The following is a 57,671-nucleotide window of genomic DNA, read 5'->3' on the forward strand; positions in this document are numbered from 1 at the left end:
TCATTTACGTTATCAGTAATACGAAGAGTCCACTCCCCTGCAGATGTCAAACCATTTAATACTTCAAGGGAACCACTAGGTGCAAAAACACCTGTAAATGGAGCTGCGCCATTTTGAATTGGATTATCTGACTCACTATCAAACAAGGTATTTGTAAAATTGTCTTCATTTCCTCCTACTCGATTAGCAAGTTCTACCGTTGTGCCATCTGGCGCAATGAGCTCGATTACCAAATCCTGATTATACGTATGAGTCACATCTATCAACACATTTACATCTGTAATAATAAAGTCATTAGTTACCGTTATAACAGATTCTGTTATAACATCTGCATCAGGACCAATTTCTTGGGTAGTTGTATTTACAGTAGTCAAGCAAGATAAATTTGAGAATGTGCTGCTTGCGGCATCATTTGAAGAATCTGTATCACCATTAAGGGCAGTAAATGCACTTATAGTATAATCTGCTATTTCAGAAACATCTACACCTGTTACAAAATTGAAATCAATTTCTTCAAGAGGATCAACAGTTGCAGTTACAGTTTCGGTAATAGCGGTACCACCGTCTAATGTGTAAGAAACATCAAATCCCGTCTGACTTACAGACCCAAAGTTTCTAATTGTTACTGTTACTGTCTCTATCCCTAAATTATCACCAGTAGAAGGAGATACAATACCTACAACGCCAATATCTAAAGGTGTTACATTTAATATTGTCCTAGTTGTAGCATCATTTGAGTTATCTTCATCAATACTATAGTTTGTAGCAGCTGTAAGTTGATACGATTGTTCTTGTATTGAAAAGTCTGCTGTAGTGGTAAATGTATATTGCATTGACGAGGATGGTGGTATGGTACCTGTAAACGTTTCTGTTACTATAGCTCCACCATCAACTTGGTAAGTAACGTCAAAATTAGAAGCATCTGCAGATCCCAAATTATAAATAGTTATTGTAACAACTTCAGAGTTACCTAGATTACCATTTACTGGACTGTCAATACTTGTCACAGCAACGTCATTAGTAAGCTCAGGTGCTAGTTGAAAAACGCCAAGTACATTTGCACGTCCATTTGCCCCAACATACTCATTTAAAAACCAAAATTCTTTATCAGTAATAGGGTCAACATCCATTTTACCGTAATCTCCGTAACGCTCTGCTCCTGGTATATTTCCAGAACCTTTGGCAATAAGTGTTTCTTCGATACTCATTGTTCCAGGAGCATCACTAGCAAAGCGTCCAGTATAGTATGAGCTCAAGACAAGATCAACACTTCCATCTGTTGGTGTTGTAGGTCCAGCCATAGATGTGTAACCTAACCCTATATTTCCTTCTGAATCCATAGCCATAGATCCATGCCAAGCATGTTTACCATCAGGTGCCGTATAAGTTCCTTCTTGAAATAGAGACCATGTTCCACCATCAACATCTTGACGAAGTTCTATCCAGCGGATTCCTGCCAGTTCTTGTCCTGAGATATCTGTATCTACAACAAAATTAAATACTCCTGAGTTATGCCCATCAAATTTTCTAAACTGCGCCTGATTCATGATAGTAGCTTGCAATGCATCTATATCTTGACCGCCATTAGGCTGCGTTAGATTTGCAAAAGCTCCCCCATCAAATACAGATGTAAATTCTGTAACGGCAATTTCTAAAGGAGGAGATACCGTAGAGTTTTCAACATTATCCCAATCCATAGTAGCTTCCCATAATTTAATATGATCTGTATCTACTCCGTTCCAAGCATCATCTTGTAAATAAACAATAGGACATCCTCCAGTTGTGGGATGATTATCGTTTGTAATATTAAGTGCTTGTGGGCTGTGAAAACCGTTGATAACAATACCTGGCAATTCAAAACCAGCCATTCTAGCTTCAGCATCTGGCGATCCGTCAAAATTGTATGATCTTTCTAGCACCCACAACTTCGTTGATCCACCAGTGTTTTCCGTTACATAGTAACCATCTCTCCAAACAGATAACTTATTATAGTCCGATATATTTGGAAAGTTATATACAGTCCAATTTGAAGTCATTGGATTAGCTCCACTTGAAATTGCAATCTGCACCCCATTCCCAAGGAAAGAAACCACCCATCTATTTGCTAAGTTGTCATATGACACCGTAAGGTCACAACAACCTGAAGCTGGAAAAATATTTTCTGTCCCTAATTTCTCTGTTAGAGCATTACCGTCCTTATCAAAAATTCTAAATCCAGTGTTAAATACGGCAAAATAATGATCAGGCCCTACAGCTCCAGACGGATCAGTAGGTTGAGAATTAGACAATGCCGTCTCAACAACAAGACTAGGCATTCTTCCAGGCACAGTACCAGATGTTCTGTGTTTACTTTGTGCAAGTGCATCAGCCCCTTTACTTCCTTTGCCTATTAAAATCTCATTTCTAGTAGCGCGACCATCTTGAACCTTTATCCCTTTATCTACTGATGGAATTAATTTAGACCTTGATTGTATTGACGGCATCTGTGTTACTGTAGCTGCTGTGGTTACAGAAAATGGCCCAACAGGTTTAGATTGCTGTGCCGATACCCCTAAGCTAAAGCCTAAGAGAACTGCAAAAAGCAGAGAGTAAATTTTTTTCATCATGTAGTTTTTAGTGGTTTGCTTAATAAAAATACAAAAAACTCAACCTAAAGCATAAAAAAACACCCATGAAATGGGTGTTTATAATATTTATCGACAATTAGCTTTAAGCTATCCAATGTCTAAAATTCACTTTCTTATTGAGAATATCAGGTAAATCTGTGATTAAAACACGTTGTTGCTCCATTGTATCTCTATCTCTTACTGTCACCATATTGTCTTCTAGTGTATCATGATCAACGGTGATACAAAGTGGAGTTCCAGCCGCATCTTGACGTCTATAACGACGACCTACTGCATCCTTCTCATCATATGCTACACGATAATCGTATTTTAAATCATCGATGATCTTTTGTGCTACTTCTGGGAGCCCATCTTTTTTAACTAGTGGTAAAATAGCTGCTTTTACAGGAGCTAAAATTGCTGGTAATTTTAATACTACTCTTGAAGTTCCGTTTTCTAATTCTTCATCTTGAAGTGAAGCAGAAAATACTGCTAGAAACATTCTATCTAGACCTATTGATGTTTCTACCACATAAGGCACATAACTCTTATTAAGCTCTGGGTCAAAAAATTGCAATTTCTTTCCAGAATGCTCTTCATGTGCTTTAAGATCGAAGTCTGTTCTAGAATGTATACCTTCAAGCTCCTTAAAGCCAAATGGAAAGTTGAATTCTATATCTGTTGCTGCATTTGCATAGTGCGCAAGCTTCTCATGGTCGTGAAAACGATAATTCTCTTCTCCAAGTCCTAACGATTTATGCCATTTTAAACGAGTTTCTTTCCAGTGCTCGTACCACTTCATTTCTTCTCCTGGACGCACAAAAAATTGCATTTCCATTTGTTCAAATTCTCGCATACGAAATATAAACTGACGTGCAACAATCTCGTTTCTAAATGCTTTACCTGTTTGTGCAATTCCAAAAGGAATTTTCATACGCCCTGTTTTCTGGACGTTTAAATAGTTTACAAAAATACCTTGCGCAGTTTCTGGACGTAAGTACAAATCTGTTGCCGTCTCTGCAGATGCTCCTAGCTTTGTTCCAAACATCAAGTTAAACTGGCGCACATCTGTCCAGTTTTTTGATCCAGACTCAGGACATCCTATTCCCAGCTCTTCTATAAGTGCTTTTACTGCTGGCAAATCTTCTTGGGTTAGATATTGTGCAAGTCTTGCGGTAGCGCTTTTTTGCTTCTCGCGATATCCCATAACTCTAGGATTTGTCGCTTCATATTGTGCTCTATCAAAGCTTTCCCCAAAACGTTTTGCAGCCTTAGCTATTTCCTTTTCGGCTTTTTGATTGAGCTTTTCTGCATAGTCTTCAACGAGTACATCTGCACGGTAACGCTTTTTTGAATCTTTATTATCTATAAGCGGATCAGAAAATGCATCCACGTGACCAGACGCTTTCCATGTAGTAGGATGCATAAATATTGCAGCATCTAGACCTACAATATTTTGGTTCATCTGCACCATGCTTTTCCACCAATACTCGCGTATATTTTTCTTAAGCTCAACGCCGTTTTGACCGTAGTCATAGACAGCACTTAGGCCATCATAAATCTCACTACTACCAAAGATGTAGCCGTATTCCTTTGCGTGAGATATTACTTTTTTAAAATGATCGTCTTGTTGAGCCATAAGTTGTAGATTAATTATTCAATTTATTAAAATTGATGAGGTATAAGGTTACGCTTTCGCGAAAGCGTAAAAACCTCTCAAACCAATAAAATAAAATTATTTGTTTTCGTTTGTAACAAGCTGTAAAAATAGCAATCCATTAGAAATAACGGAAATTGCAATTACCCTATTTTAAAGAAAGAATGGTAGAGAGTAGCATGGAGCCTTCGTGGTAGACGTTTATTGTATAATCACCACCTTCCATCTGTTGTACAGGTAACACAAGCTCGCAAATGGTATAGGCAGTTTTATTAAATGCAATCGTAGTCTTTGTATTGTATCGCACGACAGAGCCGTCTTCAAACTTCTCGTTGCGTTCTACACCAATCATACGGCCTTGATTATTGACCACTTGCACGTAAAAAGATTTATTTTCTGCCTCTGCAAGTTGGTTATCATTTACGGTAAAACACACCTGCATCATCTCAACACGACTGGCTCTAGAAGTCATAAAAAACTTGCCACTATTGCGCTGGATCACTCCTCTTGCTGCGAGATTACTTACTGTAAGGCGTGCTCCTTGTGTAAGTCTCTCTGCCAGATCTCTATTAGATTTTTGTATACTGTCTTGAGATTTTGTTGCTAGGTCTAGCGCTTTTTGCGTCTCTTGTTGTAATGCCGCGAGACGTTTTGTTTCTAATTGTAAACTATCGTTTGCAGTTATAAAAAACTCTCGCTCTCTGCGCAACCTTTGTATTTCCATTTGAAACTGCTGCATTTTTGACCTACTTAAGTCGTCGTCTTGTAGTGTTTCTTTAAGTTGCAGAAGTCGTGACTGAGCTTGTTTAAGAGCTCCTTTTAATGCATCCCTCTCTTTTAAAAGACTACTGTATTTTGACAACTCCTCGTCAAGTTGTGCTGTGACTCTTTCTTTGTCATTTACTAACTGTGCCTCACGTTGCTGCACTTCATTTTGAAAATTGTAGGTGTGAAATCCTAGCCCTGCAACAACTAGACAGAGCAAGATCACAAGAAATAATAAGGTGTTATTTGTACTTTTAGTACGCATAGATGTTCTTTTATTCACATAAAGGGGTTAATTTAGAAAAAAAAAGTATAAGCCATTGCTACAATCGCTCCGTTCTCTATTTTTTCCAGAAACCTGTAAATCTTGTGACAGCGAACTCATAGCTGCCGAAAATATGGTATGTACACATTGTAGGCATACGTTACCTGTTACAGATTTTCATAGGTACAACGACCCTGCAATTAAAAAAGTATTTTATGGACGCCTCAATATAGAAAATGCGACTGCATTGTTTTACTTTGAAAAAAAAGGTCCGGTCCAGGAACTCATGCACAACGTCAAATACAGAGGGCAGCATGAAATAAGCGGCTTTCTAGGAACATGGCTAGGAGAAGATCTCAAATCTCTTGACAAATACAAGTGCATAGACGCAGTAGTACCAGTGCCCATTCACCCAAAGAAGAAAAGAAAGAGAGGATACAACCAAGTGGAAGGCTTTGGACAATCGCTCGCTGGAGCGCTAGAAGCTCATTATGTTGATGATGTGCTTATCAAAGCAAAAAATACAAAAACTCAAGTGTTTAAAGGTCGGTTTACACGTAGTGATGAAGTACTAGATGCTTTTTCGATCGCGACCAATAGCAATCTTGAAGGCAAGCATATATTGTTGTGTGATGACATTCTAACTACAGGAGCAACTTTAGAATCATGCGCCTTACAACTTCTTAAAATACCTAATATCAAATTAAGTATTGCTGTGATGGCAATAGCACAATAGGTATTTCGTTTTGGTTAAAATAATTGTTTCTTTGTAGTCGCATGACAGATAATCCTTGGTATCATTTTAATAGAAGACGCGTAGCTATATTTATAGTAGTTATGGTGAGTATGGCACTAACGCTCGTAAACTGTGCAAAACGTGGTTCTCCTACCGGAGGACCTATGGATAGCCTACCTCCAGTTTTTGTAAAGTCTACACCTCCTAACTTTACGACAAACTTTGATGGAGATGAAATTCGCATTTATTTTGATGAGTATATAAAACTCAAAGATCTTAGAAAACAGCTTATCATCTCTCCTCCTATTATCAATAGAGTAATCTCTCCACAGGGATCTGCATCAAAATATATAGAAATAAAAATCCAAGATACACTTGCTCCCAATACGACCTACGTGTTCAACTTTGGACTCAGTATTGTAGATAATAATGAAGGAAATCCTTTTCCTTCATTTAAGTACGTAATGTCTACTGGAGATTACATAGATAGTCTTACTGTGGCAGGAACAATTGTAGATGCGATCTTAGATAAGCCTGACAATTTTGTAACCGTAATGCTTTATGAAGCAGATAGTACCTATACGGATTCCACTATCTATAATAAGCCACCTTTATACGTTACAAATACCTTAGATAGTCTCAACACCTTTGAGCTAGACTATCTAAAACCTGGAACATATGCACTTGTAGCTTTAAAAGATGAAGATGCAAATTATACATTTCAACCTAAAAAGGATAAAGTTGCTTTTGTAGAAGATTTTATAACTGTCCCAACTGACTCGTCGTATACACTAAAATTATTTTCAGAAACACCAGTTTATAAAGCCTCCCGCCCTAAGCATGCTGCCCAGGGTAAAATTGCCTTTGGCATTAGTGGGTATATAGATAGTATCTCTATAAACCTCTTAACTGATGTGGGAAACAATCACCAAAGTATTATAACAAAGAAAGGAGAAGACACATTAAACTATTGGTACAAACCACAAGTTGCACTTGACTCGCTTGTCTTTAATGTTACTGCTCCAGGTTATAATGACACCTTACAAGCTAGAATACGAAAACCCAAACTAGATTCCCTAGCCTTTTCTTCAAAATATCGTAACGCTGTGCTATTTGATAAGCCATATCGCATACTCAGCAATATTCCTATAGACACGATTAATAAATCTTTGATAACCGTTTTAAAAGACTCTGTAGAGATTCCTTTTACTTATTCTTTACAAGATAACCGAACCTCATTAGACATTGACTTTAAAAAAGAAGAGAAGACTCGATATAGTATCAAGGCGCTACCTAATGCGATTACAGACTTTTTTGGACAGCAGAATGATACTCTTTTCTATAAAGCTAACACTAAAGAATTTTCAGATTATGGAGATATAGAGCTCACGCTTAAAAACGCGGCTAATTTTCCATATATCGTACAGTTAATGAACAAAAGTGACGAAATCGTAGAAACTAAATACTCCCTTCAAGAAACTGTTTTTAACTTTAAACTTCTCAAACCAGGCCTTTATAAAATACGCCTTATTGAAGATGCCAATAATAACCGTGTTTTTGACTCAGGTAATTATTTAGAACGAACACAACCAGAAGTAATTATCAACTTCCCCGGAGAAATTGATGTGCGACCAAGTTGGTTTGCAAAGGAAACTTTTGAATTACTCTCTAGAAAAACAAAGCTTAAGGATACTATCCAAGAGTAAATCTGTCTTTATCTTCCAGAAAAGGCAATTTACTTCTTGTGTTATTAATATGCCTTTTAGTTAACGTGGTGGTCACTACGCCTTCTTGAGTATGCCCTGTGACCACCTCTTCTCCTAGCACATCATAGACTGCAGAGTGCCCTATGTATTCAAGATTATTACCATCTACTCCCACGCGATTTACTCCAATACAATAAGACATGTTTTCTATAGCTCTAGCTTTAAGGAGTGTATCCCAGGCTGCTATTCTAGTTTTTGGCCAGTTTGCAACGTAGATAATAAGATCATAATCAAATGTATTACGCGCATACACCGGAAAACGCAAGTCATAACAAATCTGCGGAAATATCTTCCAGCCTTTATAATGTATAAGCACCTGCTCATTCCCAGCTTTATACTGCTCTCCTTCGCCCGCCATATTAAACGTATGGCGCTTATTATAGGTAGTGATTTCACCTTCTGGAGTGACAAATAAAAAACGATTGTAATAGAGACCTTTTTCAATTATAATCAAACTTCCACAGATGGCTGCTTGTGACTTAAGAGCCTGTTGCTTCATCCATTGCACAGTTTCACCATCCATGCTTTCCGCTAGGGATTGCGGATTCATAGAAAACCCAGTAGTAAACATCTCTGGCAGTACGATAAGGTCACTATCTCTGGGAACTTTTGCTATCAATGTTTCTTGGTGTACTCTATTGCGATTTGCATCTTCCCAAAAAAACGAAGTTTGTATAAGGCTTACTTGTAAAGTTTCTGTTTTCATAGTATAAAGATACATTTATGGTAGAACTTTCCATCTGTACTATCTTTACAATGAATACGTACCCGCTATGCAAAACACAATTGCTCAAAGAATCTATGATTTTTTAAAACAGTTTCCGCCATTTCAATTTATGGCAGAGAGTGATTTGCTAGATATTTGCAGCCAGGCTTCTGTACTTTACATAGATAAGGAGGAGGTTATTTTTAAACGTGATCAAGCCTACAGTGATCGTTTCTATATCGTTCAGCAAGGGGCTATAAAGCTTACGAGACCCTCCAAGGATGTAATTAAGGTGGTAGACATTTGTGATGAAGGCGATCTTTTTGGCCTCAAAGTTACCTCGACAGACTCTTACAGAACGACTGCTACGGCAAAGGAAGAGACAATACTCTATACGTTACCCATGGAGGAATTTTCCGCTTTCGCGAAAGCGAACAAAGCCATTTCAAACTACCTCATCGCTAGTTTTGCATCAAACATTAAAGATCCTTATACCTTACAGCAAAGCGGCTCATTACTGAATACCTATGAGCCGGAACGAAGTGCCCATTTATTGGGCCTAGAACAAGCACGATATAGCACCTCCATCATCACTTGCTCTCCAGAAACTTCCATACAAGAAGCAGCAAGATTAATGCAACAACATCGCATAGGATGTTTAGTTATTACGACAGATTCAATACCAGTAGGTGTTCTCACAAATCGAGAATTGCGTAATGCTATTGCAAATAATATCATCTCTAGTGATCACGTAGTAGGTGATGCAATGATTACTCAGGTCGTCTGCGCCGTTCCAAAAATAACCGTAGCTCAGGCGCAACTTATACTGCTTAAGAATGGAATAAGCCACCTCATAATTACCGAAGATGGTACAGCTAGCACGAAAGTAGTAGGCGTGCTAAGCAAGCATGACATCGTGGTCGCTTACGGTAACAGCCCCGCCGAACTCGTTAAAGAAATAAAAAGAGCAAAAAAGACTAAAATGCTGCGTTTTACTTGGGAAAAAGCAACCCTTCTTCTTGAGCGCTATCTAGATCAAAACTTACCTATATCACATATTCTTAATATTTTTTCTGAGCTTAGAGACGCTCTCATGCAACGTACCATGGAGCTCTCATTAAGCAAGATGGCACATAATCCTCCAGTACCATTTACCTGGCTTGCATTAGGTAGTCAAGGACGAGAGGAGCAATTACTATATACAGACCAAGATAACGCTCTTATTTATGAGGATGTGTCTCCAGAAAACAATGAAGCGACTAAAAATTACTTTCTACATCTTGCAAATAGGATGAACAAACGCCTGCATAAAATAGGTTATGATTACTGCCCAGCAGATATGATGGGAAGTAATCCGCTGTACTGCTTATCACTTTCTGAGTGGAAAGTACAGTTTTCTACATGGATTAAAGATCCGTCTCCAGAAAGCATGTTGATGTCAGGCATATTTTTTGACTACAGACTCGTATATGGGACCCAGGAACTAGTTGCGCAACTCACTACTTCTATCTATGACCAACTATCAACCTCTTCTGTGTTTTTTAGATTTATGGCAAAGGATGCCCTTAAGAATCCGCCGCCGGTGAGTTTCTTTCGAAACTTTCTAGTGGAGTCAGATGGTGCGCATAAAGATGAATTTGACATAAAAAATCGTGCTATGGCTCCCTTAATAAGCGGCGCCAGAGTGCTTTCACTTTACCATAATTTACGTAACATAAATCACACCTCAGAACGTTTTGAAAAACTTGCAGAACTCGAACCTCAGAACAAAGAACTCTTTGAGAGTTGCGCTTACGCATTTAAAGCGCTTCTTAAATTTAGAGTCAGGCAAGGGCTACGCAATGATGATAGCGGCCGCTTCATTAAACTAGCGGATTTATCAAAAGAGGAACGCCTAAAACTAAAACGATGCTTTAAACCACTACGCGATTTACAAGAAGTGCTACGTGTACGTTTTCAAACTCAAAATTTGAGCTAGATGGGATTATTTACCACATCACCTCAAAAAGATTTTCCAAAATTTTGGACACAATATCTCGCTGCTTTTGCCCTAGAGAAGAGCAAAGCAGGTTTTTTAGGTAGTACCCTAGATGGAAAAAAGCTTCACACCACTCGTTTTGTAGTATTTGACACCGAAACAACGGGTTTACACTATAAAGAGGATCGTATTCTATCTATAGGAGCGGTAACCGTTATCAACAATGAGATTTCTATAGCACAGAGCCTAGAGTTATATCTCAAGCAAGATATATACAAGCCTGAAAGTGCAAAAATACACGGCATCTTGCGCAATGGAAGCTATGAGCAAGTAAATGAACAAGAAGCAATAGAAAGATGTCTTGAATTTATAGGTACAGACATTCTTATAGGGCACCACATAGGTTTTGACGTTGCAGTAATTAATGCAGCACTAAAACGCGCTCAGCTGGGAAAATTAAAAAATAGAGTACTAGATACAGAAACATTGTACAAAAGACTTGTGCACCCTATAAACAGACCTTTACAAGAAAAAAGATATACGCTAGATGAACTTGCCGAAGCGCTTAAAATTCCTCTGCACGATAGGCACACCTCTGCGGGAGATGCGCTTATTACAGCCATTGCTTTTATAAAAATTGTAAAGAGGTTAAACAGCGATGGAACTCTTACAGTAAAACAATTATTCAGAAAAAACTAGATGATTACAAAAGACACACTTTTCGTTTTTGATATAGATGGAACACTCACAGATAGTATTCCTACCTATCTCCCTGTTATCACCAAAGTTCTAGCAGACATAGGACTTCAAGATATTGATACCGATTACGACAATTATCTACACCATACAGATCTGTATGCGCTAGAGTATAATTACGAGCGTACTTTTAATAAGAAAGCTCCAGCCAACTTAAGATATGAGCTAGACCACTTACTAGGTGAAGAATTATCTAAATGTAGTCCTGTGAGTGAAATCCCAGGTGCGCGCTCGTTATTATTAAAATTGAAAAAAATGCAGATTCCATTTGCTTATGGAACAGGTGCTTTTCCGAAAGCTACTGCTATAAAAATGGAGGGTTCTCAAGTCCCTTTTATTCCAGAGGTACTTGCAACTTCGTTACATAACATTTCTCGAGTGGGATTTGTAAAAGAAGCTATACAGAAGTCTAAAGCATATTACAATAGAACATCTTTTGACAATATTATTGCTGTAGGTGACGGACTTTGGGATTTAAAAGCGGCTCAAGAGCTCGATATCTCATTCTTAGGCATAGGGACAAAAAACCGTAAAGCAATGCTCGATAACGGCTGTAAAAATTGGGTAGAAGATTATAAAAGTTTTGACTTAAACTCACTCAAATAAAAGAGGCACATGCCGGTCAAGCAACAACCTATTTTTGATGGGTCACATTTTCGCGAAAGCGAACTCACTTAACAGGTTTATTTCTCTTCTAAGATTTCCATCAAGTTAGAAGCTCCTTGCATTTTTGCGTGATCAAAAGCAGTGTTACCTTTTTCATCTTTATGAGATAAGTCGGCACCATTTTCAATAAGCATTTGTGCAATTTCTGACTGCGCAAAAGTGGCAGCATAAATAAGAGCTGTAGCCTGATTTAGATTTACGGCATTTACATCTGCTCCGCTTTCTATAAGTAGTTTTGCAATTACTGGATATCCTTTAAAACACACCCCCATAAGCGCTGTATTTCCAGAGCTATCCTTAGCATTCAGGTCTGGCTTATGCTTTAAGATAGCCTCACTTATATCTTGATTTCCATAGTAAGTGGCAAGTAATAAAGGTGTAGAACCACGTTGATCTTTAATATTTACAAGTTCTGGATGAGCAGTAATAATTGCTTGCACCATCTCTAGATCTCCGTTGCGTATTGCGTCAAATAATTTGTCATTCATAACTTACATTCTGTGCTACACGGAGTTGCTTATTGTGATTACTCCGAAAACATAAAGATAAAAACAAAAATGATATACGCCATTTAAATTAACGTCTCTTAGTATAATTCTTGATTCTATCATTACAGTAGTTAATTACTCCTGCCAAAGTGATTTAATTAATTGTTAATTATAATTATCTTAAGACCTGTAGTACGTCTTAAAAAGTACTTTAGAGTTATAATAATAAACTAACTATGAGTAATACCGCGCTTTCTAATTGGCTTGAAAAAGATAATCTAGCATCTACTGCTACACGGGGAGTGATTTCTGGAGTATTAGGAGGTCTAGCAGGCACCATTGTTAAAAGTGCCATAGAACGCGTATTACCCGTAAGACAGCCCAACACCGACAGTGCACAACTTAAGCTCGTAGATAATATCTCTGAGAAACTTACTGGCGAACCGGTAAGCACATCAAATCGAGATCTCGCAGAGCAATTAGTGAATATTCCCATTGGAGTAACATTAGGAGCTAGTTTAGGCTATGCAAAACGTGATAGACCAGAGACTAACCTTGTAGAGGGAGCGCTCTTTGGTACGACAGCATATCTCGCAACGCATGAAACCTCGCTTCCATTAATGGGCCTAGAGGATGAGCCTAAAGATATCCCTGTAAAATTACAAGCAAACGAATTTCTAGCTCATGTTGCCTTTGGAGTAACTGCAGAACTCATACGAGGTTGGGTGGCACGTAAACTAGACGACTAGATGCTTGTTAAAATTTCGGCAGCTTTTTTGAGTGTCTCGTCATCTTTGGCGACACAAAATCTCAGCATTTTATAATCTTCTTGATTCACATTAAATACCGACGTTGGTATAGACGCTAGTTTATGGGTTGTGGTTAACGCTTTCGCGAAAGCGGTGTCACTCTCACTAGTAATTGCAGAATAATCCAGCATTTGAAAGTAGGTACCTGCGGCAGGCTTTGCTGTAAAACGTGAGCCTTGAATCAGGTTTAGAAACAAATCTCTTTTCTGCTGATAAAAATCGTTCAATTCTAAATAATGACTAGGGTCCTTGAGGTACTGGGCAAAGGCTTTTTGAGAAGGATGATGCACTGAAAACACATTAAATTGATGTACTTTTTGAAACTCTTCCATCAACTCTTTTGGAGCAACTGTATATCCCATTTTCCACCCTGTATTATGAAAAGTCTTCCCAAAGGATGCCGTAATAAAACTGCGTTCTCTTAATGCTGGGTAACGAGCCACACTCTCATGACGCTTGCCATCAAAGACTATATGCTCATACACCTCATCACTTAGTAATATGATATCTGTACCTTCAAGAATACGCTCTAGCTCCAGCATATCTTCTTTATGAAGAATAGTTCCCGTAGGATTGTGCGGGGTATTAATAAATAGCATTTTAGTCTTAGACGTTATCGCATCTTCTACCGCGTTCCAATTCACTTTATAATCTGGCGCTTTAAGTTGAATAGGGACTACTTTACCACCATTTACAGTCACCGCAGGCTCATAGCAGTCATAAGCAGGTTTCAATATAATCACCTCATCATCTGGACGTATAAATGCAGATACGATTGTGTAAATAGCTTGGGTTGCTCCAGCAGTTACTGTAACCTCAGCTTCTGGATGATAATCACTTCCATATAGGGTGTTGAGTTTTTGAGTAATTTCTTCACGCAAGCTGTAAATACCTTGCATAGGAGCGTACTGATTGTACCCATCACTCATTGCCTTTGTAACAAGCTGTTGCAGTTTTGGATCACTATCAAAGCCTGGAAATCCTTGCGCGAGATTAATGGCTTGATGTTCATGTGCCATCTTACTCATCACCGTAAAAATGGTAGTACTAACGTCAGGAAGTTTTGAATGAAAATGCATGTATCGTCTTTGTGATTAAAGATAAGGCATCTCTTAAGATAACATACAAACTTTGTTGCATAGGACTTTCATGTCCGCACAAAGCACTACATTATTTACCCATTTCTTGAGCGGTCTTCTCTAGTTCTGTATACCACTCTTCACCAAACTTACGTATCAACGCATCCTTAGTAAATTTATAAACAGGCACAGATAGTTCTTTCCCTAGAGAACAAGCATCGCTACAGATAGGCCAGCGATGATAATTTACTGCCGAAAATGAGCTATATTTTTGCACACGAATAGGGTACAAATGGCAAGAAATAGGTTTGCGCCACGACACTTCACCTGCATTGTAAGCATCCTCAATACCACAGCTTGCCCATCCTTTATCATTAAAAGTAACGTAAGCACACTCAGCTCCATTTACTAGCGGTGTCTCAAGTTCACCGTCACGCACGATACTGGTTCCCTGCTCCTCAATTGCCGCAATTCCTTCTGGACGCAAAAAAGGTTTTACCTTATCATAAATATCTGCCATGATGGTAACCTCTTCTTCTTCAAGTGGTGCGCCGGCTTCACCTGCGATGCAGCACTCCCCTTTACAAGCATTAAGATTACAGACAAAATCTTTTTCGATAATGTCTTCAGAAACGATGGTTTTTTTGAGTTGGAACATAGTTGCGCAAAGATACTGGGAAAGTATCAAGTAAAAATGTGTGAGTAGCGAGATTATTTATGGTTATGATTTTTACGCTTTCGCGAAAGCGTACCACTTCAAACTACCTAGGCTGCATACATTTTATCAATAAGTGCTTTGTATTTTTTTTGAACTACTTTGCGTTTAATTTTTAGTGTAGGCGTTATTTCTCCTGCTTCTATGCTGAACTCACGAGGAAGCAGTGTAAACTTCTTTATCTTCTCAAACGCTGAAAATTCCTGCTGAAGCTCGTCAAAACGTTTCTCAAAAAGTGTTACAACCTCCTTATTCTCAATGAGCTCTTCCATAGTATCAAAAGAGATATTGTGCTCGAGGGCATACTTTTTTAAGTTCTCAAAATTAGGAACGGCAAGTGCCGTCACATATTTCTGCTGATCTCCTATTACTGCAAGTTGCTCAATGAGAGCATCACTTACGAGCGCTGTTTCTAACTTTTGAGGTGCAATATACTTACCCCCAGAGGTTTTCATCAAATCCTTAATTCTATCTGTGATAAATAGATTTCCGCCTTGATCTAATCTTCCTGCATCTCCTGTACAAAACCACCCATCCTTAATAACCTGAGCCGTAGCTTCTGGCTTTTTATAATATCCTTGCATCACACCAGGGCCTTTTACGAGGATTTCATCATTATCTCCTATCTTAATCTGAGTACCTTCGATGCTTTTTCCAGCAGAGTTAAATTCAAAATTTGTGTATCCAAATAAAGAAACTGTTGCAGTAGTTTCTGTAAGTCCGTATCCACATTTTACGTCAAGACCAAAGGAATGAAAAAACGCAACCATTTCTGCAGCAAGGGGCGCTCCACCACAGGGCATAAATTTAATACGCCCTCCAAAGAGTGCACGCAGCTTGCTTAACACAAGCTTATTTGCAATTTTATATTTGAGTTGTAATGATAATGGCACTTTTTTCTCAAGCCTTTTGTGCTGATTATAGTAATTATCACCTACACTTAGTGCCCAGCTTGCAAGTTTCTGCTTTGTAGGCGAAGCCTCTTTTGTTTTAGCTTGTATCGCTGCATAGATTTTTTCAAAAATACGAGGCACTGTACACATTACCGTTGGTCGCACTTCTTTGAGTACTTCTGCAATTTTCTTTGGGTCTTGATTAAAATACACTTCAATCCCCATATGTAAACAGAAAAACACCCAACTACGTTCAAAGATATGACTGAGTGGTAAAAAACTTAACGACACATCTTGATCAGATATATCAAGTTCATATTTATGTGCTGCTAGAGAAGCTCCTATATTAGTATGACCTATCATCACACCCTTAGGTTCTCCTGTGGTTCCTGAAGTATAGATAATACTTGCTAGATCTTTTACATCAAGGTCTTGCTGTCTTTTTAAATAGATGTTCTCAATTTCTTGAGTAGGACTAGCGGCAACAAAATCTTCTAAATACATAGAAGAAACAGAAGACTTAAGTTTGATGGTATCTGTAAGAGCCACTATAAGCTTTAAGTATGAAGAGCTTTCTAGAAGCCCATAAGCCTGATCGTATTCATGCTGATTTCCCACAAAAAGTAAACTTACCTCAGCATCATTTATCACATACTCTACTTCCTTAGTAGAACTCGTTGCATAGATAGGTACTGTTACTGCTCTTATGCTCATTATCGCAAGATCTGCAATAATCCAGTTTGGCATATTTTCGGCAAAGATGGCTACGTTATGCTGTGTTTCAACACCAAACTGCAATAAACCTTTGGCAAGATTTTCAACACGGTGATACATATTTTTCCAGCTTATGCCTTCCCAAGTATTTAGTGTCTCATTCTTAACATAGAGCGCATTCTTGTTTTCAAAGCGTAGCGCATTTTCCTTGACATTTACTACTAGGTGTTTGTAATCCATAAACTGTAATTAATTACGATATTTAATCATTGAGGTTTTCCAAAATTAAACATTAATAGCCCGTTTCTTCTTTTATTAACCGTACTAGGGCGTAATAACGACCTTTTATTAACCTCTGTTAATAGAAATGAAGCATCCTAGTAGAAAACCTTATATTTATCTACCATACGGTTGTGCTTAAACAGCAATAATTCTTAAAATTTTCTTCTATGAAACTCTGGTCTCTCTGTCTTTTATTTACCTCTTTTATAGGTACTGCTCAAACTCCTACAGATGTGCTCATAGATCAACATCTCAAGAAAACTCTTATTGAACATAAAGCCTTTGTGAGCATTCCTAACTTGCCTTCAAACCCAGCTTTAATGCTAGAAAATATAGCTTTTGTAGAAAAGCGCTACAAAGGATTAGATTTTGAAACTAGCTTACTAGAAACTAGTACACTTCCCATTCTTCTTGTAGAAAAAGAGTATAACCCCAATTATAAAACGGTGCTCTTCTATGTCCACATAGATGGACAGGCAGTAAACCCCGCAGCCTGGGATCAAGAAGATCCTTTTAAACCTGTACTCAAGGAGGAAAGTAGCTCTGGTAAATACAAAGCGATTTCTTGGGATCAACTAGATAGTAAAATTGATGATGACTGGCGCATTTATGGCCGTGCCGCTGCAGATGATAAGGCACCTATTATGATGTTTATTACTGCGCTACAACTTTTGCAAGAACAACAAAAAGAGCCTGCTTTTAATATCAAGGTAATTTTTGACCCAGAGGAGGAGTACAGCTCGACAGCTTTACTTTCTACCCTAGACAAATACAAAAGTAGATATGCCGCAGATTATTTTGTGGTAATGGATGGTCCTGCTCATGATTCTAATCAACCTACGCTCACCTTTGGATGTAGAGGGATTGCTACTGCAGCAATCACTACTTACGGTGCCCGCCTACCTCAACATAGCGGTCATTATGGTAACTATGCGCCTAACCCTGTCTTTAGACTTGCAAACTTACTTACAAGCATGAAAGATGATGATGGTAAAGTACTTATTGAAAATTATTATGACGGAATTACCATTACTCCAGAAACGGCTCAAGTACTCTCTTCTGTACCTTTTGAGCAAACAAAGTTTAATAAAAAACTTGGTGTTCACACCGCCGAAAAAGTAGGAAGTTCATACCAAGAAGCACTACAATTTCCTTCTCTTAACATTAGACAGATAGGCACCTCTTGGACTGGCGAAGGTTTAAAAACTGTAGTTCCAGAATATGCCATTGCACATCTAGATATACGCCTCGTTCCAGAGACAGATGGCGATGCACAACTAGCAAAGATTAAAAATCATATCACAAAACAAGGTTATCATTTATTAAATCGAACTCCCACTGATGAGGAAAGGCTTACCTACCCTAAAATAGCAACATTTACAGGGAAGACCTCCGTAAACGCGTTTAGAACAAATCCAGATGATGCTTTTGGCAAAAAAATAAGAGGAGCACTATCACAATCTTTTGGCAAAGACCCAATTACAATTAGAATGATGGGTGGCACTGTGCCTATTGTCCCTGTGATTAAGGCGCTAGATGTTCCTACAGTCATACTTCCGCTGGTTAATATGGATAACAATCAGCATAATCCTAATGAGAATATACGCATAGGAAATATTAAACAAGGCATCAAGGTATGTCTAGCCTTACTTGAGACAGCTTTTTAAGGAGATTTTTATGCTGTTACGCTTTCGCGAAAGCGAACTAACACGCACTAGTGAGGAGCGTTGCATAAAAAGCAAAACGTCCAACTTATAACAAGTTGGACGTTTTTATTGTGTACTTACGCTTTCGCGAAAGCGTTATTTATTTACTTAATATCAAAACGATCTGCGTTCATCACTTTTGCAAATGCACTTACAAAAGTGTTTACAAATCGTTCTTCACCATCATTTGCTCCATATACTTCGGCAATTGCTCTTAGCTCTGTGTTTGATCCAAAAATAAGATCTACTCTTGAGCCTGTAAACTTCATATCTCCTGTACGTCTGTCTGTTCCAGAAAATAATGTATCGTCTGATGATAGTGCTTTCCAAGTATAGGTGAAGTCTAATAGGTTCTCAAAGAAATCATTAGTAAGGGCTCCTACTTTATCTGTAAACACTCCTACTTTAGACCCGTCATAGTTACAACCTATCACACGCATACCTCCTACTAAGGCAGTCATCTCTGGTATAGAAAGTCCCATAAGATTTGCTCTATCTATAAGAAGCTCCTCTGCAGCTGTTTCCATACCACCTTTCTGATAGTTTCTAAAACCATCTGCTCTGGGCTCTAGGTAACCGAAAGAGTCAATGTCTGTTTGCTCTTGGCTTGCATCAGTACGTCCCGGGGTGAAAGGCACCGTTATTTTATGACCAGCGTTGTGAGCGGCACGCTCAACGCCTACTCCACCTGCAAGCACGATAAGGTCTGCCATAGATACATCAAATGCTACATTATCTTGTACATCTTTAAGAGCATTAAGCACTCTTCTCAATTGTTCTGGGTTATTTACTTCCCAGTTATTTTGTGGTGCAAGACGTATACGGGCACCATTTGCTCCACCTCGCTTATCACTATTTCTAAACGTAGAAGCAGATGCCCAAGCTACACTTACCATATCTGAAGCAGATAAATCTGTTGCATCAATAGCTGTTTTAAGTGTTGCTACTTGGCTATCTGACAGTGTGTATCCGTTTGCTTCTGGTATAGGATCTTGCCATAATAACTCCTCTTTAGGTAATTCTGGACCTAAGTAACGTGACAATGGTCCCATATCACGGTGTGTCAATTTATACCAAGCTCTTGCAAATGCATCTTCAAATGCTTTATGATCTTTATGGAACTTCTCTGAAATCTTACGATATTCTGGATCCATTTTAAGAGCCATATCTGCTGTAGACATCATTATTCCTTGAGTACCATTTCCTCCTGCAGCTGGTGCTTGCGGTGCATCTGGATTAGATGGCTTCCACTGGTGTGCCCCTGCTGGACTTGTGGTAAGCTCCCAGTCTAAATTAAGTAGTACGTCAAAATACTCTGCATCCCAACGTGTAGGATTAGGTGTCCAGGCTCCTTCAAGACCAGAGGTGATTGTATCATCTAGCACCCCGCTCTTATATGTGTTTTTCCACCCAGTACTCATCTCTTCCAGAGTTGCTCCGTGCGGCTCTGCTCCTAAGTATTTATCTGGATCTGCAGCTCCGTGTGCTTTACCAAAGGTATGCCCTCCAGCAACGAGTGCAACTGTTTCTTCATCATTCATTGCCATACGGCCAAAGGTCTCTCTTATATCAAAAGCACTTCCTATAGGGTCTGGCTTACCACTAGGTCCTTCTGGATTCACATAAATAAGTCCCATATGAGTAGCTCCTAAAAATCCTTTAAGCTCTCTATCTCCCTCGTGACGCTCTTTTTCTCCTAACCACTCATCTTCATAACCCCAGTTAATATCTTGTTCTGGTTCCCATACATCTTCTCTCCCTCCTGAAAAACCAAAAGTGGGGAACCCCATAGATTCTAAAGCTGCATTACCTGCAAGGATAAATAAATCTGCCCAAGAGAGATTTTTACCATATTTCTTTTTAATAGGCCATAAAAGTAAACGTGCCTTATCTAAGTTTCCGTTATCTGGCCAACTGTTAAGTGGTGCAAAACGTTGTGATCCAGAGCTAGAACCACCACGGCCATCACCTATTCTATAAGTACCAGCACTGTGCCAAGCCATACGTATCATAAATGGTCCGTAGTGACCATAATCTGCCGGCCACCAGTCTTGTGAATCTGTCATTAAATCTATAACCTCTTGCTTTAGCGTAGGGAAATCAAGACTATTAAAAGCTGCGGCATAATCAAAATCTTTATCCATAGGGTCGCTACTTGTACCGTTCTGACGCAGGATATTTAATTTTAACTCATTAGGCCACCAATCTCTGTTTGAGGTTCCCTTACCAGCTACTAACTGATCTGGATTACCAAGAAATGGACATTTTGCTACTGCACTGGGATCATTTATGTCCCATACGTTTGTGTGTTTACTACTCATAATGCGATGTTTTACTAGGTTGATGTGGTAAAAATATTTATTAAAATACCGGCTAACTATAGTTTGTCATTAGAATAAATTAAACTTTAATAGCCAAAAACTATGACGATATTTTATTATGAACATTACAATGTGTTTTGAAAAAAATGTTACCAACTTATTAAGAGTGCATTAAGTTAAGAATTGTTTTTATAATTCTCCTTAATGATGCGTTAAGTATCTTTTAAATAAAGTTACCTTTGGGCGCATTTTAAAATGAATATGCAATGAATATAGATCTTAAAGAAATACTTACTGCCGCGATGGTGCTATTTGCTGTAATTGATATTATAGGGAGTATTCCTATAATATTAAAACTACGAAAAAAAGCAGGACATATACAGAGTGAAAAGGCCGCCTTAGTAGCACTTATTGTAATGATTCTATTTGTATTTGTAGGGGAGAGCATACTAGGCGTCATAGGTGTTAACGTATATGAATTTGCAGTAGCAGGTTCTTTTATTCTATTCTTTATTGCCTTAGAGATGATTCTAGGTGTTAGTATTTTTAAAGATGATGATGGTATTAGTGCAAAGACCGTATCTGTGTTTCCGCTCGCTTTTCCATTGGTAGCAGGACCAGGTACTCTTACTTCGCTTCTTGCATTACGTGCAGAATATGATCTAAGCAACATTATAATAGCTGTTATACTTAACATAGCACTAGTATACGTAGTCTTAAAAACATCTAAGCATATAGAACGCTTCTTAGGAAAGAACGGTATTGCTGTTATACATAAAGTTTTTGGTGTAATTTTGTTAGCAATTGCTGTAAAGCTATTTACTGCAAACATTCAAGAACTCTTTAAGTAATACTATGAAGTTTATAATCCCTATTGGAATCTTACTGGCGCTAGGCCTTCTTATTTATAATGTAACATTGCTAGACTTTTCTAATCTACTAGAAGGTGAAAGCAGTATTGCTTTAATAGGAGTAATTGCATGTTCATGCGCAATTTTGCTGTTACTTATATTACGTACATCTCGCAAGATTGCAGAGAAACACAAATAATATATATTACATTAAGTATATAATGTACGGGTTATAGATCTCGTAAATAATTCCAACAATTAAAGTAAGTATTGCTAGTACGGTAAAAGCAATATGCAACTTTTGATACCATAGATTACGACGCAACTTCCAGATGAGTTTCTCATCTTTAAGGTTTTCTATTTGAGCTAGAATAATTGGTGGCTTCAAATAAAAAGGACTTACCGATATGCCATGGCGTATAAGTAGTGCAGCACTATTATCTAGCAATCTAAAGATGATTGCGATAATATATACATATATAGCTACTACCATTAACATAGGTTATTCTTTTTCAAGGGTAAGTTCTATTACTTTTTGAATTACGGCATCTTCTTTATTAACCATCATCTCAAAAGCATTGTTATCAAAAAGTTGTCTCGCCATTGTGGCTTTAAGATATTTCTTGTACAAATCTTTGTACTTACTAGCTTTCAAATTGATCTGCCTAAACTGTGCGAAAGATATAAAATCTTCTACTACTTGATCTGATATAACAACCTCTTCTTGAAATTGCTCCATACTCAAGCTGTTGTAGTATGTTCTATCCTTTTCTAATTGCTCAAAAATAAATAAGCGCATATAACCAGAACGCAATACATAATTGAGATGCTCAACCTCATAATCTGTGTTTTTAGGAACAAAAATATCTGGTATAATCCCTCCACCGCCGTATACAATTTTACCTTTAGGGGTTCTAAATTTAAGAGAGTCTGCAACCTTGATACTATCTACACTACGCAGCTCGCCGTTTTCATATCTATTGAGATAATCTTCAAAATAATTTTTATCTCCTAATTCATAAGGCTTCTGTATAGACCGACCTGTAGGTGTATAGTAACGAGCAATTGTTAACCGTACAGCACTACCATCACCTAAATCCATTTCTCTCTGCACAAGTCCTTTACCAAAAGACCTACGACCTACTATAACTCCTTTATCATTGTCTTGCAAAGCTCCTGCAACAATCTCACTAGCACTTGCAGAGTTTTCATTAATAAGGATAAACACTTCTCCTTCTTCAAAAATCCCACCGTCATCTGTATAGCTTTTTGATATATTTCCCGTTTTATTTTTTGTAAAAAGTATGAGTTTATCTTCTTTCAAAAACTCATCTACCACGCCCTCTGCGCTTGAGATATAACCCCCTGGATTATCTCTTAAGTCTAGTGCAATTTTAGTAGCTCCCTGATTTTTAAGATCTACAAGTGCTTTCTTAAATTCTTCATGAGTAGACTCTGCAAAGCGATTAATTTTAATATACCCCAAGGTATTAGTAAGCATATAACTACCTACCACACTAAAAATAGGCACATGATCACGATCAAAATTAAAAGACATAAGGTCTTTAATTCCAGGTCTTTTTACTTTAATCTCAATAGGTGTGCTCGCCTTTCCTTTTAAGATACTAGATAGAGAGTCATCTGTAATTTCCTTGGTAGATAAATTGATGCCATCTGCATAAACAATACGATCTCCGCCTTTAATTCCTGCGCGAGCACTAGGTCCTCCTTTTATAGCTTGTATTACCGCAAGAGAGTCATTATAAGGGTAAAAACTCACCCCTATTCCCACAAAATCACCCTTCATATTCTCCTCCATAGCGCTATACTCATCTGGTGGAATATAAGTAGAATGTGGGTCTAGATTATCTAAAATACCATTTACAGTAACTTCTACTATGCTATCTGTATTAATAGCATCTACATACTCATAATCTATGTAATCTATAAGCTTATTAAGCTTATCCTTTTTTGCATTTGAAGTGAACAACGCGGTATCGTTATACCCAAAATCTAATAGGCTTCCTAGCAATATGCCTAAAGCTATACCTAAACCAAAAAGTAAGGGAATATATTTGCGCTGTATTTTCATTTATGAATCGATATCTTGAAGATGTACTATCTCAACGCCTGCTTTTTCTAAAAATTTTACACCCGTTAGATCTTTATAAGCATTATGGTAAACCACACGCTTAATACCAGCTTGGTGTACTAATTTACTACAATCCTTGCATGGACTTAATGTGATATATAAAGTTGCTCCATGGCATGACTGTGTTGAACTTGCAACCTTTAAAATTGCATTTGCTTCAGCGTGCAACACATACCATTTCGTATTATTTTCATCATCCTCACAAATATTCTCAAAACCAGTAGGTGTTCCGTTATACCCGTCAGATATAATCATCTTGTCTTTTACAATAATTGCTCCCACCTGCTTGCGGTTGCAGTATGACAACTTGCCCCACTCTCGAGCCATTCTCAAGTATGCGATGTCATATTTATGTTGTTTTGAAGCCATTAATTAAGGTGATGTATGTATTTACGCTTTCGCGAAAGCGTGAAAAAAATTATAATATATAACTTATTTACGCACTTCTAAAAGCATGTAAAATAATTATTAAAAATTAATGTTAGATAAGGTGGTTTGAAATACAGGTATGGCAACACCAATAACTATGGATGATATAACCATGACCCAATCTCTAAGTGAAAATCTGAAGATTGCTTGCCCCACAAAACTTATGACAAGTACTACAAATACAATAATTAATTGTGCCGCTTCTATACCTAATGTATACTCAATTAATGGTAATAGCTTACTTTCTGAGCTTGCTGTCATCATTTTAAAATAGGTAGAAAAACCTAACCCGTGTATTAATCCGAAAAATAAAGCTGCAAAGAGGTGAATTCCAATTTTCTGATTTCGATTCTTTTTGCCAGCTGTAAAAATGTTATATAAAGCGGTAATTAAAATTGTTATAGGTATGAGAACTTCTACTAGTGATGAGTTTACTTTAACTACACCGTACGCCGAGAGGGCAAGAGAAAGGGTATGTCCTAGTGTAAATATAGTCACTAGCGTCAATAATTTTTTCCAGTTACCAAACAGGTATGGTACTGTGAGTACTATTAAAAAAAGTATGTGATCATAGGCGTTCCAATCTAGTACGTGAAAAAGGCCTTCTTTAAAATAAAATAAGAATGAATCCATCTAAAAAAATTAGGGGTTTTATCAAATGTACAAATTAAAAATCTTGATTAAATAGCTATCTTTGAAGCTTACTTTAAATTAAGAAATATGTCTTTTTCAGATTTATATGATAGCGGGTTCCGCAAGAGAAACCAAGATCACTTTGCAGCTATTGTGAGGGTGGCAATGGATGATGGTGTAATTTCAGACAAGGAAAAAGCTTTTTTAGACAGGCTTGCTCGTAACCTTTCTATATCTGCAGAGGATTATGAAATTATTCTAGGAGATTATATGTCTCACCCTATCAATCCTCCTACTACTTATGACAGAAGGTTAGAACGTTTATACGATCTTACACGTATGGTACACATTGACCATGATTTTGAGCAAGAGGAGCCTTTATTAGTTAGGCTTGCTGTAGGTTTAGGATTTTCTACAAGTAATGCATCTTATGTAGCGCATAAAGCACTTGTTCTTGTAAGAGAAGGTGCAGATATTGACACTTTTCAAGATGAAATCAAAAATATGAGCCGCTAGATTGCAGCACTATTATAAAAGTAAAAAGGGGAAAATCTTTATAAGATCTTCCCCTTTTTTGTTGTTCTCTAAGAAGAGAAGATTCTACTCTTCCTCCTCTTCTGAAGAAGCGACTACGACTTCTTTGCTTTTTCTTTTGTAACGCGTTAAGAGTCTTTCTATAGTTTCAAATAGAAGCTCTGCATCTATCGGTTTTGTTAAATATGCATTCATACCTGCTTCCTTTGCCGCATCTTGCTCTTCTTGAGCCGTTCTAGCAGTAAGGGCTATAATAGGTAGTTTACTTATTTTATTATTAGAATGACTTCGTATTTGTACTGCGGTATCAAGACCATCCATTACGGGCATAGTAAGATCTAGTATTACGAGATCATAGGTGTGTCTATCTAGAAACTCTAGCACACGCTCACCGTCTTTTGCAATATCTATACTATAAGCGCCATGATCTACAAAAAGACGTAACATTAAAAGTTGGTTCACCTCTACATCTTCTCCTAATAAAATGCGGGGCTTTTTACCGGCAGTTTTTTTATTCTTTGCCTTTTTGGCCTTTTCTTTCTTTTCTCTTTTCTGATTATGGGAAACTCCCATATAAACCGTAAAGCTAAAGGTAGAACCTTCACCCTCCACACTACTTACTTCAAGATCGCTATCTAGTAAGTGTGTAAGTTGTTTTACAATACTAAGCCCTAATCCAGAACCTCCAAAGAGCCCTCTTTTCTCAAGTTGTGTAAAACTGTCAAAAATACTATCTATCTTTTCCTTAGGTATACCTATACCCGTGTCTGTCACCTCAAAGGTAACGGGTATTCTTCTGGCGTTTTGAGAATCTGTTTTTACACAGAATTTTATATTACCTTGATGCGTATATTTTAATGCATTTTCTAATAAGTTTACAAGAATCTGATTGATTCTAAGATGATCTCCCACTAAGAATCGTGGGATTTTTGAACTCATTTCAAACTCAAAAGAAAGTCTTTTCTCATCTGCTCTAAGTTGATAGGTTTTACCTAAGACTTCTATAAATTCCTTAAAATCAAAGCGTCTCTTTTTAATTTCTAATTTACCTGCTTCAATCTTAGATATATCCATCAGGTCATCTAAAATAGTTACTAGATTCTTAGATGAATCTTTTACTATATTAAGTATATCAAGTTGCTCCCTCGTGATATCCGTATTTTCTAATACAGAGAGAAAACCTACAATACTATTGAGAGGAGTTCGTATTTCATGACTTACGTTTGCAAGAAACTTATTTTTAAAACTACGCTGTATTTCTAACTCTTGATTGAGCTCTTGCGTGATATTAAAACCTATAATAGACTCATTACGCACCTGTTTAATCTGGTGCACTGTTTTATAGTGATCTGTAAGGTCGTTTAGAATTACGACTAGCGTATCATCATCTCTTAAAATTGTCTTTATGTCTAAAAAATAAAGTCTGCCTAGCACTTCTACTTGAACACAAAAGAAAGTATGTTCTTTTTTTGTATCCTCAAACACGGTCATGAGTGAGTAGAAGAATGGATGAAACTCTGTTATATCAGAGTTTTTACTTATAGAAAACAAGTTTTGATCAGAATCTACTACCTTCAGTTCTCTATTTACAATAAGTAATTGTGTGGTTTTATTAAAAAAATCCTGTCTAAGGTTATCAAGCATTTTTAAGCAATTGTGCTGCTACATCACTAAACAGCTGTTCAACATTTTCTCCGGTCTTTGCACTGGAAAGATAGCTATGTTGAACATCTTGAGCCTTTAGAGCCTCGATGATTTCATCCTTATCGACTAAGTCTACTTTATTTCCGATAATGTGCACAGGCACTTGGGGATACTTTTCTTTTAAATGACTTAAATTATACTTTAAATCACCATATGTTACTGCTCTTGAAGCATCAAATACATAAATAAAGCTTGAAGCTCCCATTAAGTATGATGGCCTGTATTTTGTAAAATCGTCTGTTCCTTCAACGTCCCATATAATCAATGTGACTTTGTCAGAGTTGATAGTTACTTCCTTCTTCATTATATGCACACCAATAGTCACTACATAGTTATCTGAGAAATTATTCTCAACAAACCTGCGAAGTAGTGAAGACTTACCAACACCAAAATGTCCTAGTAATACTATTTTTTTAGATACGCTCATCTGTAAAATACTCTTTTAATTTTTTTGTAAATTTTTGATTGTCACTTAAATCATCTTTGTTAATCACAAACTGAGCAAAGTCAAGTAACACATCATCAAGTTTATTTTTATATTCATCATCATAAATACCGCTCAAAATTACGGCAATATAATATTCTGAGAAATTTTGAAGATGAATTGTGTAGAGTTGATAGTCTATCCTCTCTAATTCCATCTCTCCTCTCTCAAAAGCGTCCTCTGCAAAGCTTTTTATGGCCGTAAGCATACCTGCCATCATATCCTTGTCCATCGTTTCGGTTTTCGAAAAGCTTGCTTTAAGAATTCCAGAACCTTTTTCGACCACGAGTATTTGTTCAATATACGCCTTATATTCTTCTTTAAGCAACGCCGCAGCAGTAGGTCTTTCCTTACCCTTAGACTTAAACATACTTCTAAAAGAAAATGCATTATCTATTTTCTCACTTATTGAGTCGTTAAGCTTTTTTATCTCTGCTTGGACATATCTTTTTATCATTTTACCCATAATAGGGTACAATGCTTCAACCACCGCATCCTGAGAATTTTTGATTTCAGATTTTAAAGTTTGGGTAATTGTGGGCCCTAGAGTTTCGGGCATCTCTTTTACAAAGCTTAACAAGCGTTCATCTAGAATAGGACCTACTCTATCTGACAAATGCTGTTGCCTCTCTTCTAGGTCCTTGAGTTTTCTGTATATATCATTCTCAGGCTTTTTCTCATCTCTGAGTAAAAGCTCTTTTAAAATTTCAAGACGTTCATCAGTTGTCATTAAAAATTTTCAGAGTTGATCTAAGCCTTTATATTCTCACCTAAGCGTATAAGCATATCACCCAGACTATCGCGATTTACCTTTCTATTATCGAGATCTTGAGTTTTATCATCAAGCGCTTGTTCAAGATCAGAAATACGAATATTTACATCTGTACTTAGATTATCTATAGCCATCATGATCTCCTTACGAGCATCATCTACATAAGATAGCATCTCTTCACGCTTTTGCGTAATATCAGCCTTTAAGGTCTCAAACTCGTGATTATATTCTTGAATATTTTCACCAAAAATGAGGTTCTTAATAGCCTCAATTTTAGAATTTGCAACATCAGGAAGTTGTTCGTTCTGTGTAGGGTCTTTTTTAGCCATAATTAGGAGAAGCCTTAATTTTGTTTAATCAAATATAAAAAAAATCCTCCGCCTTATGAGTTTTAATCTTTCATAACTCAATAATTAAGACCCCTTCATGAAACTTTCGGCTTTTTCAACCATTAATTTGCTTCCACAAAAGAAAGGAACGCGTTCATGCAGCTCTGTAGGTTGAAGGTCTAATATAGCTGTAAAACCATCACTAGCTTTACCACCTGCTTGCTCTGCTATAAATGCCATAGGATTGCATTCATACAACAAGCGTAATTTACCATTGGCAGCTTTTGAGCTCTTAGGGTACATATATATACCACCTTTAATCATATTTCTATGAATATCAGAAACTAACGACCCTATGTATCTAGACGTATAAGGACGGTCATCTTTCTCTTCTTGACAGTATTTTATATATCTCTTCACACCCTCTGGGAAATGAACATAGTTCCCTTCATTTACGGAGTAAATATTTCCTGTTTCAGGAAACTGCATGTTAGGGTGAGAAAGATAAAAAGTTCCAATTGCAGGGTTAAGAGTAAATCCATTTACACCATGACCCGTAGTATAAACTATCATGGTAGAAGTTCCATAAATAATATATCCTGCTGCTACCTGCTCTCTACCTTTTTGTAAAAAGTCTTCCATAGTCACAGGGGTTCCTGCGGGAGTCACGCGTCTATAGATTGAAAAAATTGTCCCTACAGAAACATTTACATCAATATTAGAAGAGCCATCTAGAGGATCCATAAGCAACACGTACTTATTATTATTATCCTCGTTTTGACCATGTATTGAAATAAAATCGTCATTTTCTTCACTCGCAATACCACAAAGAATATTACGGTTAGTGAGTGTACGTATAAAGGTGTCATTTGCCATAACATCCAGCTTTTGCTGGTCTTCACCTTGGATGTTTGTCTCCCCAGCGGCACCCACAATATCTACAAGGCCTGCCTTGTTTACTTCGTGGTTTACAACTTTGGCCGCAAGGCGAATAGAGTTAATCAATCGAGAAAGTTCTCCAGAAGAATACTGGAACTCAGCTTGATTTTCAATAATAAACTCTCCTAATGTTTGGTTTTTTCTTGACACAATACGTGTTTTTTGATTTTGTGCAAAAGTAACTTTTAATCTTAAATTACTACAACGTTTTCGTTTAAGAATAGTTAATGTAATTAATTACCTTAGCGCTGCTTAGACAAAAACAACCCTATTTATGAACATCTCGATTCAAAAAGCAACCCCAGAAGATATGCCCGCTGTATTAGGCCTCATAAATGAACTAGCCGTTTATGAAAAAGAGCCAGAAGCGGTGAAAATCACAGAAAAAACACTTCTGGAAAATGGTTTTGGCGAGCATCCTCTTTTTACTTGCTTTGTAGCAAAAAAAGAAACAGAAGTCGTAGGCATGGCTTTATGCTACTTCCGCTTTTCTACTTGGGATGGAAAATCATTACACTTAGAAGATCTAGTAGTTAAGGAATCTTTACGCGGCAAAGGTGTAGGACAAAAACTCTATGACAAAGTAATGATATATGGAGCTGAGAGCGGTGTAAAACGCGTAGAGTGGGTGGTATTAGACTGGAACACTAGTGCCATTGAATTCTACAAAAAGAGTAATGCAAAATTTTTAAAAGATTGGCATCTTGTTCAAATGGACGAACAACGTCTTCAGGATTATATTAAAAAAATTAATGCTTAATAATTCTTGGTACTGTTGTGAGGTACACGCTTTCGCGAAAGCGTAACTAAGTCCACACAACAACACATTATCATTTTTATTGAAAATTTTCTCTTAAAAAGAGCTACTCACTTACAACAGCAAGATTACCGATATGCAGGTTTTTAAATTTGGAGGAGCATCTGTAAAAGATGCAGATGGCGTAAAGAATGTTGCAACCGTACTACAAACTATGGGAGCTGAAGAAAAGCTTATCATAGTCTCTGCTATGGGTAAAACGACTAACGCAATGGAAGCTATTGTTACCGCTTACTTTGAGTACAAAAGTAGTCTCCCTGAACATATTGAGCACACGGTAGCTTATCATATGGAGATTACTAGTAATCTTTTTGAAAAAGGTGATGTTGTTTTTGAGAAAATAAAAGAACTTTTTTCAGAACTAAAAGGCTTTCTTGCATGGAACAAATCGCCAAAATATGATTTTGTTTATGATCAAATAGTGTGTTACGGCGAGCTTATATCTACAACTATAATAAGTGCTTACCTTAACAAACAAGGACTCACAAACACCTGGCTGGATGCGCGACGCCTAATAAAAACTGACAGTAGCTATCGCGATGGACGTGTAGACTGGAAAGCAACACAAGTTGCTATAAAGAACAATGTGAATTTAAAGGGCCTCTCTGTCACGCAAGGCTTTATAGCATCAGATAGTAACAACTTTACAACCACATTAGGCAGAGAAGGATCTGATTACACAGGTGGCATATTTGCATACTGTCTTAATGCAGAAAATCTAACTATCTGGAAAGATGTACCTGGGGTTTTAAATGGCGATCCTCGAGTTTTTAATAACACTGTCTTACTTCATGAAATTCCATATGAAGAAGCGATAGAACTTGCATTTTATGGAGCTTCTGTTATTCATCCTAAAACTTTACAACCACTACAACGCAAGGAAATACCTCTCTATGTAAAGTCCTTTTTAAACCCAAAAGACTCAGGCACAAAAGTAAGCGCAGTAACAGCACTAGTTCCTGAAGTGCCCTGTTATATTGTAAAGAAAAATCAAGTACTTATATCACTATCTTCTCTCGACTTCTCATTTATGGTAGAAGATAATATTGCAGAGGTATTCCAGTTATTATCTACATATAAACTTAAAGTAGACCTCATACAAAACTCTGCAATAAGCTTTTCTGTATGTGTGGATAACAAATTTAACGGCCTAGAGGGACTCACAAAACAGCTTAAAGGTAAATTTAAACTAAGCATTACCAAAGCCGTTTCATTATATACCATAAAACACTTCACACAAGATGCACTTAAGAAATTTGAAAAGGATAAAACAGTGCTTCTCAAGCAAGTTACTCAAAACACTGTGCAACTTGTGACACAAAACTAGAAGTATACGGTCTCTAGGTTAACAAAATGTAATTATAGCAAACCCTATTTGTTATATTTGCCTACTTAAATAACCACTATAATATATGGGTCTAGTTACCGCAAAAGAAGTTGCACGCGCTATAAATGTCGATAAATTTGGCTTTATAGGCACTTTTGCTGGGTGGTCATTAATGAAGGTTCTTAAAATATCTTCTCTCAATAAAATTTACGACCGCAACAAACACCTAGGAGATCTTGAATTTCTTAATGCCTTGCTTGATGAATTTAATATCAAGTTTGAAATCCCAGAAGAAGATCTAAAAAGACTACCTAAAGATGGTGCTTATGTAACGATATCAAATCACCCACTAGGAGGTATAGATGGAATATTATTGCTCAAATTAATGCTTGAGCAACGTCCAGATTTTAAAATTATAGCAAACTTTTTACTACACCGCATAGAGCCACTCAAGCCCTATGTAATGCCAGTAAATCCTTTTGAAAATAAGAAAGATGTAAAGTCAAGTATTGCTGGCTTTAAAAGTGCAATATCACACCTTAGAGAGGGCCACCCACTCGGAATTTTTCCTGCTGGAGAAGTCTCTACATACAAGGACGATAAACTCATTATAGACAAACCGTGGGAGGAAGCAGCTATGAAACTGGTTAAAAAGGCAGAAGTGCCTATTGTACCTATCTATTTTCACGCAAAAAACAGTAGACTCTTTTATCAATTATCAAAGCTAAGTGATACACTTAGAACAGCTAAGCTCCCTAGCGAACTACTCACACAAAAAAATAGGGTGATAAAGGTGCGTATAGGAAATCCTATAAAAGTCACAGCACAAAAAGAACACGAATCCCTTGCAGACTTTACAGAGTTTTTACGCAAGAAAACCTATATGCTGGCAAATTCTTTTGAGAAAAAGAATATTTTAAAAGATATCCCTCAAAAACTAAAAACACCAAAAGAGCCTAAAAAGATTGTTACAGAAATGAGTAGTGATCTTATAGAAGATGAAATTTTACGCTTGCGCAAAAATGACCGTCGCCTTCTTACTAGTAAAAACTATGAAGTATATCTAGCTCCTGCTCAAGAGATGCCTAGCATTTTAAGAGAAATAGGAAGACTTAGAGAAATCACCTTTAGAGCCATAGGAGAGGGAACAAATGAAGCTATAGATCTAGATAAATTTGACAGATATTATTACCATATGTTTTTATGGGATAATGAAGCAAATGCACTTGCAGGAGCCTATAGAATGGGACTGGGGTCAAAGATTTATGAAGAACATGGTATAGATGGGTTTTATCTTCAAGATCTCTTTCGTTTTGAACCAGAGCTACACAAGATGATGAGTGAAAGCATTGAAATGGGGCGCGCATTTATCATTAAGGAGTATCAACAAAAACCCATGCCACTTTTTCTTTTATGGAAAGGTATCGTCCATACCACATTGCGTTTTCCAGAGCATAAATACCTTATAGGTGGAGTGAGTATTTCAAATCAATTTTCAAACTTCTCAAAGTCGATGATGATTGAATTTATGAAATCTCATTACTACGACCCTTATATTGCACAATACATACGTCCTAAAAAGGAATGGAAAGTAAAGCTCAAAGATGCCGATAAGGAGTTTGTTTTTGATGAAAGTAAAGCAGATCTAAATAAGTTTGACAAGCTCATTGAAGAAATAGAACCAGGATCACTACGTCTTCCTGTTCTCATAAAAAAGTACATTAAGCAAAATGCAAAAGTTATTGCTTTTAATGTAGACCCTTTATTTAATAATGCCATTGATGGCCTTATGTATATCCGCATTGCAGATCTACCAGAGAGCACCGTAAAACCTGTGATGGAAGAGTTTCAAGCAGAGCTCGAAAAAAAGTATAATCAGCGTAATACAGAAGAGGAGTAAAAAACATTTACCCTCTTTCTTTATAAATCTTATACTATCTGTATTCTGGATTTTCAAAGTTCCAGCGAGTACCATCATCCCAGTCCCCACGTGAATTTCCATAAGCTGGATATCCTCCCTGTGCTTTAAGCATACTTGCAAGATGCAATAAGTTGTATGTCATAAAGGTGGTATTACGATTTGTAAAGTCGTTGTTTTTTGCTCCACTCTCCTCATCATTATAACTAGCACCAGGACCAGCCTCCCCTATCCATCCACAATCTGCTTGTGGCGGGATACTATAGCCTATATGTTGTAATGAATACAGTGTACTCATGGCTACATGCTTGATACCATCCTCATTACCAGTGATAATGCAACCACCTGCTTTTCCATAAAAATAGTATTGCCCTTTTTCATTACGGTTACCACTTTCTCCGTACAAGCGTTCTATAAGCTTTGTCGCAACAGAAGACTTCTCACCAAGCCAGATAGGGGTTCCTATAACAAGAATGTCTGCCTCTTCTATCTTTTTAAAGATTGCTGGCCACTCATCTGTTTCTTCTCCGTGTTCTGTCATGTCATGATATACGCCATAAGCTACGTCATGATTTACAAATCTTAAATATTCTACAGTAACACCTTCTGATCTCATAATGTCTATAGAGACATCCATGAGAGCCTTAGTGTGGCTCATGTGGGGTGTTTTTTTGAGCGTGCAATTTATATACAGCGCTTTTAGGTTTGAGAAATCAGGCTTTTCTTTCATATTATAAGTCTGACGTTTAAATAATTAAAAACTTACATCTTAATATATAAATTACACTCAAGCCCAATACCTAATGGGTATTTTATGAAGATATAACGCTTTCGCGAAAGCGTAAAAACTACAGTTCCATCTGCTTTTTTAAATCGTCAAGTTTATCTTGAGTAATAGGTTTTACTACAAAGTTCTTGACATTCTTGTATGAGGCAGCCTTTTCCTTATCTCGGGGATCAATGGAACTAGTAACAACAAAGATTGTGATTTTCTTAATCACATTAATACTTATAATGGCATCAAGAAATTGCCATCCATCAAGTATAGGCATATTAATGTCTAATAGAATAACATCTGGTATAGCAGACTCTACTGTTCCTCTTAATACTGGCCCTAAATGATTAAGCGCTTGCTGCCCGTCATGAAAAATGAGAAATCCTTTACAAAAGTTACTCATATTCATCAATCGTTGCGCTCCAAAAACAAAAATTGGATCATCATCTATAATACACGCTATATCTATTTGTTTCATACTTTTAAATATACTTTAAAGGTTGATCCTACTCCTACCTCACTATCAACCGACACTTTACCTCCTATGGCTTCTACCTGATTTTTAACAATATACAGACCTAATCCTCTAGAATCAGGCTTTCTATGAAAAGTTTTATAAAGGCCAAAGATTTTAGTTCCATGAAGATTAAGATCAATTCCTAATCCATTGTCTATAAAATGAATAACGATATAATCACCCTCAAGAACACAACATATCTTTACTTGAAGTAACTCATCATCTTTTCTATACTTAATAGCGTTAGTCATTAAATTTAAGAAAATACTTCTTAAGTATTCATCAATAGAGTGTACCATAATATGAGGAGCAATATCTACTTGCACGCTACATTGAGCATTTTCTATTAAAGCACTTAAACTTGCTATGGTTTTTTCAATAGACAGGGCTAGATTAATTTGCTCAAAATCATCTTTTGACACATTTTCAAAAGATGATATCTCGCTTAAACTTTCTATGGTTTTTTCTAGATCTCCAAATGCGTTAAGAAGCATTTGAAACACTTGTAGCTTTTTTAAATCAGGAAAATCGTGCTTCAAAAATCCTAGAAGCATGTCAAGGTTACTCGTATGCGACCTCAAGTTGTGAGATACAATATGCTTAAAATTTAATAACTTTTCATTTTGCCCTTCTGTCTTGCTTAAAAGATCTTCTATACGCTGGTTTGCAGTTTTGAGAGAAGTAATATCTGTTATCTGGCATATAAAGTAATCCGGACTCTCAAGATCTGTTCTCACTAGGGATACTGAAAGAACTGTCCATATAGTAACTCCAGTTTTATGAATATACCGCCTCTGTACTTGATAACTATCTCTATCACCCGAAAGCAAATCTCTATTAAGAGTTGCATCTTGCAAAAGATCTTCTGGGTGAGTAATTTTATGAAAATTAAGTATGGCTAACTCTTCTTTTGTATATCCAAAAATCTTGTAGATTTGTGAATTTACTTCCATCCAGTCACCAGATAGAGAAACTAGTGCAATACCATTAGGAGCGTTCTCAAATGTTCTTTTAAACCTCTGTTGCTGTTCCTCAAGAAGAATTTGTGCCTTTTTTTGTGCATCGATATCTTGAAATACACCGTAAATTTTAACACACTTACCTTTTACTATTACTGGAACACCTACTGATCTAATCCACTTCTCTTTTCCAGTTGTCGTGATTATCAAGTATTCACTATCAAACTCTTTTCCTTGGGTGATGGCTAGTTCAAAATCTTTATTGATCCTATTGCGGCTATCTCCTTCTTTGTAAAATTTAATTGCTTGATGTACGCTAGGCTCATAATCCTCTGCTACTCCATGTAACTTTTTTGTCTCAACACTCCAAAAAACCTTGTCATTTCCTACTTCAAATTCCCACATACCGATTGAAGCGGCCTCCTGAAGAAGTAGTGACACATTATCTCCAAAAGATGGAAATAGTCGAGATTGCGTTTCGATGCTTTTCATTAGTTAAGATAGTAATCACATGTAAATACCGACCAAAGTAGCAAAAACAAAGCTATAATACATGATTGCAAGGGTTAAATAATGCTCATTATTAAAAAAACATAAACACTATTACTTAACATCATCTATGTAACCACACTAAACTTTTATTTTAGAGATATTTAAGCTCATAAATATTTGCTGCTTTTAACTTACACTTATGAGTGCCTTTGCCACTTCTCTTATTAAATTTAATAAACGTAGAGAATGTGTTCGAGTCGTAAACGGATTCATAAATGTGGTTCTCAAATAGAATTCTCCACGCAAAGAGGTTCCCACAATATAAAACTCTCCATCTTCTAGTAGTGCTTTACGTATGCTCTGGTTGACAAGGTTGATATCACCAGTACTCGTTTTATATCTAAAACACACAATATTTGAGACAGGATCTAGCGCTATTTCAAAATCTTCTTGCTGCTTCACTAAGTCACCAAACTCCTTTCCCGCATCATAAAGCGTGGTAACAAAATCATCAAAAAACTGAACTCCATATGCATTTATAATAGCATAAAAGCGCAAGCTCATCATACTTTTCGTGCACTCAAAAGTCCTTTTGGCTAGGTTAAACCAGTCTGCATCTTCGTTCTTTTCCCAGAGATATTGTGCTTTTTGCTCAAACGTAGCATAGCTCGCCGTACTTTCCTTAAATACGACCGCAGTTGCCAGCGCACTTGTGCCCATCATTTTGTGACCGTCTATAATGATAGAATCAGCTTTATCTGCTCCATTTAAGAGATGCTTATACTTGGGAGAAAAAATAGCTGCTCCGCCATGTGCTGCGTCTATGTGAAACCATACTTTCTTCGCTTTCGCGAAAGCGTAAATCTCTTCAAGATCATCATACACCCCAGTACTTGTACTAGGTGCACTACCCACTATGGCTATCACTTCATAACCCTTTTCCACAACCGAATCATAATACGAATCTAGCAACTCTGTGCGCATTTTGTAAGTATCATCTACAGGTACCTTAATAATACCGTCACTCCCAAGACCCATAATTCTAGCGGCTCGATCTACGCAATAATGCGCCTCCTCAGAAACCATAATAGCAAGTTTACTACTATGTCCTTCATTCCAAACATCATCTTTTGCCATGACTCTACGAGCAGCGAGTAATGCTGTAAGGTTTGCGAGCGTTCCCCCAGAAGTTAGAAATCCGTCGCCATTTTCAAAGCCAATTACTTTTGCAAACTGCTCGATTATTAATCGCTCCAGTGCCGTAGATGCTGCGCCCATCTCATATACCGCCATTCCATTATTAAGCTGTGCGCTTAGTAGTGTGGCTAGGGCAGATACAGGCACCGTGGGTGCCACTTGGTGACCTATATACTTAGGATGATGCGTGTGTATCGATCTTGCGATAACTGTTTTAAAAAAATCTGAGGTTGTATGAGTATCTGAGATGTACTCTTTCCAAAAATGATACTCATCTTCTGGCGTTGTCCATGTGATGACTTTCTCAGACTTTCCAAAGGTAGTGTCAGACAGATATTGAGATATCTGATTAACTAGATCTGTTCCTTCTTTTTTAAAGAGTGAACTATCGTAGGCTTTTTTTAATAGGGATGTACTCATTACTTCTCAGACATTTTTAATTTGGTATGCTCAAAGAAATCGTAAAACAATCCTTGCAATTGCTCCCATTTACGGGCATCTATGCTGTAGTACTGAGCTTTACCTTTAAACTGACTTTTTAAAACTCCTGCCCTTTTAATTACTTGTAGGTGTTGTGAAGTAGTGGGTTGTGATAGCCTTATTTTTTCAGAAATATCTTGACATAGGCAGCCATCACAATCACCTATATATTCAATGATAGCCACACGTGCTGGGTTAGAGAGAATCTTTGCCAGATCTGCAATCTGATTTGCCCTCATAGAATGTATATACCTTTTTGTAACTCCCATAATATTGCGTTATTTATACCTTAAAGATATATATAAAATGTAATATCGCTATATTACGATAAAATATTTAACAAAAAAGCCCAGACTAACTGGGCTTTTAATATTCTAGAACCAAGGTTTTCTACCTACTTGATATGCATTATAAAATTCTTCGTCAGATTTTGTAAGGTAAATAATTCCCTCTATAAGTCCTACTAGACCTACAGCCCAGACTAAAAGAACACCTATGCCGACACAAGAAAGTACTATCCCCACAACACTTAGCACAAGCATTATGATACCCTCTTTCTGGTATCCTAAGATAAATTTATGTACTCCAAATGCTCCAAGAAAGATGCCTAGAAGCCCAGCGAGCATTTTTTTGTTATCAGTACCGTTAGTCACTTTATTCCATTCTTCTTTTGCACTATTGCCAAATTCATTGGCAGCATCTTTTGCGTCGTTTGCAAAATCACTTGCAGCTTTCTTTGCGTCGTCTGCCATGTTTTTTGCATCATTACCTGGTTTATCACCTGGGATCTTTTCGTCTTCTAAACTCATCTGGTTGGTTGTTGGTTAATTAGCTCTAAAACTACAAAAAAGAATGAAACACCACTACGCTATTCCTCCTTTAAAAACTCGCTATCAATAGGTTCCCATAATTCTATTTTATTTCCTTCGGGATCTAGTATCCAGCCAAATTTACCATAGCTATATTCCTCTACCTCTCCTACTATAGTGACACCTTCTTCCTTAAGTACTTTAAGTAACTCTATGAGATTATCTACCCTAAAATTAAACATAAACTGTTTCTTGCTGGGAGAAAAGTATTCTGTATCCGCATTCATAGGGCTCCACTGGGTAGAGCACTTATTACCATTTTCATCACGCCACCAGAAAGTCCAGCCATATTGATCTGTAGGGATCCCTAGGTGCTTTTTATACCAACTCTTTTGAGCATCTGGATCTTCACTTTTAAAAAACATTCCTCCTATACCAGTGACTCTTTTCATAACGCTATATATTTAAGTGACTTACTCTTTCTTGAGAATAAATGCTGCGATAAGACTAACGACAAAACCAAGTATAAACGTCATTACAAACATCATAAGTCCAGCAATAAACGACATCTCTGTGCCGCTATATTGACTATACATCTCTCTTTGAGCCTCAAGCTGAGAGATAGCTACCGGGTTTTTGGACTCCACGGCAAGCTCCATTGCATAATCATTGTATTCAAGAAAAAAAGATGGATTTACAAATAAGGTATACACTATATCTGCAAGCGCAATACCAAGACCGCCTAAAGCAGCAATAATAATTCCTGTTTTTAAAGCGCTACCAAAAGAGATTTTACCCGCATTAACCGTGTCACGCTGGTAAGCCACTCCAAAGTACACCATCGCTGCCGTCATACCCATAACTCCCCAACCTACGAGTTCTTGCGTACCGTAATCTAAGCTCTTACCTAAATACAGTGCGAGCGTAAATCCTAGGAGACCTAAAAAGAATGCAATCGCACCAAATTTCTTTATCACTAAACTCATATACTTATCTTTTAAAACATCAATTTAAGAAAAACGCTGCAGTATCTTATCTACTATGGTTTGCGCTAGTTTTATTTTACTCTCAACCGTCCACCCTGCAATGTGTGGCGTGAGGAGTACATTATCTTGCTCAATAAGATATTGTAAGGGTTCTGGCAGGTTTGAATTTCCGTCTGTGGTAAATAAATTCTCAAAAGAAAGCTTTTCATATTCTAGCACATCCAGTCCAGCTCCTAGTACTTTTTTTGCTTTCATAGCTGCTACAAGATCTTTTGTCACAACAGATTTTCCTCTTGCAGTGTTTATGAGATAAAATGGTTTTGTAAAAGCATTTATAAAAGCAGTATCTACCATTTTATCTGTTTGTGGAGTCCAAGGCGTGTGTAAACTCACAACATCAACCTCTTCTTGAAATTGGCTTAATGACACCTGCGTAGCATAGCTATCACCTACCTCATTTTTTATATCATAACAAAGCACTTTACAGTCAAAACCCTGTAATTTTCTAGCAAAGGCTTTCCCCATATTACCATAGCCTATGATCCCCACGGTTTTTCCTTCTAGCTCAACACCCCGATTAGGCTCCCGGTTCCAGTGACCTGCCTTTACTTGGGCATCTGCTCTATTTAAATTATTAAAAAGACTGAGCAGCATCCCTAGTGATTGCTCCCCTACGGCATTGCGGTTACCCTCTGGCGCACTGATGAGATAAATGCCTTTACTCTCAGCATAAGGGATATCTATACTCTCTAGACCTGCGCCTACGCGAGCAATAAATTTAAGGTGAGGAGCAGCATCTATAAACTGCTTATCTATTTTAAAACGACTGCGTATTACAATACCCTCATAATCTGCGATGATCGCCTCTGTCTCTTCTTTTGAGATAGTAACATTTTCAACATTAGTATAACCTGCTTCTTCAAGTTGCTTTACCAGTAGCGGGTGGTTATTATCTAGGTGGAGTATTTTCATTACTTAGTTTTATTTTTTCTCACGGGAATCACACCTAAAAAGAGACCTAATCCTATTGCCATCATTGCACCAGTTACAAAACCTACACCTCCAGATGTGTCATCAAATGCGTATAATAATATTCCCGCAATGGCCATAACAATAATTCCTGCTATTTTGTTCTTATTCATATTTCTCTTTTAAATTTTAGGATAATCTGTTTGAGTTTTGGCGTTTGTTACTTCTCCCGTGTGAGCCGTACTTAATTTTTCAAAAAGCAGTAGGTGCACCTCTTCTCCATCTTTGGTAGTTGGGCAATGTTCTACGCCTTTAGGTACAACTATGATTTCACCTTGATGTACCGTTTCAGACCACTCTTTTTCTGGGTTTCCGCTTTCGCGAAAGCGCATTTCTAACACCCCTTTTTGCACAAAAAACAACTCATCTTCATCCTTATGACTGTGCCATACAAACTCACCCGAAACCTTTGCTAAAAGTACTTGCATATTATCTACCGTAGCAATCTGGTGTGGATGCCATTGCTTATCAAATTTGCCTAATTTCTCGTGGATATTAATGGGTCTCATATGTGTTTCTTATGATATAAAGATACACATAAGGACCTCTTTATACTACGCAAATAATTGGGATACCTCCACCGGTAGTCGCATAGGTCGTCCTTGGGGCATTTTGAGCAAGCACCAGTTTGTAACTGCACTCACCAGTACTTTTTCTTCTCCCTTGCGTTTTATGGTGGTGTTTCTCTGCGAGGTCGCACCAGAGATTTGAACCACCGTAGTTGTTACGACAATCTCGTCATCTTTAAATGCCTGGCCGTGATACTTTATATGGTGATCCATCACCACCCAAGCCATTTTATTGATGCCTAGTCGCTCTTCGGCTGGGTCTTCGTCTTTAAAATAGTCTCTGGTTACGTGGTTCCAATGTTTTGATGCAGCAATTTGCACCCAGTCTAAGTACACTACATTGTTTACGTGATTGAGCACATCTATAGCAGATGCTGGTACGGTGAGGTGATATTCATAGCTTTTCTGGCTCAAATACCTAGTATAAGTTTTGCGATATAGAGGTAAATAAGTATTCCAAATATATCATTACTTGTAGTAATAAACGGCCCAGTTGCAATCGCAGGATCAATGCCTCTTTTATGTAAAAACAACGGAATAAACGTACCTATAATCCCGGCAACAATGATTACAACAAATAGCGAAATTGATATAGAAGTCGCATAGTCTACCGCACTTTCTGATATCCATACGTAAAAGAACAATACAATGGCCAGCGCAGCACCGTTAAGCATTGCGAGCAGCATTTCCTTAATTAATCTGTTACCTATGCTTCCTTTTACATCATCATTTGCAAGACCTTGTACAATAATCGCACTAGATTGTACCCCTACATTTCCAGCCATTGCAGCAATAAGCGGTGTAAATAGTAAAAGAATAACGTGATCATTTAACACCTCTTCAAAACCGCCCATAATAGCCGCAGCTCCTACACCCCCTAGTAATCCTAAAAATAGCCAAGGTAATCTCGCACGAGTAAGCTGTAGTATGCTATCATCTGCCTCTACATCTTGAGAGATACCCGCTGCCATCTGGTAATCTTTTTCGGCCTCTTCTTTTATAAAATCTACAATATCATCTATTGTAATGCGTCCTTGCAGCACACGCTTATCATCTACAACGGGTATAGCCTCTAAGTCATACTTTTGCATCACCTTTGCAACATCTTCTGCTGGGTCATTTACATTTACAGAGTCTACTTTAGGTATATAGATTTCAGATATTTTTGTTCTCGTATCTGAGGTAAGAAGGTCTTTGAGCGATAGTCTCCCTATGAGTTCATTCTCTTTTGTAACCACGTAGATAGAGTGCACTCGAGTCACCTCTTCTGCCTGGCGACGCATCTCACGCACACACCCTGCCACTGTCCAGGTTTCTTTTACCTTAATAAGCTCTTTTGCCATAAGACCACCAGCACTATTCTCGTCATATTGCAGCATCTCACGTATGTCTGCCTTATGCTCTTCGTCTTCTATCTGGTTTATAACTGCTAGCTGTATATCATCATCTAGCTCACCTATCATATCTACCGCATCATCGGTATCCATTTCTTCTACCTCATCTGCAATTTCGGCAGGAGTTAGGTTTTCTAGAAGTTTTTCTCGCACATCTTCATCTAGCTCCATAAGAGCCTCAGAAGTTTGCTCACTATCTAAGAGAAGTACTAGGTAGGCAGCCTCATCTGCATCTACCTCATCAAGGATCTCTGCAATATCTGCGTGGTGAAGATCTGTAAGCAATTCTTTGAGGGCTACCTCATCTTGAACAGCTACGTGTGCTTGTATCTGGTCTATGAGATTGCTTGTGAGTTGAAATTGCATAGGTTTGTTTTTACTAGTAGTACAAATATAGGAAAACCCCTTGCGCAGAGTAATTACAATGCCTAGAGATTTTACTGCTCTTGTATATCTTTTGTGATTGCTGCTGTAAGTTCTATAAAGCCTTGTACAGAGATTTGCTCTGGGCGTTTATTGAGAATTTCGCTTTCGCGAAAGTGGTCACTTAACCCCATACCCTTAAGACTGTTTCTCAACGTCTTTCGGCGCTGCTGAAATGCCATTTTCACAACCTTAAATAACATCTCTTCTGTGCAACCTATGTCTTTAAAGTTTTCTTTTCGCTTTAAGCGTAAAACTCCACTATCTACTTTAGGTGGCGGAATAAAAACAGTGGGAGGCACCGTAAATAAGTATTCTGCATCATAAAATGCTTGTGCCAGTACAGATAAAATGCCGTAGGTCTTGCTCCCGTGATCTGCACAAATGCGTGCGGCAACTTCTTTTTGAAACATTCCCGTAAACTCTGGGATGCGCTCTTTATGCTCAATAGTTTTAAAAACTATTTGCGTACTAATGTTATATGGAAAGTTTCCGGTAATTGCTAATGGCTCTCCAGGGTAAATGGTGTCTAGGTCGTACTTTAAAAAATCGGCTTCTAGTACGGTAAACTTCTCATCATTGAGCTTATGCTCTAGCGTAAAAGAGCTTCTTAAATAGTCAATAGACTCCGTATCTAGGTCCATCACTGTGAGTTGTGCTGGTTTTGCAAGAATATACTTGGTAAGTACTCCCGTACCAGGCCCTATCTCTAAGATGTGTTTATAGCCTTCTAATGTGAGCGTGTCTCCTATATCTCTTGCCACAGACTCATCACCTAAGAAGTGTTGCCCCAAGTGCTTTTTTGCCTTCACCCCTTGATCGCGATGACCCCGGTTTGCGTGCGGCTTTTCAAATTTTCTCTTCTTTTGTTGTTTTGACATCGTAGTGGAGCTAGTGAGTAAGTGTTACTTGTATTTCCTTGCCTAAAAACTAGTGCTGCGAGATTACCTCAAGCTCTGTTCTAAAAGCGACAAATTTACCCGCAAACTTATTACTCGCGAGCCTTAATCTATCTGCGTCTTGCTCGTAGTAGGCATCAAGGTGCTGCTGGCTCGGGCACCCATATTGTACAGAGTATGTGACTCCGCCCATTTCTTCTTCTGTGCGCACTCTAGTCATAAGTGCTTTTACAAATTTACCCGTAGCAATCACTTCTGGTATATGCACTTGCTGCATCCAGGCGAGCCATTCTTTTTCTACAGATTCTTCTATGTTTATGGTAACGTTATATATAAGCATTTTCTATTTTTTCTAATTAATTGCATCTCCTCTCAAATTCCTAAATCGCTTCTGCGCCTCTACATAATAGATACTGTCTGCAAGGTCAAAAATGATGCGCTCGTAATTATTTTTTGCCTTTTCTGGCTGATTGAGCGGTCCTTCGTATAATCTTGCTAGGCGATAATATGCATCATCTGCTAGTACGCCATCGCTGTAATACTCAATGATTGTGAGGTAGTTTTTTTCTGCTTTCGCGAAAGCTTCTTTATTTTCATACAATTTAGCTTGAGAAAGCAATGCCTCGTCCTCTATCTTTTCTCCCTTGTGCTTCTCCAAAATATCATCGTATAATGCGATAGCCTCTTCAGACTTATTTTGAAAGGCTAGCAAATCTGCCGTAGCATATTTTTTAAGTGCCGTCTGTAAGCTATCATCCATTGAGTTATCTCTAATAACAAGTAATAGCTCTAGTGCATCATTTGCAATAAGTTGTGTTGCACCAGCCTTCAAGACATTGAGCTGCGACTCTGCCCAGTCAAAATCTGCTTTATAATAACTGGTCTTTGCCACCTTAAATCTAGCTTCCTGGGAGATTACATTATTCTGGATCTCGTTCTGAATTTGAGAATAGTAAATGAGCGCCTGATTAAACTTTTCTGTAAGCACCAGAATATCTGCTAGCTCCATCTTAAGCCGAGCGTGGTCAAATCTATCACGAGGGATTTTTATCCCCTTTTTAAGATAAGCAATAGCCTCATCTGGCTGCTCCATGTTAAATGCAAGAAAATGTGCATAGTCTATTTGCAAAGGCACGGTATATTCCTTCTTAATATATTGATCTAGCAAGGCTTCAAAGCGTTTTTTAACAAGTGCTTTCTCTTCGGCCGTGACCGCCTTTTTTACCGCTAGCTGTATTAACTGTTGCTCTGCATAAAGCTTAACACTACCCGCAACTACGTTATCTCTTAGAAATTCTAATATCTCTGTTGCATCTTCAATAGCATTTTCTTCTATCGCAATTTCGGCTAGATTTACGATGCCTTCATGTCTTCCTTCTGTACGGCGATAAATAGCCTTTTCTTGTGCAAATGCCTTTCTATAATCCTTTTGCTGTATAAAAAGCCAACTCAGCAACTCATTATAAAGTACGTTTTGTTCTGTTTGTAATCTCTTTAATAAGGTCTTTCTAAAAATAATATTAGCCTCATTAAGCGGATCATCATTCACATAAAGGGCAAAATTACGTTGAGCGGCTTGTAGATAGTTTTCACTCTTATTAATTAGGTCTAAGTAGGCATTAAACATTTTCTCCACCTCTCCTAGTTCCCCATAAAGTCTGGCTAGTTGGACATTATAATTTGCTCTCGGATTATTAGCCATCGCGATCTCATAGGCCTGAACAGCTTCTGTAAGCAAGTTATGCTCTTGAAATGCACGAGCAGCACGATATGCATTCATGGTCTTGCTCTCTATACCTGCAAGTACCTGATTATAATAATCCTGAGCGATAGAATCTCGTTGTTGTAGCTGATGGTTGTATCCTATCTCTACATAATAAAAACCTTTATCGCGAGTAGCAGCAAGGTTTTCGTTAAGCGCAATTTCGGCTTCTTTGTATTTTTCTAACTGTTGATAGCTTTTTACAAGACCAGTAATTAGTACGTGATTGCCTCGTTTTTTAAGAAGTGCCTGTTTATAAGATATGATGGCCTTCTCAAACTCACCTTGGTCTGCATAGTTGCGAGCAAGTTGTTCTGTTTGCGCTTTCGCGAAAGCAAAAAAACCAAACACACAGATGAGTATTAAAAACCAATTTTTCTTCATATCCTAAAGATAACGAAAAACGTGCCATAGCAATTGCTCTGACACGTTTCTTATCACTGTTAATGCGTTATTAGTTAATCATATCAAACCCACAATAAGGGATTAACGCCTTAGGAATTTTGATTCCTTCTGGCGTCTGGCAGTTTTCAAGAATTCCTGCAAGTACGCGTGGCAGCGCTAGTGAGCTACCATTAAGTGTATGTGCAAGCTTGTTCTGACCATCTTCATCCTTAAAACGAAGCTTTAAACGATTTGCTTGAAAAGTCAAGAAGTTAGACACAGAACTAATTTCTAACCAACGATCTTGCGCTGTAGAAAATAATTCAAAATCATAAGTAAGGTGTGCTGTAAATCCAAGGTCACCACCACAAAGACGTAAAATTCTGTATGGTAATTCTAACTCATCAAGTATTGTTTTTACGTGATCTACCATCCCGTCTAGTGCCGCAGCACTATCTTCTGGACGTTCTATACGTACAATCTCAACTTTATCAAACTGGTGCAAGCGGTTTAACCCGCGTACGTGTGCCCCATAAGATCCAGCCTCACGACGGAAACATGGCGTATACCCAGTACATGTAATAGGCAACTCATTATGATTGCGTAAATCACCGCGGAACATATTTGTCACTGGCACCTCTGCCGTAGGGATTAAATATAAATCGTCTTCGGTCACGTGATACATTTGCCCTTCCTTATCTGGAAGTTGGCCAGTACCAAAACCTGACGCCTCATTTACAAGGTGCGGCACTTGGTATTCTGTATATCCAGCCTCTGTATTTTTGTCTAAAAAGTAAGCGATAAGCGCACGTTGTAAACGTGCTCCTTTGCCTTTATACACTGGAAAACCAGCCCCAGCAATCTTAGTTCCTAGTTCAAAATCAATAATATCGTATTTCTTTGCAAGCTCCCAATGTGGCTGTGCCGCATCGTGAAGCACAGGAATATCTCCCTTGCGAAAGATTTCTTCATTATCCTCATCACTGTTACCCTCAGGCACGCTGTCATGTGGGATGTTTGGGATTTGGTAAAGCAAGTTTTGTAAATCCTCAGAAGCAGTGTTTAATTGCTCTTGAAGGGTTTTAGATTGCTCTTTTAAACCTGCAGTTTTCTCTTTGAGAATATTTGCCTTTTGAGCTTCTCCACTTTTAAAAAGCATTCCTATTTCCTTGGAAAACTTATTACTATCTGCAAGTACTTCATCAAGTTGCGCTTGCGAACTACGACGAAGATCATCTGCCGCCACTACTTGATCAAGTAAGGTTGCGGCGTCTATATTTCTTTTAGATAACGCTTTCGCGAAAGCTTCTTTGTTTTCTCTAATGTGTGCTACTTGTAGCATAGTGGAATGGTTTTAAAGTAAAAGGTAAATTTAAGGAAATGCTCTTAAGTATACAGTTACAGAGGGCTTAGATTTTTTTATTTCTCTAGAAATAAAAATTTTACTCAAATAAAGGAAATCCGTAACATAGTTTATGGGAGGTGATGTAGTTTTGAGGTTAACACGTAACTAGCAGCTTCAATTTCTGGTTTAGATGTTGTTAGAGCTATTGCACGACTATATTCACGCGGATATATTTTGTAGAATTACCACTATTAATCATACACAAAATGATTTTGGTTTAAGTGCTAATTACATAAATCACTCCGAGCTTAATGAGCTAGCTAATCTATATACTAATGTATTAAATGACAATAATGAACCACCTTGTAATTAAACTTTGTTTACCCTTTCTTTTTTTATATTTAAGCTGTAATGATTTGAGTGAAAAAACTGTCATACCAGATAATTTTTTATGCGAGTATCTAGAAAAAATTAAAGTGGATATTAGATTGGATGTTATTCCCACACCAAAAGAATTTAAAAATGGTAAAGCAGCTTATAGGTTAGATACCCGCCATGATAGTATACAACCCTTAAAAGTATATGTATGGAATACTGAAATTGATCCTTTTTTTGATAAATTAAATAAAGAAATCAATAAAAATTTTAATGAAAGAAGGTATGAAAAACCATCCTTAGTTGATCTTTTTCAAGCATCAAAATGTAAAAACTTTGAAATCAAAAACAATGAAATTTTAGATCAAAAAATATTCAAATACAACAACCCTAATAAAGGAATATTACTTCAAACGAGTAAATTATTTCTTAACAAGAATAATACAAAAGCTATAATTTTTATTAGATTAACTCGCAATCCTCTAGATAGCTCAGAACAAGCTATAATTTTGAAAAAAGAAAATGCAAAATGGATTTATGAAAAATCTATAGGAATATCAATGTCATAACATAATTCTAAGCGACTATGGTATTCTTACAGCTCTTTCAATACATATTTAAATATAACGGATTCAAGTAGCAAAGACATATTCATGGCTGAATTTTTAATCACTCTAACAGTATATCAATTTGATACCGATGCAGATAGATGGTTTAAACCTTAAAACAAGTATAAAATGAAAAATCTAATAACCTTATTCTTCATTATTCTTTCTATCCAAGAAACTAGCTCTCAAGAGCCACATATATCTGATACTTTATATTTTGAGTATAATACTGATTATTTGAAAGAAATATCCGTCGATTTTGGAAATAAAAAGGATCGGTTGTATTTAAGGGCGACACCAGAAATTCAAGGAAATTTCTTTTTTGAAATTCAGGGAACTACAAAGAATAGTATACGTCGAGATACTCAAGATTTTAAAGATGTTTTAATTGATAATAATCTTTTAATTTCAGAGGATAATTTATACGTAAAAACGCTAGAATTTTGGAAATTTTTAAGAGGCAAGACATTATTTTTTGTGAAGAAAAATGCCGAACACTATATTTTCTATGAGGTAATAGGGATTGCAGAAGAAATTTAAAATAAACAAACAGGTGAGTTTATTATTGTAGAAACTAAGTATGGAACGGGGAGTATACAACAAGCAAACCTGGATACTGGTTTGCCTAGGCAAATGATTGATGATTGGATTGCAAATATCCCAAGTAATACCACAGGTAGGCCTAGGCTATTAGACGCGCTAGGCGGCGACACATCTCTTTTTAATCAAATTAATGGTAATTATACACGTGTTCTTGCTAAAGTAAGTCCAGAAGGAAATATCATTTATAAGAAAATTAAGCCTAATGGATATTTAGAAACTGGAGCAGATGCCACATTTAATCCTTAAACTTTTTACCCGATGATGCACATAAACAATGATTACTTTGAAAATGCAGTTTTATATTATAAAAAAAGTTTTTCTGAAACTCAAGAATCTATATTAAATTTTAATCCTTCAAGTGATGAAGCAAGTCATCGTAAAAGAATATTAGAAATTAGTCTGTCTAGATATTCTTTATCTACTCTTCAGGCATTGTATTCATCTGGTTGCATAGATAAAAGAAAGCTTCAACAACAGTTAAACAAGACTACTGATTTGATAGACAAATTCTGGAAGCCTAACGTCGCACGCATGTCTACTGGCGATGGTGCTAGACAAAAATATCATCCTATCTACTATCTACCTTATTATATTGTTATGCGGTGGGTTTTATCATTTTGTGTATTATTAGATGCTCCTATAAGCTCCTTTGAAATGCTTCAGAAAATCATTGATAGAGATAAAATAGAGGATGCTCTTTACGATTTTCTCTTGTCTTATAAATATCCTGAACGGAAGATATCGCAAAAAATGGCAATTAAAAAGCCTGTAAATAGAATTAAAGATATACTACACATGAAGCAAAATAGTATTTTCGAAAAAGAGCTTTCAGTATATCTTGATAAAGAATGGTTAAAGACTTATAAAAATAGTCATATCTACAATTCTCACAAGGCAATGGATGTACCGAATTATTCATTTACTGGCTACTGGGCCTTTGAAGTAGCCGCAATAGTAAAAATAAAAGGGCTAGACGATAGCTCTTTTAGAGATCATAAATATTATCCAAGTCAATTATTATAATCATTGGCAACCACAATACTATTAAATCTACCTTTAAGATTTTCATGTAGTAGAAAAATAATAAAAATTCAAACTCTCCTCTATAATCTAGATTTTTAAAAGAATTTCTAGATTGTATGGGAGAGTACTTTATTAGTCATCTCCAAAACTAGGAAACAACCCCTTATCATCCAGATAACCATCACTATCTAGCACCCAAGGATTATGAGAGAGCCAGTTCCAGTCTACACTTGCGAGATCTACTCCTGGATCTATAAGCTCTTGTGACTTACGGCCGTTTATACGTATTCTACATTTTACGTAGACCGCTATGTCTTGCCCTTCTGTCTTTTTGAGCTGTTTTATGTATTGTGCAAATTGCCATATCACATCTGGTTTTGATCTGATGTTGCGCTGTTGGTTTTTTGTGAGGTACTCTTTATGGTCTAGTGTAGTTCGCTTACCAGTTGCCTTATCTTCTACCGTAAACGTAACCGTACCACCTTTAGAACGGAGCATCATACGCCAACTCAAACGATGCCCTTCCTCAGACCACAGCACATTGTCTTGTATAAAATGCTGTCGCAGCGGCAAGCCTATTTGGAATATAAAATAGATTGCGAACACAGTGAGCATTGCTGTTTTATATTTTGGGATAATTAAAGTTTGAGGTGAGCCAGTGATTGAATCAGTTGTCAGTTCTTTATTGCAAGAACTAGTTTCGCTGCGCTCGTAAAACGGTTTCCAGCGTTTAAGAAATAAATTATGAATGGTTTTCGGCTCAAAAAAGAATACCGTAAATGCCAGTGACATGTATGGAAAAATCCCAATCTGGAATACAAACGAGTTAAAGAGGTGAAAGAATATGGAGATAAAAAATGCCCAAGTACGTGTACGTTTCCACAGCAATAATGGGATGATCAATCCGTCAAAAAGGATTCCAACGTAAGAAATAATCCAGTGTGTCCAGTTCTTTTGAAGCACACCACCCACAAACAAGAAATCTTTCTTACCTCGCATTAAAATTTCTGGTACCGTCGCATCTAGCCAGTCTGGATATATTTTGGCAATAGACGCGTAGGTATAAACAATCCACAGTTGGAGAATGATAAACAAAGTTACCCAGCGCGGCATACTTATGTTTCTTACGCTTTCGCGAAAGCGTGCATCAAGAGAAAACGCAGCGTTTGCGGGGAGTATTGCCATAATCCATAACAGCAGCATTAGTAAATAATAGTGGTTATTATAAGCGGTTTTTTGCATGAAATACACCGCACTCCACATAATCGCATAGCCAATAATTGCCACACGGTACTTTAAACCAAGCATTACCATCACTCCAAAAACTCCCATCACACCAAACCATGCATACATTTGTGGTCCAGGTCCTGGAAATGTTTGTAAAAAGTCAAATCCTATAAAGTTGAATGTAAATTCTGGTGTTACGAGAATACGTCGTACCCATCCGGTAGCTAGCGCTCCCCAGGCCTCACAAGTTATAAGAAAACCGAAAAAGACGCGAAACACGATGAGCGCGCTGTTATCTATTCTAGTAAAGAGGAGCTTATTAAGTGACATCTTATTTGATTAGAGCTTATTTATATAATCACGTGCATACTTCTCATCCTCTTTCATCGCTTTTACAAGCTCATCTACACTCCCAAAGGTTTTTTCATCACGTATGCGGTCTAGCAATTGTATCTCTAGCTCTTGTCCATATAAGTCTTTACTAAAATCAAAGAAATAGGTTTCAATAGTTTGCGCACTTCCTCCTACTGTTGGGTTTGTGCCTATATTCATCATCCCGTAAACAACATTTCCGTTTATACGAGACTGCACTACATAAACGCCTTGTGCGGGTATTAGTTTATAATCTTCGGCTATATCAAGATTTGCAGTAGGGTAGCCTATCGTTCTTCCTAGACTTCTGCCTTTTACAACGGTTCCCGTAAGCATAAATGCTTGATCTAGATAGTTATTTGCTAGCGCTACACCTCCTGCCTCTAGTGATTTACGCACTTTAGTTGAGCTTACAGCGACGTCTTCTAGTTCTTGCTTTGATATCTCTTCCACCTCAAAACCTAGTTGCTCTCCAAAACGCTTGAGGTCCTCAATATTAGCATTACGATTGCGTCCAAAACGGTGATCGTAACCTATAATTACTTTTTTTGCGTTAAGAGAATTTACAAGAATTTCTTCAACAAATGTCTCCGCGTGATACCTTGAAAAATCTAAAGTAAAAGGATGAATCACGAGGTGATCCAGGCCCAGACCTTCAAGCAACTGCGCTCGCTCATCTATGGTGTTTATAAGCTTGAGCGACGTGTCTTTTTGCAACACCATCCTAGGATGCGGAAAAAAGGTAAGTACACATGACTCCCAGCCATTTGCTCGCGCACTTTCGTTAAGCCTATTAATAATTTGGCGATGTCCTAAATGTACTCCGTCAAAGGTGCCTATCGTAACGACAGTTCCTTTTTCTGAGCTAAATGTATGTGCGCTATTGTGAGTTTTCAAGATTATTTGCCGTTGTACGCGTTCATTGTATTATTAATTCCTCCACTCACAAAAGAAGTGATTACCTCACAACTCTTATCTAAGCGCTCAGGAAGACTAGCTTGCTCCTCTGGCGTCCATTCTCCTAATACATAATCTACTTGACGTCCCGTAGAAAAAGCATCACTTATGCCAAAACGAAATCTGTTATATACAGATGTGTTCAATTGAGCTTGCGTGTCTTTTAGTCCATTATGCCCTCCAGCAGAACCTTTTGTTTTCACTCTTATGGTTCCAAAATCTAGATTCAAATCATCTGTTATAACTAAGAGATTTTCGACTAATATCTTCTCTTGTTGCATCCAGTATCGTATGGCCTTACCGCTTAAATTCATAAAGGTATTGGGCTTCAATAAGATTACGGTTTTACCTTTTACTTTGGTGCGCGCGATGTCACCTAGTTTTTCAGTTTCAAAAGTGGTTTCTTGCGCTTTCGCGAAAGCGTCTACCACCTTAAATCCTATATTATGCCTAGTTTCTGTGTACTTAGGACCTATGTTTCCTAAACCAACGATGAGAAATTTTTTCATGGGGTCTATTACTTCCTCTTCTGTCGTTACTTTTCTAAATAATCTACCGAAAAAAGAGCGCATCATATGCTATTTTGTTAGAATGTAATTTATGGTTATCCTTCATTGATTACGTTAAAGACACCGCTTATTACTATCGTATAAAAATAAAAAAAGCATCTCGAAGAACGAGATGCTTTTGTATTAAATATAACGGATTGATTACTCTGCTGCTGCAGCGGCATCATCTGTTTGTGTAGAAGGAACATCTCCTGCTTCAGTTTCTTCTTCATCATCGTCATCATCAAGGATAGCTGTACGAGAAGTTCTAACTTGACACACTACTGTGTTATCAGGGTGCATAAGTGTTAAGTTTTCTTGTGGTAAAGCTCCTATGTATAACTTGTTACCTATTTTCAGGTTTGTGATATCTGCAACTAAGTAATCTGGAAGATCTTTAGGAAGTGCTTTCACACGTAATACACGGTTTGTTTTACGTAAAACACCACCATTCATTACTCCACGAGAGTTACCTGTAAAGTGTACTGGGATATTCATTGTTACTTCTTTACCATCAAAAATCTGGTAGAAGTCTATGTGTAAAATACGATCAGTTACCGGGTGGAACTGGATATCTTGAAGAATCGCCTTTACGGTTACACCGTCTAATTCGATTTCTACTGTGTGCGCGTCTGGAGTGTATACCAATTCTTTGAACGCAAGTTCTGGTGCGCTAAAATGCAATGGCGTGTCCCCTCCGTATACAACGCAAGGTACCAGTCCAGCATTACGTAAGGCCTTTGTAGCTTTCTTGCCTACGCTTTCTCTTTTAGATCCGTGGATCGAAACTGATTTCATATTAAATAATTATAGTTAAAAAAATATTACATAATAAACTTCGATGAAATACTCGTGTTACTATTAACACGGTGCATAACATCTGCAAAAAGTGGTGCGCAGGTTAATACCCTTACTTTGTCACTTTTGTGTTCTTTAGGAATTGAATCTGTTACAATCAATTCCGAAAGTTTACTGTTTTCTATCTTATCGTAAGCGTTACCACTTAAAATTGCATGGGTACAGATCGCTCGTACACTAAGCGCACCCTTTTCTATCATCAAATCTGCAGCCTTTGTTAAAGTTCCTGCAGTATCTACCATATCATCTACAAGTACTACGTGTTGTCCTTCAACACTACCTATAAGTTCCATATGTGAGATTACATTTGCCTTTGCTCGTTGCTTAAAACATATAACGACATCACTCTCCATCGCCTTACTATACGCATAGGCTCTTTTACTACCTCCCATATCTGGAGAAGCAATCGTAAGATTTTCTAATCCTAGTTCCTTTAAATAAGGTAAGAATATAGTAGACGCAAATAAATGATCTACTGGCTTCTCAAAAAATCCTTGTATTTGATCTGCGTGCAAGTCCATAGTGATAATACGCGTAGCACCTGCTGTTTCTAGTAGGCTTGCCATAAGCTTTGCAGCAATAGGCACTCTAGGTTTATCCTTACGGTCTTGTCGCGCCCATCCAAAATAAGGTATCACTGCCGTTATGTGTCTTGCACTAGCACGCTTTGCAGCATCTAGCATCAATAACATTTCCATCATATTATCTGATGATGGCATGGTGCTTCCTATAATAAATACACGTGATCCACGTACAGACTCCTCAAAAGAAGGTTGAAATTCTCCATCACTATATGTCGATGTTATGACGTTACCCAGCGGCTGCCCGAAGGCTTTTGCGATTTTTTCGGCCAGTGGTTTGCTGTTTTGACAAGCAAATATCTTCGGTTGCGGTACGGTAGCGGTCATCTGTTGTGACAGTTATATGGTTTAATTACAATTCTTTTCCCTCTAAGGAGGTGCAAAAATAGGAATTAAAAATGAGTAGAGCAGTACAATAAATGATGTTTTATACGCTGTAAATTAAATTATTCTTTAATTTTGCACTTCCAAAAAGCCTAGGTGGCGGAATTGGTAGACGCGCTCGACTCAAACTCGAGTTTCTTTGAAGTGTGGGTTCGATTCCCATCCTAGGTACAAAAGCCTCAATCTGTAACGATTGAGGCTTTTTTTATTCCATATCTCGCAGCTGTATAGAAAGTGCCTTTGTAGAAAGCTGTACTTCTATTAAGGAAAGTACAAGCGAGAGCATTAATGCAAATAGACTAACCCCAAAAACGATTTTTGCATAAAATGCCTCTTCTATATAAATTAAGAACATCGTAATGACCGCTAGTAGAAAACTTACAATCGCTACTGCTTGCATGTTTTTAATAATAGTGAGTCGCTTTCTCAGTTTCTTAACCTGCAGTCCTACTCCTTCGGCATGCGTTTCTTGATAAGAAGCATGCAAACTACGTATCAAACCTGCAATTGCAAGATAACGGGCATTATAGGCTAACATCGTAAGTGATATTGCCGGAAACAGTAATGCGGGAATACTTAAGGATAGGTTCATCTTTTTTCTTTTTTCAAAATTACAGCTTAGAACTTTAAACATATACCCTATAATTAGTTGACAAGAGGATTATTACAATTTTTAAAACCCTTAACATTCTCTCACAAACAATGGTTAATTAAAAATCGATAGGCTAAGACTAGCGCTATATTTATACTCAGTAAGCGACTATGTTAGCTTACCGAAGCTAACTAAACCATCGATATTATGAAGACCATACTTATATTATTCAGCACTGTTTTATTAGGAATGAGCCCTTTTACGACAACAGAGAATTCTAAAGAAGCATTTACAGAGCATCTTACATTTGACGCTTACGAGGGAGGATATTTCTTCTTTACAGATGGCGACAATGAACCTAAAATTTTAGAAATTGATGCTACTACAAGTATCAATGGTAAGCTACTTACAAAGAATGATAATGTAGGTCTAGAATATTTAGTTCACTATAAAACCGTAGACAAATCTAAAGACAGCTCAAGTGATGGAATTATCCTTCATTTAGAAGTAATCGAATAATAATTGATCTTAAATTCATAAAAGCCTCTTGCAATAAAGAGGCTTTTTTATGCCCTAAAGTTTTCCTAAAACCCTAATGTAAAGGTATGTCGACCCGTATCTTTAAGATGAAAAAGAAAAACAGCTTGAAAAAACCACTTCTAGAATTTACAGATAAGGGCATCTATTGCCCGCCCGCAAAGGTCTATCTAGACCCGTGGAAACCTGTAGATAAAGCCCTCATCACGCACGGCCACGCAGACCATAGTCGGTGGGGACATAAACAGTACATCACCCACGAGAGCAATGTGCCTATCATCTCACATCGTCTAGGAGATATTAATGTTTCTGGGGTACGCTTTCGCGAAAGCGTAAACATCAACAATGTAAAATTCACCTTTCATCCTGCTGGTCACATTCCTGGGTCTAGTCAGATACGTGTAGAACACAAGGGCGAAGTGTGGGTATTTACAGGAGATTATAAGACTGAAGTAGATGGTATCTCCCAACCCTACGAACCCGTAAAATGCGACACTTTCATTACCGAATGTACCTTTGGACTCCCAGCCTTCAAGTGGACTCCACAAGCCCAAGTAATGCACGACATAAATACTTGGTGGGCGCAAAACAAAGCCGACGGAAAGTGCTCTGTACTTTTTGCTTACAGCTTAGGTAAAGCACAACGGCTATTGAAACACCTTGACCCGAGTATAGGCAAGATACTCACGCACGGCGCTATCGAAAAAATGACCGAAGTTCTGCGCCCTATGATCGATATGCCGGCAACAGAATTAATCACTAGAGATACTAAAAAGGAAGATTTTAAAGGAAGTATCGTCCTAGCACCACCAGCCACTCACGGCAGTACGTGGATACGCAAGATGGTGCCATACGTAACTGCAAGTGCAAGCGGCTGGATGGCCTTTAGAGGAGCAAGAAGACGCAGAGCTATTGACAAAGGCTTTGTGCTGAGCGATCACTGTGACTGGCCTAGCTTACTACAAAGTATAGAAGCTACGGGAGCAGAAAAAATTATCTGTACACACGGCTATACAGATATTTTCTCGCGCTATTTGCGTGGTCTGGGTTATGATGCGCGTACAGAAGAAACGCAATATGAGGGCGAACTAGCAGAAGGAGATGCAAAAAAAGAGGAGGAGGAAACTAGCGTATGAAACTTTTTGCAGCACTCATAAAAACACTAGATTCCACAAATAAGACTAACGAA

At 37.5% G+C, this 57,671-nt stretch carries 61 protein-coding genes and 1 tRNA gene (2 of these 62 running past the window's edge); 21 read left to right on the top strand and 41 right to left on the bottom strand.

The features are described from left to right. From D017_RS04250 to D017_RS04260, 3 genes are all read right to left on the bottom strand, one after another. Positions 1 to 2,606 carry the 5' portion of a proprotein convertase P-domain-containing protein gene (locus tag D017_RS04250; RefSeq protein WP_081804630.1) on the bottom strand. The gene continues 331 nt to the left of window position 1, outside the view, so the window shows 2,606 of its 2,937 coding nt (coding positions 1–2,606); it begins with the start codon at positions 2,604 to 2,606; the stop codon falls past the left edge of the window. A gap of 103 nt (positions 2,607 to 2,709) precedes the next feature. Further along, the gene (locus D017_RS04255; RefSeq protein ID WP_035334834.1) at positions 2,710 to 4,245 is read right to left on the bottom strand and encodes a glycine--tRNA ligase; all 1,536 of its coding nucleotides are present in this window, start codon (positions 4,243 to 4,245) and stop codon (positions 2,710 to 2,712) included. A gap of 166 nt (positions 4,246 to 4,411) precedes the next feature. Continuing rightward, positions 4,412 to 5,311 carry a hypothetical protein gene (locus tag D017_RS04260; RefSeq protein WP_152023860.1) on the bottom strand — a complete coding sequence of 300 codons (900 nt, stop codon included), beginning with the start codon at positions 5,309 to 5,311 and terminating at the stop codon, positions 4,412 to 4,414. A gap of 37 nt (positions 5,312 to 5,348) precedes the next feature. Between D017_RS04260 and D017_RS04265 the strand changes: the two genes are divergently transcribed. Together D017_RS04265 and D017_RS04270 are read left to right on the top strand one after the other, a co-directional pair. Next, positions 5,349 to 6,029, top strand: coding sequence for a phosphoribosyltransferase family protein (locus D017_RS04265; RefSeq protein WP_035334837.1), 681 nt, complete (start codon positions 5,349 to 5,351; stop codon positions 6,027 to 6,029). Positions 6,030 to 6,070: 41 nt separating this feature from the next. Next, positions 6,071 to 7,735, top strand: coding sequence for an Ig-like domain-containing protein (locus D017_RS04270; RefSeq protein WP_051583797.1), 1,665 nt, complete (start codon positions 6,071 to 6,073; stop codon positions 7,733 to 7,735). Here D017_RS04270 and D017_RS04275 read toward each other — a convergent pair. Then, entirely contained in the window at positions 7,722 to 8,501 is a 780-nt protein-coding gene (locus D017_RS04275) for an amidohydrolase (protein WP_035337971.1), read from the bottom strand. The genes D017_RS04270 and D017_RS04275 overlap by 14 nt on opposite strands. Positions 8,502 to 8,568: 67 nt before the next feature. On the opposite strand from D017_RS04275, the gene D017_RS04280 reads away from it, so the two are divergent. From D017_RS04280 to D017_RS04290, 3 genes are read left to right on the top strand one after another with little or no spacing between them, the layout of a single operon-like run. Next, entirely contained in the window at positions 8,569 to 10,479 is a 1,911-nt protein-coding gene (locus tag D017_RS04280; protein WP_035334839.1) for a DUF294 nucleotidyltransferase-like domain-containing protein, read from the top strand. Further along, positions 10,480 to 11,178 (top strand): 3'-5' exonuclease, encoded by a 699-nt coding sequence (locus tag D017_RS04285; RefSeq protein ID WP_035334841.1) that lies wholly within the window; start codon positions 10,480 to 10,482, stop codon positions 11,176 to 11,178. After that, positions 11,179 to 11,841, top strand: coding sequence for an HAD family hydrolase (locus D017_RS04290; RefSeq protein ID WP_035334843.1), 663 nt, complete (start codon positions 11,179 to 11,181; stop codon positions 11,839 to 11,841). It begins immediately after the preceding gene. 77 nt (positions 11,842 to 11,918) lie between these two features. Here the strand turns inward: D017_RS04290 and D017_RS04295 are convergent, their stop codons facing one another. Then, positions 11,919 to 12,389 carry an ankyrin repeat domain-containing protein gene (locus tag D017_RS04295; protein WP_035334845.1) on the bottom strand — a complete coding sequence of 157 codons (471 nt, stop codon included), beginning with the start codon at positions 12,387 to 12,389 and terminating at the stop codon, positions 11,919 to 11,921. A 236-nt stretch (positions 12,390 to 12,625) separates the two neighbouring features. Between D017_RS04295 and D017_RS04300 the strand changes: the two genes are divergently transcribed. After that, a complete protein-coding gene (locus D017_RS04300; RefSeq protein ID WP_035334846.1) occupies positions 12,626 to 13,138 on the top strand; it encodes a DUF1440 domain-containing protein in 513 nt (170 codons plus the stop codon). Here the strand turns inward: D017_RS04300 and D017_RS04305 are convergent. From D017_RS04305 to D017_RS04315, 3 genes are all read right to left on the bottom strand, one after another. Beyond that, positions 13,135 to 14,277 carry a methionine aminotransferase gene (locus D017_RS04305; protein ID WP_035334847.1) on the bottom strand — a complete coding sequence of 381 codons (1,143 nt, stop codon included), beginning with the start codon at positions 14,275 to 14,277 and terminating at the stop codon, positions 13,135 to 13,137. The genes D017_RS04300 and D017_RS04305 overlap by 4 nt on opposite strands. Positions 14,278 to 14,368: 91 nt before the next feature. Continuing rightward, positions 14,369 to 14,935, bottom strand: coding sequence for a DUF3109 family protein (locus tag D017_RS04310; protein WP_035334848.1), 567 nt, complete (start codon positions 14,933 to 14,935; stop codon positions 14,369 to 14,371). A gap of 107 nt (positions 14,936 to 15,042) precedes the next feature. Next, positions 15,043 to 16,839 (bottom strand): long-chain fatty acid--CoA ligase, encoded by a 1,797-nt coding sequence (locus tag D017_RS04315; protein ID WP_035334850.1) that lies wholly within the window; start codon positions 16,837 to 16,839, stop codon positions 15,043 to 15,045. A gap of 209 nt (positions 16,840 to 17,048) precedes the next feature. Between D017_RS04315 and D017_RS04320 the strand changes: the two genes are divergently transcribed. Continuing rightward, on the top strand, positions 17,049 to 18,548 hold the full coding sequence (locus tag D017_RS04320; protein WP_035334852.1) for a M20/M25/M40 family metallo-hydrolase: 1,500 nt from the start codon (positions 17,049 to 17,051) through the stop codon (positions 18,546 to 18,548). 143 nt (positions 18,549 to 18,691) lie between these two features. Here the strand turns inward: D017_RS04320 and katG are convergent, their stop codons facing one another. Beyond that, on the bottom strand, positions 18,692 to 20,908 hold the full coding sequence (katG, locus tag D017_RS04325; RefSeq protein WP_051583798.1) for a catalase/peroxidase HPI: 2,217 nt from the start codon (positions 20,906 to 20,908) through the stop codon (positions 18,692 to 18,694). Between the two features lie 266 nt (positions 20,909 to 21,174). On the opposite strand from katG, the gene D017_RS04330 reads away from it, so the two are divergent. Continuing rightward, positions 21,175 to 21,759: a MarC family protein gene (locus tag D017_RS04330; RefSeq protein ID WP_035334853.1), complete on the top strand. Its 585-nt coding sequence runs from the start codon at positions 21,175 to 21,177 to the stop codon at positions 21,757 to 21,759. 4 nt (positions 21,760 to 21,763) lie between these two features. Next, the gene (locus D017_RS04335; RefSeq protein WP_035334857.1) at positions 21,764 to 21,958 is read left to right on the top strand and encodes a hypothetical protein; all 195 of its coding nucleotides are present in this window, start codon (positions 21,764 to 21,766) and stop codon (positions 21,956 to 21,958) included. Positions 21,959 to 21,964: 6 nt separating this feature from the next. Here the strand turns inward: D017_RS04335 and D017_RS04340 are convergent, their stop codons facing one another. The 4 genes from D017_RS04340 to D017_RS04355 form a co-directional block, all read right to left on the bottom strand. After that, complete coding sequence (locus D017_RS04340; protein WP_225969331.1) at positions 21,965 to 22,252, bottom strand: hypothetical protein; 288 nt, start codon at positions 22,250 to 22,252, stop codon at positions 21,965 to 21,967. Positions 22,253 to 22,261: 9 nt separating this feature from the next. After that, on the bottom strand, positions 22,262 to 23,851 hold the full coding sequence (locus tag D017_RS04345; RefSeq protein ID WP_035334861.1) for a S41 family peptidase: 1,590 nt from the start codon (positions 23,849 to 23,851) through the stop codon (positions 22,262 to 22,264). Beyond that, the gene (locus D017_RS04350; RefSeq protein WP_035334863.1) at positions 23,852 to 24,280 is read right to left on the bottom strand and encodes a dCMP deaminase family protein; all 429 of its coding nucleotides are present in this window, start codon (positions 24,278 to 24,280) and stop codon (positions 23,852 to 23,854) included. A gap of 99 nt (positions 24,281 to 24,379) precedes the next feature. Then, positions 24,380 to 24,973: a HupE/UreJ family protein gene (locus D017_RS04355; protein WP_035334865.1), complete on the bottom strand. Its 594-nt coding sequence runs from the start codon at positions 24,971 to 24,973 to the stop codon at positions 24,380 to 24,382. Positions 24,974 to 25,060: 87 nt separating this feature from the next. Here D017_RS04355 and D017_RS04360 point away from each other — a divergent pair, with 87 nt between their 5' ends. Continuing rightward, on the top strand, positions 25,061 to 25,489 hold the full coding sequence (locus D017_RS04360; protein ID WP_035334867.1) for a fructose 1,6-bisphosphatase: 429 nt from the start codon (positions 25,061 to 25,063) through the stop codon (positions 25,487 to 25,489). An 84-nt stretch (positions 25,490 to 25,573) separates the two neighbouring features. Here D017_RS04360 and D017_RS04365 read toward each other — a convergent pair whose 3' ends face one another. The 5 genes from D017_RS04365 to fbp form a co-directional block, all read right to left on the bottom strand. After that, positions 25,574 to 27,151: an ATP-binding protein gene (locus D017_RS04365; protein ID WP_035334868.1), complete on the bottom strand. Its 1,578-nt coding sequence runs from the start codon at positions 27,149 to 27,151 to the stop codon at positions 25,574 to 25,576. Continuing rightward, entirely contained in the window at positions 27,144 to 27,638 is a 495-nt protein-coding gene (locus tag D017_RS04370; protein ID WP_035334870.1) for a Rab family GTPase, read from the bottom strand. Before D017_RS04370 ends, D017_RS04365 begins: the two co-directional genes overlap by 8 nt. Continuing rightward, positions 27,625 to 28,425, bottom strand: coding sequence for a hypothetical protein (locus D017_RS04375; RefSeq protein ID WP_035334872.1), 801 nt, complete (start codon positions 28,423 to 28,425; stop codon positions 27,625 to 27,627). The genes D017_RS04370 and D017_RS04375 overlap by 14 nt, the downstream gene beginning before the upstream one ends. Positions 28,426 to 28,445: 20 nt before the next feature. After that, entirely contained in the window at positions 28,446 to 28,796 is a 351-nt protein-coding gene (locus tag D017_RS04380; RefSeq protein ID WP_035334874.1) for a hypothetical protein, read from the bottom strand. A gap of 84 nt (positions 28,797 to 28,880) precedes the next feature. After that, positions 28,881 to 29,885, bottom strand: coding sequence for a class 1 fructose-bisphosphatase (fbp, locus tag D017_RS04385; protein WP_035334876.1), 1,005 nt, complete (start codon positions 29,883 to 29,885; stop codon positions 28,881 to 28,883). 124 nt (positions 29,886 to 30,009) lie between these two features. Between fbp and D017_RS04390 the strand changes: the two genes are divergently transcribed. The 3 genes from D017_RS04390 to D017_RS04400 all read left to right on the top strand — a co-directional run bounded on the left by D017_RS04390 (position 30,010) and on the right by D017_RS04400 (position 33,779). Then, complete coding sequence (locus D017_RS04390; RefSeq protein ID WP_035334878.1) at positions 30,010 to 30,495, top strand: GNAT family N-acetyltransferase; 486 nt, start codon at positions 30,010 to 30,012, stop codon at positions 30,493 to 30,495. A 133-nt stretch (positions 30,496 to 30,628) separates the two neighbouring features. Beyond that, the gene (locus D017_RS04395; protein ID WP_035334880.1) at positions 30,629 to 31,879 is read left to right on the top strand and encodes an aspartate kinase; all 1,251 of its coding nucleotides are present in this window, start codon (positions 30,629 to 30,631) and stop codon (positions 31,877 to 31,879) included. 85 nt (positions 31,880 to 31,964) lie between these two features. Next, positions 31,965 to 33,779, top strand: a complete 1,815-nt coding sequence (locus tag D017_RS04400) for a lysophospholipid acyltransferase family protein (protein ID WP_035334882.1) — start codon at positions 31,965 to 31,967, stop codon at positions 33,777 to 33,779. A 34-nt stretch (positions 33,780 to 33,813) separates the two neighbouring features. Here the strand turns inward: D017_RS04400 and D017_RS04405 are convergent, their stop codons facing one another. The 17 genes from D017_RS04405 to serS form a co-directional block, all read right to left on the bottom strand. After that, complete coding sequence (locus D017_RS04405) at positions 33,814 to 34,527, bottom strand: flavodoxin family protein (RefSeq protein ID WP_035334885.1); 714 nt, start codon at positions 34,525 to 34,527, stop codon at positions 33,814 to 33,816. Between the two features lie 118 nt (positions 34,528 to 34,645). After that, on the bottom strand, positions 34,646 to 35,050 hold the full coding sequence (locus D017_RS04410) for a response regulator (protein ID WP_035334888.1): 405 nt from the start codon (positions 35,048 to 35,050) through the stop codon (positions 34,646 to 34,648). Continuing rightward, a complete protein-coding gene (locus D017_RS04415) occupies positions 35,047 to 36,540 on the bottom strand; it encodes a PAS domain-containing sensor histidine kinase (protein WP_051583799.1) in 1,494 nt (497 codons plus the stop codon). The genes D017_RS04410 and D017_RS04415 overlap by 4 nt, the downstream gene beginning before the upstream one ends. A gap of 186 nt (positions 36,541 to 36,726) precedes the next feature. Then, positions 36,727 to 38,157, bottom strand: a complete 1,431-nt coding sequence (locus D017_RS04420; protein ID WP_035334890.1) for an aminotransferase class V-fold PLP-dependent enzyme — start codon at positions 38,155 to 38,157, stop codon at positions 36,727 to 36,729. Continuing rightward, on the bottom strand, positions 38,157 to 38,486 hold the full coding sequence (locus D017_RS04425) for a metalloregulator ArsR/SmtB family transcription factor (protein ID WP_035334892.1): 330 nt from the start codon (positions 38,484 to 38,486) through the stop codon (positions 38,157 to 38,159). The genes D017_RS04420 and D017_RS04425 overlap by 1 nt, the downstream gene beginning before the upstream one ends. Before the next feature lie 105 nt (positions 38,487 to 38,591). Continuing rightward, a complete protein-coding gene (locus D017_RS04430) occupies positions 38,592 to 39,026 on the bottom strand; it encodes a TM2 domain-containing protein (RefSeq protein ID WP_035334894.1) in 435 nt (144 codons plus the stop codon). 59 nt (positions 39,027 to 39,085) lie between these two features. Next, positions 39,086 to 39,478, bottom strand: coding sequence for a VOC family protein (locus D017_RS04435; RefSeq protein WP_035334895.1), 393 nt, complete (start codon positions 39,476 to 39,478; stop codon positions 39,086 to 39,088). 21 nt (positions 39,479 to 39,499) lie between these two features. Continuing rightward, positions 39,500 to 40,012 carry a DUF4199 domain-containing protein gene (locus D017_RS04440; protein ID WP_035334897.1) on the bottom strand — a complete coding sequence of 171 codons (513 nt, stop codon included), beginning with the start codon at positions 40,010 to 40,012 and terminating at the stop codon, positions 39,500 to 39,502. Positions 40,013 to 40,036: 24 nt separating this feature from the next. Then, complete coding sequence (locus D017_RS04445; RefSeq protein WP_035334900.1) at positions 40,037 to 40,984, bottom strand: 2-hydroxyacid dehydrogenase; 948 nt, start codon at positions 40,982 to 40,984, stop codon at positions 40,037 to 40,039. Continuing rightward, complete coding sequence (locus D017_RS15335) at positions 40,984 to 41,154, bottom strand: hypothetical protein (RefSeq protein WP_160164957.1); 171 nt, start codon at positions 41,152 to 41,154, stop codon at positions 40,984 to 40,986. Before D017_RS15335 ends, D017_RS04445 begins: the two co-directional genes overlap by 1 nt. A gap of 9 nt (positions 41,155 to 41,163) precedes the next feature. Continuing rightward, positions 41,164 to 41,550, bottom strand: coding sequence for a cupin domain-containing protein (locus D017_RS04450; RefSeq protein ID WP_035334901.1), 387 nt, complete (start codon positions 41,548 to 41,550; stop codon positions 41,164 to 41,166). Positions 41,551 to 41,595: 45 nt separating this feature from the next. Next, positions 41,596 to 42,024: a thioesterase family protein gene (locus tag D017_RS04455; RefSeq protein WP_035334903.1), complete on the bottom strand. Its 429-nt coding sequence runs from the start codon at positions 42,022 to 42,024 to the stop codon at positions 41,596 to 41,598. Then, positions 42,021 to 43,370 carry a magnesium transporter gene (gene mgtE / locus D017_RS04460; protein ID WP_035334905.1) on the bottom strand — a complete coding sequence of 450 codons (1,350 nt, stop codon included), beginning with the start codon at positions 43,368 to 43,370 and terminating at the stop codon, positions 42,021 to 42,023. Before mgtE ends, D017_RS04455 begins: the two co-directional genes overlap by 4 nt. Before the next feature lie 71 nt (positions 43,371 to 43,441). Then, entirely contained in the window at positions 43,442 to 44,308 is an 867-nt protein-coding gene (rsmA, locus tag D017_RS04465) for a 16S rRNA (adenine(1518)-N(6)/adenine(1519)-N(6))-dimethyltransferase RsmA (RefSeq protein ID WP_035334906.1), read from the bottom strand. 49 nt (positions 44,309 to 44,357) lie between these two features. Beyond that, the gene (locus D017_RS04470; RefSeq protein ID WP_035334908.1) at positions 44,358 to 44,666 is read right to left on the bottom strand and encodes a DUF4286 family protein; all 309 of its coding nucleotides are present in this window, start codon (positions 44,664 to 44,666) and stop codon (positions 44,358 to 44,360) included. A 12-nt stretch (positions 44,667 to 44,678) separates the two neighbouring features. Beyond that, positions 44,679 to 46,472 carry a tetratricopeptide repeat protein gene (locus D017_RS04475; RefSeq protein WP_035334910.1) on the bottom strand — a complete coding sequence of 598 codons (1,794 nt, stop codon included), beginning with the start codon at positions 46,470 to 46,472 and terminating at the stop codon, positions 44,679 to 44,681. Positions 46,473 to 46,542: 70 nt separating this feature from the next. Beyond that, on the bottom strand, positions 46,543 to 47,814 hold the full coding sequence (gene serS / locus D017_RS04480; RefSeq protein WP_035334911.1) for a serine--tRNA ligase: 1,272 nt from the start codon (positions 47,812 to 47,814) through the stop codon (positions 46,543 to 46,545). Between the two features lie 356 nt (positions 47,815 to 48,170). On the opposite strand from serS, the gene D017_RS04485 reads away from it, so the two are divergent. From D017_RS04485 to D017_RS04500, 4 genes are all read left to right on the top strand, one after another. Then, positions 48,171 to 48,761, top strand: coding sequence for a hypothetical protein (locus D017_RS04485; protein WP_035334912.1), 591 nt, complete (start codon positions 48,171 to 48,173; stop codon positions 48,759 to 48,761). Between the two features lie 168 nt (positions 48,762 to 48,929). After that, positions 48,930 to 49,340 (top strand): hypothetical protein, encoded by a 411-nt coding sequence (locus D017_RS04490; RefSeq protein ID WP_035334913.1) that lies wholly within the window; start codon positions 48,930 to 48,932, stop codon positions 49,338 to 49,340. 93 nt (positions 49,341 to 49,433) lie between these two features. Then, positions 49,434 to 49,649: a hypothetical protein gene (locus D017_RS04495; RefSeq protein ID WP_035334914.1), complete on the top strand. Its 216-nt coding sequence runs from the start codon at positions 49,434 to 49,436 to the stop codon at positions 49,647 to 49,649. A 12-nt stretch (positions 49,650 to 49,661) separates the two neighbouring features. After that, positions 49,662 to 50,426 carry a PoNe immunity protein domain-containing protein gene (locus tag D017_RS04500; protein WP_035334915.1) on the top strand — a complete coding sequence of 255 codons (765 nt, stop codon included), beginning with the start codon at positions 49,662 to 49,664 and terminating at the stop codon, positions 50,424 to 50,426. Positions 50,427 to 50,558: 132 nt separating this feature from the next. Here the strand turns inward: D017_RS04500 and D017_RS04505 are convergent, their stop codons facing one another. From D017_RS04505 to D017_RS04525, 5 genes are all read right to left on the bottom strand, one after another. Then, a complete protein-coding gene (locus D017_RS04505; protein ID WP_035334916.1) occupies positions 50,559 to 51,983 on the bottom strand; it encodes an HTTM domain-containing protein in 1,425 nt (474 codons plus the stop codon). 9 nt (positions 51,984 to 51,992) lie between these two features. After that, entirely contained in the window at positions 51,993 to 52,922 is a 930-nt protein-coding gene (locus tag D017_RS04510) for a bifunctional riboflavin kinase/FAD synthetase (protein ID WP_035334917.1), read from the bottom strand. Positions 52,923 to 52,924: 2 nt separating this feature from the next. Continuing rightward, positions 52,925 to 53,554 (bottom strand): aminoacyl-tRNA hydrolase, encoded by a 630-nt coding sequence (gene pth / locus D017_RS04515; RefSeq protein ID WP_035337981.1) that lies wholly within the window; start codon positions 53,552 to 53,554, stop codon positions 52,925 to 52,927. Positions 53,555 to 53,692: 138 nt separating this feature from the next. Continuing rightward, entirely contained in the window at positions 53,693 to 54,328 is a 636-nt protein-coding gene (locus D017_RS04520; RefSeq protein ID WP_035334918.1) for a 50S ribosomal protein L25/general stress protein Ctc, read from the bottom strand. Positions 54,329 to 54,354: 26 nt separating this feature from the next. Further along, positions 54,355 to 55,296, bottom strand: a complete 942-nt coding sequence (locus tag D017_RS04525) for a ribose-phosphate pyrophosphokinase (RefSeq protein WP_035334919.1) — start codon at positions 55,294 to 55,296, stop codon at positions 54,355 to 54,357. A gap of 147 nt (positions 55,297 to 55,443) precedes the next feature. On the opposite strand from D017_RS04525, the gene D017_RS04530 reads away from it, so the two are divergent. Beyond that, positions 55,444 to 55,524, top strand: a tRNA-Leu gene (locus D017_RS04530). Between the two features lie 34 nt (positions 55,525 to 55,558). On the opposite strand, the gene D017_RS04535 is transcribed toward D017_RS04530, so the two are convergent. Next, positions 55,559 to 55,945, bottom strand: a complete 387-nt coding sequence (locus tag D017_RS04535; RefSeq protein ID WP_035334920.1) for a DUF2721 domain-containing protein — start codon at positions 55,943 to 55,945, stop codon at positions 55,559 to 55,561. A gap of 207 nt (positions 55,946 to 56,152) precedes the next feature. Here D017_RS04535 and D017_RS04540 point away from each other — a divergent pair, with 207 nt between their 5' ends. The 3 genes from D017_RS04540 to D017_RS04550 all read left to right on the top strand — a co-directional run. Then, a complete protein-coding gene (locus D017_RS04540) occupies positions 56,153 to 56,464 on the top strand; it encodes a hypothetical protein (RefSeq protein ID WP_035334921.1) in 312 nt (103 codons plus the stop codon). A gap of 125 nt (positions 56,465 to 56,589) precedes the next feature. Then, complete coding sequence (locus tag D017_RS04545; RefSeq protein WP_035337983.1) at positions 56,590 to 57,618, top strand: ligase-associated DNA damage response exonuclease; 1,029 nt, start codon at positions 56,590 to 56,592, stop codon at positions 57,616 to 57,618. Beyond that, positions 57,615 to 57,671, top strand: the beginning of a protein-coding gene (locus tag D017_RS04550; RefSeq protein ID WP_035334922.1) for an ATP-dependent DNA ligase. The gene runs 1,569 nt beyond the window's last position; the window shows 57 of its 1,626 coding nt (coding positions 1–57); it begins with the start codon at positions 57,615 to 57,617; its stop codon lies beyond the right edge, outside the window. Before D017_RS04545 ends, D017_RS04550 begins: the two co-directional genes overlap by 4 nt.

The sequence above is a fragment of the Dokdonia sp. PRO95 genome (assembly GCF_000355805.1).
Taxonomy (GTDB): Bacteria; Bacteroidota; Bacteroidia; order Flavobacteriales; family Flavobacteriaceae; genus Dokdonia.

Excerpts from the sequence above, each read along its gene's own strand:
- D017_RS04330 (WP_035334853.1), top strand. The coding sequence starts at position 21,175 with ATGAATATAGATCTTAAAGAAATACTTACTGCCGCGATGGTGCTATTT.
- D017_RS04340 (WP_225969331.1), bottom strand. The coding sequence starts at position 22,252 with ATGGTAGTAGCTATATATGTATATATTATCGCAATCATCTTTAGATTG.
- D017_RS04445 (WP_035334900.1), bottom strand. The coding sequence starts at position 40,984 with ATGAAAATACTCCACCTAGATAATAACCACCCGCTACTGGTAAAGCAA.
- D017_RS04440 (WP_035334897.1), bottom strand. The coding sequence starts at position 40,012 with ATGAGTTTAGTGATAAAGAAATTTGGTGCGATTGCATTCTTTTTAGGT.
- D017_RS04295 (WP_035334845.1), bottom strand. The coding sequence starts at position 12,389 with ATGAATGACAAATTATTTGACGCAATACGCAACGGAGATCTAGAGATG.
- D017_RS04395 (WP_035334880.1), top strand. The coding sequence starts at position 30,629 with ATGCAGGTTTTTAAATTTGGAGGAGCATCTGTAAAAGATGCAGATGGC.
- D017_RS04520 (WP_035334918.1), bottom strand. The coding sequence starts at position 54,328 with ATGAAATCAGTTTCGATCCACGGATCTAAAAGAGAAAGCGTAGGCAAG.
- D017_RS04370 (WP_035334870.1), bottom strand. The coding sequence starts at position 27,638 with ATGAGCGTATCTAAAAAAATAGTATTACTAGGACATTTTGGTGTTGGT.
- D017_RS04525 (WP_035334919.1), bottom strand. The coding sequence starts at position 55,296 with ATGACCGCTACCGTACCGCAACCGAAGATATTTGCTTGTCAAAACAGC.
- katG (WP_051583798.1), bottom strand. The coding sequence starts at position 20,908 with ATGAGTAGTAAACACACAAACGTATGGGACATAAATGATCCCAGTGCA.
- D017_RS04310 (WP_035334848.1), bottom strand. The coding sequence starts at position 14,935 with ATGTTCCAACTCAAAAAAACCATCGTTTCTGAAGACATTATCGAAAAA.
- D017_RS04365 (WP_035334868.1), bottom strand. The coding sequence starts at position 27,151 with ATGCTTGATAACCTTAGACAGGATTTTTTTAATAAAACCACACAATTA.
- D017_RS04500 (WP_035334915.1), top strand. The coding sequence starts at position 49,662 with ATGATGCACATAAACAATGATTACTTTGAAAATGCAGTTTTATATTAT.
- D017_RS04425 (WP_035334892.1), bottom strand. The coding sequence starts at position 38,486 with ATGGGAGTTACAAAAAGGTATATACATTCTATGAGGGCAAATCAGATT.
- D017_RS04535 (WP_035334920.1), bottom strand. The coding sequence starts at position 55,945 with ATGAACCTATCCTTAAGTATTCCCGCATTACTGTTTCCGGCAATATCA.
- D017_RS04435 (WP_035334895.1), bottom strand. The coding sequence starts at position 39,478 with ATGAAAAGAGTCACTGGTATAGGAGGAATGTTTTTTAAAAGTGAAGAT.
- D017_RS15335 (WP_160164957.1), bottom strand. The coding sequence starts at position 41,154 with ATGAATAAGAACAAAATAGCAGGAATTATTGTTATGGCCATTGCGGGA.
- D017_RS04290 (WP_035334843.1), top strand. The coding sequence starts at position 11,179 with ATGATTACAAAAGACACACTTTTCGTTTTTGATATAGATGGAACACTC.
- D017_RS04360 (WP_035334867.1), top strand. The coding sequence starts at position 25,061 with ATGTCTTTTTCAGATTTATATGATAGCGGGTTCCGCAAGAGAAACCAA.
- D017_RS04380 (WP_035334874.1), bottom strand. The coding sequence starts at position 28,796 with ATGGCTAAAAAAGACCCTACACAGAACGAACAACTTCCTGATGTTGCA.
- pth (WP_035337981.1), bottom strand. The coding sequence starts at position 53,554 with ATGCGCTCTTTTTTCGGTAGATTATTTAGAAAAGTAACGACAGAAGAG.
- D017_RS04270 (WP_051583797.1), top strand. The coding sequence starts at position 6,071 with ATGACAGATAATCCTTGGTATCATTTTAATAGAAGACGCGTAGCTATA.
- D017_RS04485 (WP_035334912.1), top strand. The coding sequence starts at position 48,171 with ATGAACCACCTTGTAATTAAACTTTGTTTACCCTTTCTTTTTTTATAT.
- D017_RS04405 (WP_035334885.1), bottom strand. The coding sequence starts at position 34,527 with ATGAAAGAAAAGCCTGATTTCTCAAACCTAAAAGCGCTGTATATAAAT.
- D017_RS04390 (WP_035334878.1), top strand. The coding sequence starts at position 30,010 with ATGAACATCTCGATTCAAAAAGCAACCCCAGAAGATATGCCCGCTGTA.
- D017_RS04430 (WP_035334894.1), bottom strand. The coding sequence starts at position 39,026 with ATGAGTTTAGAAGACGAAAAGATCCCAGGTGATAAACCAGGTAATGAT.
- D017_RS04495 (WP_035334914.1), top strand. The coding sequence starts at position 49,434 with ATGATTGATGATTGGATTGCAAATATCCCAAGTAATACCACAGGTAGG.
- D017_RS04375 (WP_035334872.1), bottom strand. The coding sequence starts at position 28,425 with ATGACAACTGATGAACGTCTTGAAATTTTAAAAGAGCTTTTACTCAGA.
- D017_RS04410 (WP_035334888.1), bottom strand. The coding sequence starts at position 35,050 with ATGAAACAAATAGATATAGCGTGTATTATAGATGATGATCCAATTTTT.
- D017_RS04490 (WP_035334913.1), top strand. The coding sequence starts at position 48,930 with ATGAAAAATCTAATAACCTTATTCTTCATTATTCTTTCTATCCAAGAA.
- D017_RS04255 (WP_035334834.1), bottom strand. The coding sequence starts at position 4,245 with ATGGCTCAACAAGACGATCATTTTAAAAAAGTAATATCTCACGCAAAG.
- D017_RS04300 (WP_035334846.1), top strand. The coding sequence starts at position 12,626 with ATGAGTAATACCGCGCTTTCTAATTGGCTTGAAAAAGATAATCTAGCA.
- D017_RS04475 (WP_035334910.1), bottom strand. The coding sequence starts at position 46,472 with ATGAAGAAAAATTGGTTTTTAATACTCATCTGTGTGTTTGGTTTTTTT.
- D017_RS04315 (WP_035334850.1), bottom strand. The coding sequence starts at position 16,839 with ATGGATTACAAACACCTAGTAGTAAATGTCAAGGAAAATGCGCTACGC.
- D017_RS04415 (WP_051583799.1), bottom strand. The coding sequence starts at position 36,540 with ATGAAAAGCATCGAAACGCAATCTCGACTATTTCCATCTTTTGGAGAT.
- mgtE (WP_035334905.1), bottom strand. The coding sequence starts at position 43,370 with ATGCAATTTCAACTCACAAGCAATCTCATAGACCAGATACAAGCACAC.
- D017_RS04470 (WP_035334908.1), bottom strand. The coding sequence starts at position 44,666 with ATGCTTATATATAACGTTACCATAAACATAGAAGAATCTGTAGAAAAA.
- D017_RS04345 (WP_035334861.1), bottom strand. The coding sequence starts at position 23,851 with ATGAAAATACAGCGCAAATATATTCCCTTACTTTTTGGTTTAGGTATA.
- D017_RS04450 (WP_035334901.1), bottom strand. The coding sequence starts at position 41,550 with ATGAGACCCATTAATATCCACGAGAAATTAGGCAAATTTGATAAGCAA.
- D017_RS04355 (WP_035334865.1), bottom strand. The coding sequence starts at position 24,973 with ATGGATTCATTCTTATTTTATTTTAAAGAAGGCCTTTTTCACGTACTA.
- D017_RS04335 (WP_035334857.1), top strand. The coding sequence starts at position 21,764 with ATGAAGTTTATAATCCCTATTGGAATCTTACTGGCGCTAGGCCTTCTT.
- rsmA (WP_035334906.1), bottom strand. The coding sequence starts at position 44,308 with ATGTCAAAACAACAAAAGAAGAGAAAATTTGAAAAGCCGCACGCAAAC.
- D017_RS04540 (WP_035334921.1), top strand. The coding sequence starts at position 56,153 with ATGAAGACCATACTTATATTATTCAGCACTGTTTTATTAGGAATGAGC.
- serS (WP_035334911.1), bottom strand. The coding sequence starts at position 47,814 with ATGCTACAAGTAGCACACATTAGAGAAAACAAAGAAGCTTTCGCGAAA.
- D017_RS04305 (WP_035334847.1), bottom strand. The coding sequence starts at position 14,277 with ATGCATTTTCATTCAAAACTTCCTGACGTTAGTACTACCATTTTTACG.
- D017_RS04420 (WP_035334890.1), bottom strand. The coding sequence starts at position 38,157 with ATGAGTACATCCCTATTAAAAAAAGCCTACGATAGTTCACTCTTTAAA.
- D017_RS04350 (WP_035334863.1), bottom strand. The coding sequence starts at position 24,280 with ATGGCTTCAAAACAACATAAATATGACATCGCATACTTGAGAATGGCT.
- D017_RS04280 (WP_035334839.1), top strand. The coding sequence starts at position 8,569 with ATGCAAAACACAATTGCTCAAAGAATCTATGATTTTTTAAAACAGTTT.
- D017_RS04400 (WP_035334882.1), top strand. The coding sequence starts at position 31,965 with ATGGGTCTAGTTACCGCAAAAGAAGTTGCACGCGCTATAAATGTCGAT.
- D017_RS04275 (WP_035337971.1), bottom strand. The coding sequence starts at position 8,501 with ATGAAAACAGAAACTTTACAAGTAAGCCTTATACAAACTTCGTTTTTT.
- D017_RS04320 (WP_035334852.1), top strand. The coding sequence starts at position 17,049 with ATGAAACTCTGGTCTCTCTGTCTTTTATTTACCTCTTTTATAGGTACT.
- D017_RS04285 (WP_035334841.1), top strand. The coding sequence starts at position 10,480 with ATGGGATTATTTACCACATCACCTCAAAAAGATTTTCCAAAATTTTGG.
- D017_RS04505 (WP_035334916.1), bottom strand. The coding sequence starts at position 51,983 with ATGTCACTTAATAAGCTCCTCTTTACTAGAATAGATAACAGCGCGCTC.